Genomic DNA, 56,414 nt, shown 5'->3' with positions numbered 1-56,414 from the left:
ACATCGGATGGAAATGCCAGCCCCGCCGGTCCAGCTGCGTCAGCACCGCATGGACCAGCACGCACAGCGCCAGCACATTGGTCAAGAGCACCATCATCGTCGACAGCCGGTCGAGCACCAGCACGATGCCGAAGGGCGCGGGCCAGTCGCCCAGCCGGTACACGCGGATGACGCCGTCCGACGCCTCGGCGAACAGGGCGATTGTCACCGCCACCAGCAGCACGCTGGACGTCAGCGAGAAGATCGCCGCCAGCCGCGTGGTGCGCACCGAACGCAGCAGCGTGATCGCGGCCACCACCGCGGGAAGCAGGATCGGGACGATCGTCAGCATCAGTGGTTGGCCTCGGCGTCGGTGAGGTCGCCATCTTCCGCCGTTCCGTCGACGTGGTCGGTCCCGCTTTCGAGGAAACTGCGCAGCGCCAGCACCACCACCAGCGCGGTCATGCCGAACGAGATGACGATGGCCGTCAGCACCAGCGCCTGCGGCAGCGGATCGGTATAGTCCGCGCCCTTGGCGTAGATCGGCGGCCTGTCCACCACCAGCCGTCCCATCGAGAACAGGAAGGCGTTGATCGCATAGGACAGCATCGCGATGCCCAGCACGACCGGGAAGGTGCGGCCGCGCAGGCACAGGTATATGCCTGCCGCCGTCAGCACGCCGATGGCGCTGGCGACCAGGAATTCGACGCTCATCGTGGTGCCTCCGGTCTGGCGTCAAGGCTCTGTTCGCGGACCGCTTCCTCGCGGCTGGGGTCGATGTCCATCGCGTGTTCGGACCGCTTCTCCTGCTCGGCCCGCTGCGTCGCATTGGCCAGCTGCGCCAGCGCCAGCATCACCGCGCCCACCACGGTCAGCGCGACGCCGATGTCGAACAGCATGGCGGTGGCCAGCTCGATCTCGCCCACCAGCGGGATATGGAAATAGCCATAGGAGCTGGTCAGGAACGGCTCTCCGAATGCCAGCGATCCCGCGCCCGTCGCCGCCGCCGTCAGCACCCCGCCCGCGATCAGCGCATGACGCTCGGTCCGGCGGCGTTCCTCGGTCCATTCGAAGCCCGAGGCCATGTACTGGATCAGCATCGCGATGGAGAAGATAAGCCCCGCGATGAAACCGCCGCCCGGCATGTTGTGCCCACGCAGGAAGATATAGAGGCCGACCACGATCGCCATCGGCAGGATCAGCCGGCCCGCGACCACCAGCATCATCGGATGGCGTTCGGGCGAACGGATGATCCCGTCCATCAGCGCCAGCAGACGCCGCCCCGAGACCCCGCGCACCGCGGGCTGCAGCAGCGCAAAGATCGCCAGCGCCGCGATGCCCAGCACGATGATTTCGCCAAACGTGTCGAAACCGCGGAAATCGACCAGGATCACGTTGACGACATTGGTTCCGCCGCCGCCGGGCTTGGCCTGCAGCCAGTGATAGGCCGAGATCGTGTCGCCCTGCGGCCGGGTCATCACCGCCCATGCGGCCCAGCCGACACCCGCGCCGCCGAGGATACCCAGAAGCCCGTCGCGGAGATGGCGCGCGTTCGAACTGCTGGTCGGCGGCTTGCGCGGCAGCAGGTGTAGCGCCAGCAGCAGCAGCAGGATCGTCACCGTCTCGACCGAGATCTGCGTCAATGCAAGGTCGGGCGCGGACAGGAAGACGAAGCCCACCGACACGACCAGCCCGATCACGCTGATATAGACGAGCGAGAGGAACCGCTGGCGATGCGAATAGACCACCGCCGCGGCCCCCGCGACCAGCGCCAGCCACAGCAGCACGGCCACCGGCGGCGCGGGGATCGTCTCGCGCCCGCCCATGGCGAAACCGCCCGCCAGTTCCGATCCGAACCACATGCCTTCGAGGCCCAGAACTAGCACGAAGGCGAACAGCACGAACAAAGTGCGCTGCAGCGATCCGTTGTGGAACCCGTAGGACACGACCCGGCTGGCGCGCACCGCCGCGTCGATGCCGCGGTCGAACAGGCGTTTCGCCACCGGGATCGGCAGCGCGTTCCATACCCGGTCGAACGCGCCGAAGCGCCACAGCACCAACAATCCGCCCGCGACCGCAATGATGCTCATGAACAGGGCAGGGGTCAGCCCGTGCCACAGCGACAAGTGGAAATAGGGCGCTCCCTCGCCGGTGACGGCGGCGGCCACGACCTCTACGAAGCGCTGCGCCATCAATCCGGGCAGCACGCCGATCAGCACGACCAGCACCACCAGAATGGCGGGCGGACCCCACAGCCCGATGCCGGGATCGTGCGGCGGCTTGGGATAATCGCTGCGCTTCGGCCCGAAATAGACGTGCGCGATGAAACGGAACGAATAGGCCGCCGACAACAGCGCCGCGATGGTTGCCACCACCGGCACCAGCCAGCCGATGCCCGCCCAGCCGGTATGCGCGGCTTCCTCCAGCATCATCTCCTTGGACAGGAAGCCGTTGAAGGGCGGAACCCCCGCCATCGACAGCGCCGCGATCGTGCCCAGCGTCGCGGTGATCGGCATCAGCGCCGCCAGCCCGCCCAGCCGCCGCGCATCACGGGTGCCGACCTCATGGTCCACGATGCCCGCGTTCATGAACAGCGCCGCCTTGAACGTCGCATGGTTGATGATGTGGAACACGCCCGCCACCGCCGCCAGCCGCGTGCCGAACCCGAACAGCATGGTCAAAAGGCCCAGATGGCTGACCGTGGAATAGGCGAGCAGCGCCTTGAGATCGTTCTTGAACAGCGCCACGCCCGCGCCGATCAGCATGGTGACCAGACCCGTCGTCGCGACCAGATAGAACCACAGATCCGTCCCCGACAGCACCGGCCACAGCCGCGCGATCAGGAACACGCCCGCTTTCACCATGGTCGCGCTGTGCAGATAGGCGCTGACCGGCGTGGGCGCGGCCATCGCGTGGGGCAGCCAGAAATGGAACGGAAACTGCGCCGACTTGGCGAAACAGCCCAGCAGGATCAGCACCAGCGCCACCGGATACAGCGGCGATGCCTGCACCGCGTCCTTTGCCAGCAGGATCTGTGTCAGATCGTAAGACCCCGCGATCCGGCCCAGCAGCACCAGCCCCGCGATCAGCGCAAGCCCCCCGCCGCCCGTCACCGCCAGCGCCATGCGCGCGCCCTGCCGCCCCTCGGCCAGATGGCCCCAGAAACCGATCAGCAGGAACGACGAAAGGCTCGTCATTTCCCAGAACACCAGCAGCATCAGCACATTGTCGGACAGCACGATGCCCAGCATCGCGCCCTGGAACAACATCAGAAACGTCAGGAAGCGCGCCGAACTATCGGCGGCAGAGAGATAGCTATTGGCATAGACCACGATCAGGAAACCGATCCCCAGGATCAGCCCCGCGAACATGAGCCCCAGCGGGTCCATGAAATAATGCGCGTTCAGCCCGATCGCAGGCACCCAGTCGATCCGCGTGGTGGCGATCTCGCCCGCCAGAACCGCGGGCGCCTTGACCAGCACCAGCGCCAGCGCGGCCAGCGTGAACAGCCCCGCGATGACCGCATGGACCTTGCGCGGTGCCCGGGCCGCCAGCCCGATGGCGATCGCGCCAAGGAACGGCAGGGCGGAAATGAGCAGCAAGTCCAACGGGAACTCCGGCTATCGAACTTCGGACCTAGGGTGGGCCGGCGGAACGACCCCGGTGAGGCATGCATCGCGGCGGATGCACACATGTCCGATACAACATCGACAGCGCATGTCCATGGCCCGATCCGCCCGAAAGGGGCCTTCAGGGCGTCCACGGCCCGGGAAACGCCCGCCGCGCCCGCAAAAAGGGCGATTCGCGGATAAAGACCGCGTTAACCATCCATTCCGGTGTGTCCCGCCGCACGAGGCAAAATTTTTTTCGCCAAAGGTTAACGCGCGAATTAACCGTCTATCACCGCGAATAAAGGCACTTTGCCGTAGTCCGCCTGACATAATCGGGATTTAAACGGATGGTTAACCGGTTCGACACGGGAACCAGCCTGTGACCTTAGGGGTTTCTAGCGACAAGACACAATCTGCATGAGGTAACCCGAGCCATGTATACGCCAAGCTACCGCACGAGTTCGCCCGACCGCTGGACTCTTCCGCGCCCTTATTCCGATGCTTCTCAGCGCTTTATGAAGTTCGGCGCCGTTCAGCCGATGCATGAGCCGACCCTTTGGCAGCGGCTTTTCCGCGTCAACTGACGACTGCCGCGAACGTGCTCGAATGCGCGTTTACGAAGATTAACGGCCAGCTCCCGTGAAGGGCGCTGGCCGTTTTTGCGTTAAGATTTGAACGACGCGCCGCGCCGATTCGGATGGATCCTCATTGGCCGCGGATCGCCGCCAAAAAGGCATCGCCGCGCACCAGCTTGAAGTTCTGGGTCGCATTGCCGTCCGCGTCGGGGCCGTTGTCCCCGTCCTGCGCGATGAAGATGCCGTCCAGAAAATCCGGTCCGAAATCGCCCGCGGCGAATTCGATGCCGTCGGTCTCCACCGTCCCGTCGATCCGCGCGCCGTCGGCGATGCGCACGCGGCCCACATAGGCCATCGTGGGCAGGCTAAAGGCGGCATAGGCATTGTCGCCCTGGCTCGACGCGATCAGATAGCCACCGTCCTCGCCCATCGGCGCGATCGCCAGCCCCTCGACATCGGGCACCAGCGCGGTGCCGTCGGCACTTGCGACCAGTTCGCCCACCGGCGCCGCCTGCGACAGGTCGAAGCGGTGGATGCCGACATTTTCCTCGCCCACGTAAAGCAGGTCGGTGCGCGCATCGACGACGCAGCCTTCGCTCTGGCTGGGAATCGCGAACACGCGGGTGGACAGAACCGATGGCGCATCAGCCGTCCCGCCGATCACCGCCTCGATCACCGGGCCTTCCTTGGTCACCACATAGGCCCGTGCCAACCCGCCATCCGCGCGCGGCGGGGCCATGCAAAAGCCATAGGCCTCACCCGCATGGTCCAGCGGCAGCCGCGCGGCCTTGGTCAACTGGCCATCGGCGGCCAGCGTGAAGAACGAGATCGCTGGCCGCTCCGCTTCGGTCCGGTCGCTTGCCGCCACCAGCACCGTGCCATCCGCCAGCGTGACCAGATCGACATTGTTGAGCAGCCCCGCCGGGACGAAATCTATAACGCTGCCGTCCAGCGCATAGCTGTAGAGCCCCGCCTTCTTGTCGGTACCCAGCACGATGCTTTTCGACGCGTCCACCGGGTTGCGCCAGATCGCCGGATCGTCGGCGGCATCGGCATTGGCGGTGCCCACCGGCATGGTCTCGACCGCCGCCTCTACGCTGCCCGTCGGCCAGGGCGAGGGCGGCCAGACCTTCTCCGAAGCGCAGCCGGCCAGCAGGACGGCCGGGGCGACAAGGGCCCCGACCAGGATCGTATGTCTCATGGGATTTCCCCTGTTCCGCTGGGCCGTCATCAGAAATTCAGACGCGCGCCGAACTTCATCGTCCAGTTGTATTCCTCATACTGGTACAGGTTCCGCTGCCCGGCATAGTTGTTGTAGGCGAAATATTTGGCATTGTTGATGTTCACCCACTCGTAATACAGCTGGACGCCTTCGTTCAGGCGCAGGCGCGCGCTGAAGTCCATCTGGAAGTGATCGTCGACATAGCGGTCCTCTTCCGCATCGCCGCCCGCTTCATCCAGATATTTGTCGCGGTAGGTCCCCGCTAGGCGCAGGCTGACCGGACCCTTCTCGTAACCCAGCACGCCGTTCAGCGTGTGCTTGGACGAGGACGGCAGCATGATTTCGCGATAGCTGTCGACATTGTCCAGATCGGTGAAGTCGCCATCGGGCAGCTCGCCGGTCGCATCGGTGTAGGTATAGTTCGCCTGCACGAGGAAGCCCGACAGGATGCCCGGCAGGAAGTCCAGCGCCTGCGACGCCGACAGCTCTACGCCGAACACTTCCGCGCCGCGCCCGTTGATCGGGATGGTCGCCTCGTCGAAGGCGATGCCGTTGAACACGCCGGATTCGTCGATGTTCACGTCGACGATGTAGTCCTTGATGTCCTTCCAGAACACCGCCGCGCTCAGCGCGCCATTGCTCGACATGTAATATTCGAGGCTGGCGTCGAGGTTCCACGATTCATAGGGGCGCAGGTTGGGATTGCCGAATGTGCCCTCGATCTCGTTCTCGTCGTTCACCTCGATCTCGAAGCGCGGCGCGAGCGAGCTCAGCTTCGGGCGCATCAGGCTCTTGTAGCCCGCCGCGCGGATCAGCAGTCCGGGTGTGATCTCGTATTTCGCGTTCAGGCTGGGCAGCCACTGGTCGTATTCGCGCTCATATTCGACCGGGGCGATGCAGATGATGTCGTCATCGGCCTCGGCGCCCGCATCGGCACCGCAATCCGCGCCCAGAACCGCGCCTTCCTCATAGATCGTGGCGGTGCTGCCATAGAGCTTGTTGCTGGTGTTCTCGTAACGCACGCCGCCGATCACCGACAGCCGGTCGGTCTCGAACTGGCCCAGCAGGTAACCGGCCAGAATGTCCTCGTCCGCGCGGTAATCCTCAAGCGCGGAATCGAACGCGCTGTCGATTTCGTTCAATTCGAACGCATCGCGGTTGGCATTGAAGAAGTCGGTCGCCCCGTCATAGCTGGGCACCGGGTCGATGCTGGTCAGGCGATAGGTGCTGGCACCCAGAACATCCGCCAGCGTCAGGTCCTCGTTCTCCCAGAACTCGACCTGCTTGTCATAGGTCTTCTCGCGCCAGCGGCCCTTGAAGCCCGCCTGCACGGTGAAGGTGCCCGCATCCATGTAGAAATCGCGGCCAAGGTCGAGCTGCGCGGCATATTCCTCGTCCTGCGCATCGGACAAGGCCGTATATTCGATGTCGTTCAATTCGTAGGACGACCCATCGCGGAATGCGAACCCGTTGCCCACCACGTCGAACAGCGGCACGCGCGGGTCGCTGTAATCGATTGCGATGCCGACATTCTCGTTCTCGAACGTCCGCTGGAAGCTGGCGGGATCGATCGAACCGTCTTCCTTCTCGGACGCCTTGGCATAGCTGGCCGAATATTCGGCGAACCAGCCGCTATCCAGCTCGGTCTTGCCGCCGAATACGACGTTCCAGATCCGCTGGCGTTCGAACCGGTCCTTGACGTCGCGCTCGACGGTGATGCCGCCCTCTTCCTCGTCCTCGTCATAGGTGTCGGCATAGGTCACCACGTCGCCGGCTGCCGAGATGTCGGTCGCATCGCCGAAATCGAAGATCAGGCGGCGGCGGTACTCCTGGTCGTCGAACTGGCTAAACACGCCCTTCACGAACAGCTCGGTCGTGTCGCCCACGCGGAAATCGGCACCCAGCGTGGCCGAAAGCCGGTCGCGCTCGACATCATAGTCGCGGTATTCGAGATCTTCGGCATAGGGCGTGCCATCGACATCGTCCCAGCCGTCCGCCTCGATGTTGTCGGTCTCGAACTTGCGCTGATAATAAGATATGCCGCCCGAAATGCCGAAGCTGTCGGTGATGCGCGTGGCAAAGTCGAAGCTGCCCTTGGGCGTGAGCTCGTTCGAATAATCGTTGTAGCTGCCCTCGACGCGGGCGGTGAACAGGTCGGTCTTGCGGTCGAAGGCGCTGGTGGTCTCGATCTCGACCGAACCGCCGATGGTGTCGCCGTCCATGTCGGGGGTCAGCGATTTGTTGACCGTGATCGATTCGATGATGTCGCTGCTGATGACATCCAGCGCAACCGAGCGCGTGTCGCTTTCGGGCGCAGGCAGGCGCACGCCGTTGAGCGAGGTCGAGTTGAGCTGTGGATCGAGGCCGCGGACCGACACGAAGCGGCCTTCGCCCTGATCGTTCAGCACGTTGATACCGGGCAGGCGGCGCAGCGATTCGGCCACGTTCTGATCGGGGAACTGGCCGATCGCGTCGCGCGTCAGCACGTCCGAAACGGTGTCCGCGGCCCTCTTGCGCGACAGTGCGCTGGCCTGGTTCGCCAGCTGTCCGACGACCAGAATCGAATCGTCCGCGCTGCCCAGCGCGACCGTCTCGCGCACCGTGCCGGTTTCGGGAACCGTGACGGTCACCGTCTCGGTCGGCGCGCCGACATATTGCACTTCCAGCGTGTAGGTGCCGGCGGGCACCTCGGGAAAGCGGAAAGATCCGTCGCGCGCGGTCGAAACCGTGCGGCCCAGTTCGATGATCGTGACCTGCGCGGCCTGCAACGCGCGCGTGCCGGTCGCATCAACGACCGAGCCGTCCAGCGTTCCCGCGGCCATGGCCTGCGGCGAAGCGATGATGGCGGAAAGCGCGCTGCCCAGTGCAAGCGCGGTGCGGAGTTTGCGGTTCATTATGCCCCCTGATGAATGGCGTTTCGCAGGGGCGTCGGCGCCCCTGTTGGCGCTGCGGGCTAGGGGCTGTTTGCGACGGTTACGCGACGATTGCGTTTCAATCGCGTTACACGCAGCATTATTTCGGTCACAATGCCGCGATGCGACATTCGCGCCACGGCGGCGGGGCCTATTTCAGACGGAAATCGACATCGGGATAGCCATGGCCCGCAGGCACGCCGGCCCAGCTTTCGCCGCCTTCCTGACGAACCACCGGCATGATCTCGCGCACCGGAAAGGCCAGCGCATTGTCCTTCGCATCCGCGAAAGACCGGCCCGCGGCCAGCCGCATCATGGTCGCGCGCGTGGGGCCGACCATCTTGACCTGCCGTGCTTCGGCCTGTTCCATCAGCGCGCGGGGCGACGCCCAGAAAGCGGAATCGTTCTCGGTAAGATCGGGCGAAACGGGCGCATCGGCGCGCGCCTTGATCAGATAGAAACGCGCGTCGAACCGCCGCGCGATCCGGATGGCGGCAGGCGGGCACCAGCGCGCATAGGGGATCAGCGCGTCGAGTTCGAGCGCCCACCGGCGCTCGGCCAGAAGAGTCCCGAACGGCGCTCCGTCCAGCAGTTCGCGCCGCGCGGCTGCGAGATCGCTCTCCTCGACCTTCTGACGCAACGCGCAAAGCAGGCCGGTTTCCTCGAAGGTTTCGCGCAGCGCCGCGATGCGGGCGGCGGCTTCGGCCGGGGGCAGGTGGGGCGCGATGGAGCGGCCCAGCGCAGCGTCGTCATGCTCGACCCGACCGCCGGGAAAGGCGATCATCCCGCCCGCGAAGGCGAGTTCGCGCGAACGCTCGACCACCAGGACTTCATCCGGCAGAACCTCGTCGGGATGGCCCGATGCCGGGGCAGGGCGAAGCGCGATCAGCGTCGCGGCAGGGATCGCATCCTTCAGCCGTTCGGCAAGATCGGGCCGGCCCTCAAGCTCCATTGCAACCCGCGCCGACGATCACTCGGCCTTGGCGCAGCCCTGTTCGTTCATCAGCTGCTGCAGTTCGCCGGCTTCGAACATTTCCATCATGATGTCGCTGCCGCCGACGAATTCGCCCTTCACATAGAGCTGCGGGATGGTCGGCCATTCGGAATAGGCCTTGATGCCCTGCCGGATCTCCATGTCCTGCAGCACGTCGACCGACCCATAGGCCACGCCGCAATGCTCCAGAATGGCGACCGCGCGGCTGGAAAACCCGCACTGGGGGAACAGCGGCGTGCCTTTCATGAACAGGACGACATCGTCCTTGCTGACGATATCCTTGATGCGGTCATTGGTGTCGGACATTTGCGTTCCCGGTATTTTCAAAAATAGAGGTTGTGACCGTCAATTGGGAACCGCGGTGGTCAGTTGCAAGGCGTGAAGCTCGCCGCCCATGCGTCCGCCCAGCGCATCATAGACCGCCTTGTGCTGCTTGACCCGCGTCATTCCCGCGAAAGAGGGCGACACCACATGCGCCGCATAATGATCGCCGTCGCCCGCCAGATCGCGGATCGTGACCTCCGCATCGGGAATGGCATCGCGGATAAGGCGCTCGATCTCGTCTGCCTGCATCGCCATGATCAGCTCTCGCTCATCAGCTGGCGGCGCGCCTCGATCAGCTTTTCGTCCAGCTTGGCGCGCACCATCGCATCGTCCGCCTCGACTCCGGCGCTGGTCAGGTCGCCCAGCACCTTGCGGATCACGTCCTCATCGCCCGCTTCCTCGAAATCCGCCTGTACGACGGCCTTGCGATAGGCCTCGGTCTCGACATCGGACAGGCCCATCAGCCCGGCGGCCCATTCGCCCACCAGCCGGTTGCGGCGCGCGGTCACGCGGAACAGCATTTCCTCGTCCATGGCGGCCTTGGCTTCCTCGGCGCGGCGGCGGTCGTTGAAATCGGTCATTGTCGTATGTCCCCAAAAAACGTGCTGTCAGGCCGCCACTTCGCGCGGGCCGGAAAGAAAGGAAAGATCGCCCGCGGCCTTCGCCTCGTAAGCGGAAATCGCGTCCTGCCGTTCCATGGTCAGGCCCACCTCGTCCAGCCCTTCCAGCAGGCAGTGGCGGCGGAACGGATCGATCTCGAACGTAAAACGGTCCTGAAACGGGGTGGTGACGGTGCAATGCTCAAGATCGATGGCGATCTCGTCGGTCTCGGCCACGTCCAGCAGGCGTTCGATCTGCGCCTGCGGCAGCGCGACGGTCAGGATCCCGTTCTTGAACGCATTGCCCGAGAATATGTCGGAAAAGCTGGGCGCGATCACCGCGGTGATCCCCATGTCGAGCAGCGCCCACGCGGCATGCTCGCGGCTGGAGCCGCAGCCGAAATTGTCGCCCGCGATCAGGATCGGCGCGCCTTCGAAGCGAGGGTCGTCGAACACGTTCCCGTCCTTCGCGCGCACCGTCTCGAACGCGCCTTCGCCCAGTCCCTCGCGCGTGATGGTCTTCAGCCAGCGCGCGGGGATGATCACGTCGGTGTCGACGTTCTTCGCTCCAAACGGGATGGCCCGTCCTTCGATCCGGTCAATCTTGTCCATGGATCCAGCCTATATGGCCAAGCCGCGGATGGCTCAACGTCCGAATGCGTCCTTTCGCGCCAAATCGGTGCGATCAGTCCGTTTCGACGTTCTCGCCGCTGGGCGTGGTGCCGGTGGCGGTCTTCTTTTTGGCCTTCGCGCGCTCCATCCGGCGCGAGGCATACATGACCGCCGCGGCCAATGCGGCCGATCCGATCGCGGCGCCCGCCATCGCGGCCTTGGATGTCCAACTGTTGTCTTCGCTCATGACGTTATCCGTCTTTCTGTATGCAGTTCAGGTCTCTCGGCCCCCGTCGCCCTATCCGCCCGGCGAAGGGCGAAAGGCAAGGGCATTCGGCGATTTATTCACCCTTCAAGCCATGGACGAAGCACCATCCAGCGCGCCTGTTTTTCCGCTGGCGTGATCGCGCAATAGGCCGGGCTGGACGAAGGCAGGTCGATCAGCGCGATGTCGCCCGCGCCCCGCATCGCCTTGCGTCCCAGCCTTGCCGCCGTGCCGCCGTTGAATGCAATGGCGCGCAGCAGGGGCAGTCGCGCCGCCAGCCCGCGCAAATCGGCCCGCTCCACCTCGCGCAGCGCGGTGTCGAGGCTTCCCTCACGCCGCCCGCTTGCCGCCACGTCCCACAGCCCGATCCCGCGCGCCAGCAGCGCGGCCAGCCGTTCGTCATAGGGCAGGGCAGGCAGGCCCGGCAGATCCGCCGCGCCGCCCAGCAGATGCCAGAACCGGTTCTGCGGATGCGCGTAATAGCGCGCCTCGGCCAGCGAGCGGTCGCCCGGCAGGCTGCCGCAGATCAGCAGCCTTGTATCGGCATTCACGACCGGCGCGAAACCCTGCTTGACCGTCAAAGGATCCGCCCGCCGCCATAGGGGGCGGGCTCATGGACGAAGGCCGGCCCCTCGGCCTCCTTCGCCCAGCCCAGCCCATCGGGAAAGCGCGTCTCGATCCCGCGCAGCGCATCGGGTTCGAACAATCGCATGTTCACCCCCATGCGCGGATACTCGCTGTCGAGCGCGATCCACGCCGCCGCATTGCCGCATGTCGGGCAGAACAGATTGGCCAGATAGGCCTCGTCCAGATCGCTGCGCACGAAACGCCGCGTCTCGCCCCGGATCGTGACCTCGTCCCTCGGGAAATATCCCCAGATCCCGCCGCTGCGCTGGCACAGGCGGCAATTGCAGGCATTGAGATATTCGGGCGCACGCGGCAGTTCGACCGTGACGCCGCCGCAGATGCACCTCCCCTCGATCACCGGACGACAGCCATCACGCCGGTTCCGTCTCCACCGCGTCCAGCGCACGCACATCGGTCAGCCGGCCCGTAACCGCCGCGGCCGCAGCCATGGCGGGGCTGACCAGATGGGTCCGCGCGCCGGGGCCCTGACGGCCGACGAAATTGCGGTTGGAGGTCGATGCACAGCGTTCGCCCGCGGGCACCTTGTCGGGGTTCATGCCAAGACAGGCCGAACAGCCCGGCTCGCGCCATTCGAGGCCTGCGTCGGTGAAGATCTTGTCCAGCCCCTCGGCCTCGGCCTGAAGCTTGACCAGACCCGATCCGGGCACCACGATCGCCCATGTGACATTGGCGGCCTTGCGGCGGCCCTTCAGCACGGCGGCGGCGGCGCGCAGATCCTCAATCCGGCTGTTGGTGCAGCTGCCGATGAAGACGTTCTGCACCTCGATGTCGGTCATCTTCATGCCCGGCTCCAGCCCCATGTAGTCGAGGCTGGCCTGCGCCGCGGCCTGCTTCGACGGATCTGCAAAGCTGGCGGGATCGGGCACGCGGCCGGTGATTGCGACGGTGTCCTCGGGGCTGGTGCCCCATGTCACGGTCGGCTGGATATCGGCGGCGTCGATGACGACGCTTTTGTCGAACACCGCGCCCTCGTCGGTGGGCAGGGTCTTCCACCAGGCCAGCGCCTTGTCCCAATCGGCGCCCTTGGGCGCCATCTGGCGGCCCTTCAGATAGGCGAAGGTCTTTTCGTCGGGCGCGATCAGGCCGGCGCGCGCGCCGCCCTCGATCGCCATGTTGCAGACGGTCAGGCGGCTCTCGATGCTCATGTCCTCGAACACCTTGCCGCGATATTCGACGACATGGCCGGTGCCGCCCGCGGTGCCGGTGACACCGATGATATGCATGACGACATCCTTGGCGGTGACGCCGGGAGCCAGATCGCCCTCGACGCGCACTTCCATGGTCCTCGACCGCTTCAGCAGCAGCGTCTGCGTCGCCAGCACATGCTCGACCTCGCTGGTGCCGATCCCGAACGCCAGCGCGCCCAGCCCGCCGTGGCTGGCCGTATGCGAATCGCCGCACACGATGGTCGCGCCCGGCAGAGAGAATCCCTGCTCCGGCCCCACCACATGCACGATGCCCTGCTCCGCGTCCGCATCGCCGATATAGCGGATCCCGAACGCAGGCGCATTGGCCTCCAGCGCGGCCAGCTGCTGCGCGCTGGCGGGATCGGCGATGGGAATGCGGTTGCCCGCATCGTCGCGCCGCGCGGTGGTCGGCAGGTTGTGATCGGGCACCGCCAGCGTCAGATCGGGGCGGCGAACCTTGCGCCCGGCCATGCGCAGAGCCTCGAACGCCTGCGGGCTCGTCACCTCGTGGACGAGATGGCGATCGATATAGACAAGGCAGGTGCCGTCGTCGCGGCGCTCCACCACATGGGCGTCGAAGATCTTTTCGTACAGGGTGCGGGGCGTGTCGGTCATGATGCACGCGCATTTGCGCCGCCAATGGTAACATTGCAACCCCGTTCCCGTGTGCAATTGCCTCCGCCGCGCGGTGGGGGTAGAGCGGGGCCGACATGTCGATCCTCGCCAAGATAGCCATCATGCTTGCCGCCTGCGCCGCGATGGAAGGCGTCGCCTGGGCCAGCCACAAGTACATCATGCACGGCTGGGGCTGGGGGTGGCACCGCGACCACCACGAACGGCACGACAATTTCCTCGAAAAGAACGACCTCTACGCCGTGGTCGGCGCGGCGATGAGCATCGCGATGTTCGCACTGGGCAGCCCGCTGGTCATGGGCGCATCCGCGTGGGAGTCGGCGACATGGATCGGCATGGGCATATTGCTCTACGGCGTGATCTATACGCTGGTGCATGACGGCCTCGTCCACCAGCGCTGGTTCCGCTATGTCCCGCGCGGCGGTTACCTGAAGCGTCTGGTGCAGGCCCACCACCTCCACCACGCGACCCAGTCGAAGGAAGGCGGCGTCAGCTTCGGCTTCGTCATCGCCCGCAGCCCGGCAGCCCTGAAACGCGACCTCAAGGCCCAGCGCGAAGCGGGCAGGGCGGTATTGCGCGAGGGTGCGGGGGTTTAGGGGCTTGGCTAAGTTTACAGCTTTTCGCTGCTAGTTGAAGGATAGGCTTGTGAATATCGTCAAGGCTATCGCAGGCTCTCTATTTATAATATTTCTCTTGGAAACTTTGATACCATATTCCGACTATGTATGGAGATCAAAGGTTCTGAAGGCGAAATCGAATTTCAAAACGATAAACAAAATTTCGCAAGTTATCATTTTCGTGAAAATATGTTTCTATGCCACGCTACCGATTCTATTGTTGTTCTCGTTGAACGATTCCATGCTGGCCATTTACATAGTCGGCGCCTTTATGCTGGCTGTAGGATTTCTTAACCAGCTGGACAATAAGTATCTGAAATAATCGTCGGTCTGATTAATCTTTTTACTCAAGTATCGCGCGACGACCGATCGGAAGGCGGCGTCAGCTTCGGCTTTGTCATCGCCCGCAGCCCGGCAGCCCTGAAACGCGACCTCAAGGCCCAGCGCGAAGCGGGCAGGGCGGTATTGCGAGAGGGTGTGGGGGTCTAGAGCCTGAAATTGAATGCATGCGGATGATCGAAAGCGCGTGCGCAAGCATCTGCGGCTTCACTATAGCGTTCGAGTTCGCTCACGCCGATTTTCCGGATCTCTCCGTTCGGCCTTTCCCATCCCCCGACGATACATCTCAGATGGGGTTCCTCTCCGTTGCGCGGCGCCGAATTGCCGCCTGCAAGTCCATGAACGAGGGTATTTCGAAAGACCCGCACCTTTTCGGCCTGCTGTGCAATGGCTTCGATCAGATCGGGATCGGCTTTGGCCTGCATAACGGCTCGCCAACGTTTCAGCCGATCCGGAAAAGAGCCGGTAACGGATGGAAAGGATGGTGCGCCATTGTCGGCGGTCCGACCGATTGAAGCTTCGCCCTTAAGGATGGACTCAGACAAAGACAACTCAAGTCTGCTCCATCTGAAAAGGAAATAGCCTGTGGCAGCCATCAGATCGCGGAAACTCAGCATATAAGTCTGCAGATTGCCGCTCTCACCCCTTCGCCGCCGCCGCCTGCTCGTGATGCCGGATCACCTCGTCGATCACGAAGCGCAGGAACTTCTCCGAGAACTCCGGATCGAGGTCCGCTTCCGCCGCCAGCGCGCGCAGACGTTCGATCTGGCGCTGCTCGCGGCCCGGATCGGCGGGGGGCAGGGCGACCTTCGCCTTGTATTCGCCCACCGCCTGGGTGATGCGAAAGCGTTCGGCCAGAATGTGGATCAGCGCGGCATCGATATTGTCGATGCTCTTGCGAAAGGTCGCCAGCACCGCATCGGGCGCGGCTTCGTCCATGGTGCGTTCGTCGGTCATGATGCGCGCCCTATAATGCGACCCATGGCCCACGCAAATATTTTGCGCAAAATCCCGCCCCGACGCATCTTTCGCCCGGCTCCGGGCCAGCTTTCGCATCCCCGCGAACGCCAACTTGGTGCTTGCCATCCGGCCCTTCGGGCCACTAGGGAGGCGACGTGACTGCAACCGTCCATACCCTCCCGCGAAGCGACGCTTCGCTCGCGCCCATCCTCGCCCTCACCGCCGATGGCATGAACCACGTCAATGCGATCATCCTTGACCGGATGCAGTCGAAAATCCCGCTTATTCCGGCGCTTGCCGGTCATCTGATCGCGGGCGGTGGCAAGCGGATGCGCCCGATGCTGACCCTCGCCAGCGCGGCGCTGCTGGAATACGAAGGCGCACGCCATTACAAGCTGGCCGCGGTGGTGGAGTTCATCCACACCGCCACGCTGCTGCATGACGACGTGGTCGACGGGTCCGACATGCGCCGCGGCAAGCAGGCCGCCAATGTCGTGTTCGGCAATCCCGCCGCGGTGCTGGTCGGCGACTTCCTGTTCTCGCGCAGCTTCGAACTGATGACCGAGGATGGCAGCCTGCGCGTGCTGAAGATCCTGTCGGGCGCCAGCGCGATCATCGCCGAGGGCGAGGTCGACCAGCTGACGGCCCAGCGCCAGCTGGAGACGAGCGAGGAGCGCTATCTCCAGATCGTTGGCGCCAAGACCGCCGCCTTGTTCGCCGCCGCCTGTCGCATCGCCGCGGTGGTGGCCGAACGCGACTCCGAAACCGAACAGGCGCTCGACGATTACGGCCGCAATCTGGGCATCGCGTTCCAGCTGGTCGACGACGCGATCGACTACGATTCCGAAGTCGCCGAAAGCGGCAAGGACAAGGGCGACGATTTCCGCGACGGCAAGATGACGCTGCCCGTGATCCTGGCCTATGCTCGCGGGTCCGAGGACGAGCGCGCGTTCTGGCGCGAGGCGATGAGCGGCAAGCGCACCTCCGACGACGACCTAGCGCACGCCATTTCGCTGATCGCAAAGCACGACGCGGTGAACGACACCCGCGAACGGGCGAAGCATTTCGCCAATCGCGCGATCGACGCGATCTCGGGCTTTCCCGCCAATCCGGCTCGCGCCGCGATGATCGAAGCGGTGCAATTCGCGGTGGCGCGCCGCTTCTGATGCTTTTAGGCGGGCGCTGATGAGCCTGCCTGTTCTAGACATCCTGCCCGACCTGCTGGCCGCGCTGTGTTCCCGCCCGAACGCGGTTCTGGTCGCGCCGCCGGGCGCGGGCAAGACCACCGCCGTGCCCCCCGCGCTGATCGACCAGCCATGGTGTTCGGGGCAGGTGTGGGTCCTGTCCCCCCGCCGCGTCGCCGCGCGCGCCGCTGCCGAACGCATGGCGCAGATGCTGAACGAAAAGCCGGGCGAGACCATCGGCTATCGCACCCGCATGGACAGCAAGACCGGCGCAAAAACCCGCGTGGTCGTCATGACAGAGGCGATCTTCGTGAACGCCATCGCGCAGGATCCCGAACTGGCGGGCGTCTCCGCCGTGCTGTTCGACGAGGCGCATGAACGCCATCTCGATTCCGACCTCGGCCTCGCGCTGGCGCTGCAGACGCAGGAGGTGCTGCGTGAGGATCTGCGCCTGCTCGTGATGAGCGCCACCATCGACGGCGCGCGTTTTGCCGCGCTGATGGGCGGCGATACGCCGGTGCTGGAAAGCGCGGGAAAAGCCTGGCCGCTGGAACTGCGCTGGCTGGGCAGCGACCCCGCCCGCCGGATCGAGGATCGCATGACCAGCGCGATCCTGACCGCATGGCGCGAGACAGATGGCGACATCCTCGCCTTCCTTCCCGGCGTGGGCGAGATCGAGCGCGTGCGCGAACGGCTGGAGGAACGGCTGGCGGGCACGCCGATCCTGCCGCTGCACGGCCAGTGCGAACCCGCCGCCCAGCGCGAGGCGATCCGCAAGGACGCGCAGGGCCGCCGCCGCATCGTGCTCGCCACCGCCATCGCCGAAACCTCGCTGACATTGGACGGCGTATCGGTAGTGGTCGATTCGGGCCTGTCGCGCCACGCAGCCTTCGACGTCGCGGCAGGCACCAGCCACCTCGTCACCCGCCAGTCCAGCCGCGCCGCGTCCGACCAGCGCGCGGGCCGCGCCGCGCGCCAGCAGGCAGGCACCGCCTATCGCCTGTGGGAGGAGGCCGCGCACGCGGGCCGCCCCGCCTATGACCCGCCCGAGATCACGACCGCCGATCTCGCCCCTCTGGTGCTGACCCTCGCGCGTATCGGAGAGCATGATCCCGCCGCGCTGCGCTGGCTCGACGAACCGCCCGCCGCGCTGGTGTCGGGGGCGCGCGAACGGCTGCGGGCGCTGGGCGCGCTGGATGCCGATCACCGCATCACCCCGTTCGGCGAGGCACTGGCCAGCTTGCCGATGGACCCGGTGCACGGCGCGCTGGTCCTCCACGGCGCCCGCGCGGGCGAAGCCGAAGCGGCGGCGCGTCTGGCGCTGCTGCTGCAGGAACGCGCGCTCGGCGGACGGGGTGAGGATCTGCACCAACGGCTGATGCGCTGGGACGGGCAGGGCGGGGGCAAGCCGGAGCAGGCGCGCAAGCTGGCCGCAGGCTGGGCCAGGCGCGCCGCTGCGCTTGTGGAACGCGACCGACAGGCCTGCGGCGGCCACCCCGGCCTCCATCTCGCGCTCGCCATGCCGGGCCATGTGGCGCGGCGCCGCGATGCCAGCGGCGAGAACTGGATCAGCGCTGGCGGGCGCGGCTTCATCCTCGATCCAACATCGCCATTGGCGCGCGGCGAGTGGCTGGCGATCGGCGACGCGCAGGGGCAGGCGAAGGGTGCGCGCATTACCGCCGCATGGCCGCTGGAGGAAGCCGAGGTCGAACAGGCATTGGGCGGCCAGATCGAACGCCGCCATCTTCTCCGCTGGAACGCGGGCGAACAGCGGGTCGAGGCGCGGCAGGAACGCAGGCTGGGCGCGATCACGCTGGCGACCGGCCCCGACCCCGATCCCGATGCGGAGGCGATTGTGGACCTCCTTGTGGAAAAGCTGTTGGAGGATCCGGCAAAACATCTTCCGCAGGCGCTGCTCGCCCGCGCGCGCCATGCGGGGATCGACGCGTTCGCGCCTGGGGCGCTGGCCGCGACCGCCGAACTCTGGGCGCGCCCGCTGCTGGGCAAAAGGCGTGACCTGAAACTGCCGAAGGGCGCGCTGACAGATGCGCTGCTGAACCTGCTCGACTGGGACCAGCGGCAGGCGCTCGACCGGCTGGCCCCGCGCGAATTCGTGACGCCCGCGGGCACGCATCACGCCATCGACTACGAAAGCGACGGCGCCCCGCAGGTCGAGGTGCGCGTGCAGGCGCTGTTCGGCCTCGACCGCCATCCGATGATCGGGCCGAAGGGACAGGACACGCCGCTGCTGCTCCACCTGACTAGCCCCGCGGGCCGCCCGCTTCAGGCGACGCGCGACCTGCCCGGTTTCTGGCGCGGCAGCTGGGCCGACGTCGCCAAGGACATGAAGGGCCGCTATCCCAAGCACCGCTGGCCCGACCGCCCGTGGGAGGAAGCCCCCAGCCTCAAGACCAAGAACGCGTTCGAGCGCAGTGGCGGCGACAAGCGCGGCTGACAACGATGGACTTGAGCAACGCGCCAACTTGCATTATCCGGCCCGCGAAGCGAGAGCCGCAAGGCCAACCGGCCGCCCGAGCTTATTGCGAGGAAGCCAAGCGGGCCAGAGGGCCCGCGCCCGGCGTCTGAGGGACCCAAACGAATATGCCAGCACGTATCTATCAGCGCCCCAAGAACGCCATGCAATCGGGCAAGGCCCGCACCTCCGACTGGGTGCTCGATTTCGTACCGGCAGAGGCGAAGCGCCCCGATCCGCTGATGGGCTGGGCCGGGTCGGGCGACACGCAGCAGCAGGTGCAGCTGTCGTTCCCCGACAAGGACGCGGCGGTCGCCTATGCCGAGAAATACGGCATCGATGCGCATGTCATCGCCACCCCGCCGAAAAAGCTCAAGATCCAGGCCTACGCCGACAATTTCCGCTAGGGCGCGGCAGCAGTGCGGGGGCGCGGACATAGCCCCCTTGCTTTCCGCGCCGCGCGCCGCCATATGGCCGACCGGGAGTCGGGCGGACGTTCGCGTTCGCCAACCTGGTCAGGTCCGGAAGGAAGCAGCCACAACGGATTGCTGCGGGTCGCTCGGCTCCTTTTTCCCACCCAGCCTGTCGGCAGGATTCAAACACCATGACCGACAATTATGACGCCATCATATTGGGTGGCGGCGCGGCGGGCATGATGTGCGCCATGCGCGCGGGCCAGCGCGGACGGCGCGTGCTGGTGATCGAAAAAGCCGCGAAACCCGGTGCCAAGATCCTGATTTCGGGCGGCGGACGGTGCAATTTCACCAATATCCACACCGCGCCCGATCGTTTCCTCTCGGCCAATCCGCATTTCGTCAAATCGGCGCTCAGCCGCTACAGCCCGCGCGACTTTCTGAACCTTGTCGAGGCGCATGGCATCGCATGGCACGAAAAGACGCTGGGCCAGCTGTTCTGCGACGGCTCTGCGCGCCAGATCGTCGACATGCTCGTGGACGAGGTCGAGCGCGCAGGCGGCACATTCGCGCTGGGGCAGGAGATCGCGTCCGTTTCGCACGACGGCGACAACTATGCGGTCCAAACGCAAGACGGCAGTTTCACCGCGCCAAGGCTGGTGATCGCCACTGGCGGGCCGTCGATCCCCAAGATGGGCGCCACCGGCTTCGCCTATGACCTTGCCCGCCAGTTCGGACTGAAAGTCGTCGAACCGCGCCCCGCGCTGGTCCCGCTGACGCTTAAGGGCGAGGATCTATTGTTCCGCGAACTGTCCGGCGTATCCAGCGACGTCACCGCCATTGCGGGCAAGACCCGGTTTCGCGAAGCCGCGCTGTTCACCCACCGCGGCCTGTCCGGACCCGCGATCCTGCAGATCTCCAGCTATTGGCGACCGGGTGAGAGCATCGCCATCGACTTCTTCCCGGATCGCCCCGCCGACTGGCTCCTCACCGCCAAGCGCGAAAGCCCGCGCCGCATGTTCCGCAGCCTGCTGGCCGAGGCGCTGCCCGAACGGCTCGCCGCCGTGCTGGCCGAAAAGCTCGAACTCGACGGTCCGCTGCAGGAACTGGCCGACAAGCGTTTGCGGGCCGCGCAGGAACGCCTTGCGCGCTGGCCCTTCACCCCCAGCGGCAGCGAGGGCTTTGCCAAGGCCGAGGTGACCATCGGCGGCATCGCCACCGCCGAACTGTCCTCGCAGACCATGGAATCGAAAAAGCGCCCCGGCCTCCATGCCATTGGCGAGGCAGTGGACGTGACCGGCTGGCTCGGCGGCTACAACTTCCAATGGGCGTGGGCCAGCGGCTACGCTTGCGGCGAGGCGATCTAGCGCCCATCTTCGTCATTCCCGCGAAGGCGGGAATCCATTGCGGATAAGCGCATGTCCGGCTGGATCCCCGCCGACGCGGGGATGACGATTGTTCGCCCCGGTTACACTTGCAACCATCCCCCATTTCGGCTTTGGCTGGAACGAAGCGAGCCGCTAGACACTCGCAGGCACTTTTTGGAGAGAACACGCACATGTCCGACGGACACGCCACGGGCCACGGCCCCTCGCTCGCCGCTTTCGACTGGGCGGATCCGTTCCTGCTGGAAGACCAGCTGACCGAGGACGAGCGCATGCTGCGCGACGCCGCCCGCGAATTCGCGCAATCCAAGCTGCAGCCCCGCGTGATCGAGGCGTTCCAGAACGAACACACCGACCCCGCGATCTTCCCCGAAATGGGCGCGGCAGGCCTGCTGGGCGCGACCATTCCCGAGGAATTCGGCGGCCTCGGCGCAGGCTATGTCACCTATGGCCTGATCGCGCGCGAGGTCGAGCGGGTCGATTCCGGCTACCGCTCGATGATGAGCGTGCAGTCCAGCCTCGTGATGTATCCGATCCACGCCTATGGTTCGGCAGAACAGCACCGCAAATATCTCCCCGGCCTCGCCAGCGGAGAGCTGATCGGCTGCTTCGGCCTCACCGAACCCGATGCGGGCTCGGACCCCGCGGGCATGCGCACCACCGCGCGCAAGACGGCGGGCGGCTATGTGCTCAACGGCACCAAGACGTGGATTTCCAACTCGCCCATTGCCGATGTCTTCGTCGTCTGGGCCAAGTCCGAAGCGCATGGCGGCAAGATCCGCGGCTTCGTGCTGGAAAAGGGCATGAAGGGTCTGTCCGCGCCGAAGATCGAGGGCAAGCTGTCGCTGCGCGCCTCGGTCACCGGCCAGATCGCGATGGACGATGTCGAGGTGGGCGAGGACGCGCTGCTGCCGAATGTCGAGGGGCTGAAGGGCCCGTTCGGCTGCCTCAACCGTGCGCGCTATGGCATTTCGTGGGGCGTGATGGGCGCGGCGGAATTCTGCTGGCACGCGGCGCGGGAATACGGCCTCGAACGCAAGCAGTTCGACAAGCCGCTGGCGGGCACGCAATTGTTCCAACTCAAGCTCGCCAACATGCAGACCGAGATCGCCTTGGGCCTGCAGGCCTCGCTGCGCATCGGGCGGCTGATGGACGAAGGCAAGGCCGCGCCCGAGATGATCTCGCTCGCCAAGCGCAACAATTGCGGCAAGGCGCTGGATATCGCGCGAACGGCGCGCGACATGCACGGCGGCAACGGCATTTCGGGCGAGTACCAGGTGATCCGCCACATGGTGAACCTAGAAACGGTCAACACATACGAGGGCACGCATGACGTCCATGCGCTGATCCTTGGCCGTGCGCAGACGGGCATTCAGGCCTTCTTCTAAGACGCCGCGAGCCATGGCCAGCAACCCCAACGACCGCGTCGCCGTCGTCCACGACAATTTCCTGCGGCGCGTCGTGGCGGGGGACTTTCCGCAAGGCGCACCGCCCTCGGGCCCATTGGACGACATCACCGCAGTCCAGATCTATCGCAGCGCCTGCCTGACCCGCGCGCTCGACCGCGAGAGCCGCAATATGCAGGCGGAAGGACAGGGATATTACACCATCGGTCCCTCGGGCCACGAAGGCATGGCCGCGCTGGCCGCCGCGCTGGATCCTGCCGACACCGCCTTCCTCCATTACCGCGACGCCGCGTTCCAGATCCAGCGCGCGGAACAGATAGGCGGCGTCACCACCGCTTGGGACATGCTGCTGTCCTATGCCTGCAGCGCCGAGGACCCGATCTCGGGCGGGCGGCACAAGGTGCTGGGGTCGAAGGCGCTCAATATCCCGCCGCAAACCTCGACCATCGCCAGCCATCTGCCGAAAGCGGTCGGCGCGGCCTATTCGCTGGGCCTCGCCCGCCGCCGCCCGCCGGAATTCCGCGCCATGGCGGACGGGTCGATCGCGGTGTGTTCGTTCGGCGATGCGTCGGTCAACCATTCCACCGCGCAAGGGGCGTTCAACACCGCCGCATGGACCAGCTACCAGTCGATCCCGCTCCCGCTGCTGTTCGTGTGCGAGGATAACGGCATCGGCATCTCCACGAAAACACCCGGCGGCTGGATCCGCGCCAATTGCGAAAACCGCCCCGGCATCCGCTATTTCGCCTGCGACGGCCTCGACATGTTCAACACGTTCCACTCCGTCCGCGAAGCCGCCGCCTGGGTCCGCAATCGCCGCAAGCCCGCCTTCCTCCACATGCGCACGATCCGCCTCTATGGCCATGCCGGCGCGGACATGGCGATGGCCTATCTCTCGCGCGAGGAGGTCGAGGCCGAGGAAGCGAACGACCCGCTGCTCCACATGGTCCGCCAGCTGGCCGAGGCCGAGATCATGGAGCCCGCCGAGGCGCTGGCGATCTATAACGACACCGCCGCCCGCGTCGCCCGCATCGCCGCCCAGGTGGTGCAGCGCCCGCGCCTTCAAACCGCCACGCAGGTGATGCAAAGCCTGATCCCGCCGAAACGCGAATGCCGCCCGCTTCCCGCGCCCGATCCGGCCCTGCGCGAAGGCGTGTTCGGCAGCGACATGGCCGCGCTGCCAAAGCCGCAGCCGATGGGCAAGATCATCAACATGGCCCTCACGGACCTGATGCTCTCGCACCCCGATATCGTCATGATGGGCGAGGATATCGCGCGCAAGGGCGGCAATTACGGCATCACGCAAAGGCTGTCCGCCCGCTTCGGCAAGGACCGCGTGATCGACACGCTGCTCGACGAGCAGGCGATCCTCGGCCTCGCCATCGGCATGGCGCAGAACGGTTTCCTGCCGATCCCCGAAATCCAGTTCCTCGCCTATCTCCACAATGCCGAGGACCAGCTGAGGGGCGAGGCGGCGACGCTGCCGTTCTTCTCGGACGGACAGTTCACCAATCCGATGGTCGTGCGCATATCGGGCTTCGGATACCAGCGCGGCTTTGGCGGGCATTTCCACAACGACAATTCGGTGGCGGTGCTGCGCGATATTCCGGGGCTGATCCTCGCCGCCCCGTCGAACGGGCGCGACGCAGCGCTGATGCTGCGCGAATGCGTGCGCCTGGCGCGCGAGGAGCAGCGGCTGGTCGTCATCCTCGAACCCATCGCGCTCTATGCGACGCGCGATCTGCATCAGGCGGGCGACGGCGGCTGGCTGACGCACTATCCCGATGCCGACGAAACCATCGCGCTTGGCGAAGTCGGCGTCCACGGAAAAGGCCGCGATCTGGCTATAGTGACATTCGCGAACGGCGCCTTCCTCGCCCATCAAGCGCTTCCCCTGCTGGCTGAAAAGGGCATCGACGCGCGCATCATCGACATACGCTGGCTCTCGCCCTTGCCGGCGGAGGCCATCGCGCAGGCCGCCCGCGACTGCCGCGCCGCGCTGATCGTGGACGAAACGCGCCGCTCCGGCGGCGTGGCCGAGGCGCTGATGGCGCTGCTCGACGAGCACACCGACTTGCCGAAAGCGCGGCTGACGGCTGAGGACAGCTTTATCCCCACCGGCCCGGCCTATGCCGCGACCATGCCCTCGCGCGACTCCATCGTTCAGGCCGCCACGGCGCTGATGGAGCGCGCGCGATGAAAACCGCCCCATGAAAACCGCCGTCGTCATCTGCCCGGGCCGCGGCACCTATAACGCGGGCGAGTTCGGCTATCTCGCGCGCCATTTCCCCGATCCGGGCCTGCTGGCCGAGTTCGACGCGCAGCGCACCGCGGCAGGGCAGGACACGCTAACCGCGCTCGATAGCGCTGAGAAATTCTCGCCCGCGAAGCACACGCGCGGCGACAATGCCTCGGGCCTGATCTTCGCGGCGTCCTATGGCGACTATCTGTCCATCGACCGCCAAAGGGTCGAGATCGTCGCCGTCACCGGCAATTCGATGGGCTGGTACAGCGCGCTGGCCTGCGGCGGCGTGCTGTCGCCGCAGGACGGTTTCCGCGTCGCCAACACCATGGGCACGCTGATGCAGCAGGCGCTGATCGGAGGGCAGTCGATCTATCCGTGGATGGACGAGGACTGGACCCCCGACGCCGCCCGCAAGCGCGACCTTCTGAACCTGACCGATCGCATCGGGGCACAGCCGGACCGCCAGCTTCACCTCTCCATCGATCTCGGCGGCATGCTGGTGCTGGCGGGCGACAGCGCCGGGCTACAGGCGTTCGAGCAGTCGCTCGAACCCGTGCAGCAGCGCTTTCCCATGCGGCTGCCCAATCACGCCGCGTTCCACACGCCCCTGCAGGAACCGGTCGCCGCGCGCGGACGCGAGGCGCTGAACCCCGCGATGTTCGGCCAGCCCGAAATGCCTCTGGTCGACGGCAATGGCCGCATCTGGTGGCCCGGCGCCAGCGACCCGCAGGCGCTCCATGACTACACGCTGGGCGCGCAGGTTACGCAGCCCTACGATTTCACTCGCGCCGTCACCGTCGCCGCGCGCGAATTCGCGCCCGACCTGTTCATCATCCTCGGCCCCGGCACCACGCTGGGCGGAGCGGTGGCGCAATCGCTGATCGTGGCGGACTGGCGGCAGATGCGCGGGCGTGGCGATTTCCGGCGGGAGCAGGACGAGAACGGCCTGCTCGCCGCGATGGGCATGCCCGACCAGCGCGGGACCGTCGCTAAAAGCTGAACGCAGCCCATAGCATTTGTTAAGCGTGAACTCAGGACACGGCGCGCAGAGTTCTTCGGTCCGGCATCCCCCATTTGCCGGAACCCCCTTTGTGGGAACAAGGAGAACTCTGTTCGATGTTCATGGATACAGCCAATCCCGGCGGCCCCGGCGGAGAGCCTTCGCAGCCGCATTGCCACAGCTGCCAGCGCGTCATCTCGCCCGGCGAACCCACTGCCGAAGTGCGCTTCGAGGAAGGAGACGAACGGTTCCGCATGCTGAACGGACTGTATCACGACGGCTGCGCCCGCCCGATCCTGTCGGTCAAGCGCGCACTCGACATGCTGCGCGGCGCGCCGGGCGCCTGACGGCCCCCGTCAATCGTCCTGCTCACTCGTCCTGCCCGGCCGCGCCGAGCAGGTCCATCAGATTTCGCGCCGCCTCGCGCTCCCCCTCGTCCTTGAATGCGACATCGAGGTCGGGCGCCTCGCCCAGCGTATAGAGCAGGGCCCACAGCACGAAGCGCTCCGACGGCTGGGTGGCAAGGCCCAGATCCACGCGCATATGCTCGATTCCCGCCTCGCGCGCGGACGGCGGAACGTTGGCCAGATCGTCGGTGCCGAAATAGCGGCGCAATTGTTCGTCGAAATCCATCGGCGGATTCTAGACCGGACCGGTCACGGCGCAAGGGCCTTGCCCGCAGGACAACCCGGTATGGTTGCATTTGTACCGAATATATCCCAACATAAGCCATCCGGTCGCCATGGCGGCTTGTTGGCCAGTGCCGCGCCGCGACGACAGTCGTTCCGCTCCGTTTTCGGGAACGCAATTTTCCATGGATTTCAAAGCTCTCTTCTCGCTTTCGCCCAATCCCTATGTCGTGCTCGACACGGATCTCAGGATCGTGTGGATGAACGACGCCTATCTCCGCGTCACCATGTCCTCGCGCGATGCGATCATGGGCCGCAAGATGTTCGATGCCTTCCCCAGCGAGCCGGGCACCGAAAGCCACGATCTGCTGCTCGACTCGCTGATGCATGTGATCGAAAGCGGAGAGGCGGACGAGATCGCGCTGATCCGCTATGACATCGCGGCACCCGACGGCACGATGACGCAGCGATACTGGAGCGCGACGCATTCGCCGATCTGCGAGGACGGCAAGACCAGATACATCCTGCAGCATACGGTCGATGTCACCGAACTGCACGGCCTGCGCCGCATGCGCGACCAGATGGGCCTGGTCAAACGTGCGGGCGCGATTCAGGCGCGCAACACCGATCTGGAAGCGCAGACCGAACGGCTGCGCCGCCTGTTCGAACAGGCCCCCGGTTTCATTGCGGTGGCCGAAGGACCCCGGCACGAATTCCAGATGGCCAATATCGCCTATCGACGGCTGGTCGGACGCGACGATTTGATCGGCAAGCCGGTGGCCGAGGCGCTGCCCGAAGTGGTCGATCAGGGCTTCGTGGACCTGCTGGACGAGGTGCTGGCCAGCGGCACACCCTATTTCGGCAGTGGTGAGGAAGTCTTCCTCGGGGCCGATGACAAGCGCGAGCAATTGTTCCTCGACTTCATCTTCCAGCCGATCTTCGACGAGCAAGGCACGGCATCGGGCGTCTTCATACAGGGTCACGACGTGACCGAGGGCGTGCGCGCCCAGAAGCGGCAGGAACTGCTGATCCACGAGCTCAACCACCGGGTAAAGAACACGCTGGCGGTGGTGCAGGGCCTTGCCAGTCAGTCCTTCCGCAAGATCGACCCCGACGGCGAGGCACGGCGCATCTTCGCGCAGCGCCTGCACGCGCTGGCCGCGGCGCATGATCTGCTGACGCGTGAGAACTGGCAGGCGGCGAAACTGTCCGAAACGCTGGAAACCGCCATCAGCGCGGCCACCGGCGGCGATGCGGAGCGGTTCGTGATGAACGGCCCGCTGGTAACGCTGACCCCGCAGATCGGCGTGGCGCTGGCGATGACGGTGCATGAACTGTGCACCAATGCGATCAAATATGGCGCGCTGGCGAATGACGAAGGGCGCGTGCTGCTGGACTGGACGGTGCAGCCGCAGGACGACGAAACGCAGCGCCTTACGATCAGCTGGCGCGAAACCGGCGGCCCCCCGGTTACGTCGCCCGAAAGGCGCGGCTTTGGCACCCGCCTGATCGAACAGGGCTTCGTGACGCAGCACGACGGCAAGGCCGTGCTCGATTACCGCCCCGACGGGCTCGTTTGCGATATCGATCTTGCCATCCCCATGGCACCCACCACGACAGTGTTCGACAAGTCGCCGGCCGATGCCGAAACGCTGGCGAAGGCCTGACACTGCATCGGCTGGGGCACCGGGCGGCTGACGCCGCCGCGTCAAGCCGCTATGGGGCGCGCATGACCACGCCATCCCGCGATTCCATCCCGCCGCTCACCGTCGCGGCGCTCTACCGCTTTACGCGCTTCGACGATCCCGCCGCGCTGCAGGCTCCGCTTGAGGGTGTGTGCCGCGCAAACGGCGTGCGCGGCACGCTGCTGCTGGCGGGCGAGGGGATCAATGGCACCATCGCGGGCACCGAACCCGCCATCGCCGCGGTGCTGGACCATATCCGCGCGCTGCCCGGCTGCGCGGCGCTCGACGTCAAGTTCTCGACCGCCGCGTCCATGCCGTTCCACCGCATGAAGGTGCGGCTGAAGCGCGAGATCGTGACCATGGGCCAGCCCGGTATCGACCCCAACCGCAGCGTCGGCACCTATGTCGAGCCGCAGGACTGGAACGCGCTGATCGCCGATCCCGACACGATCGTGATCGACACGCGCAACGATTACGAGGTGGCGGTCGGCACGTTCGACCGCGCCATCGACCCCAAGACCGCCAGCTTCCGCGACTTCCCCGCCTGGTTCCGCGCCGAACGCGACCGCCTGCTGGGGGAGGGCCGGCTTCAGGAGGGAAAAGCACCCAAAGTCGCGATGTTCTGCACCGGCGGCATCCGCTGCGAGAAATCGACCGCTTTCCTGAAGCAGGAGGGCGTGGACGAGGTCTTTCACCTCAAGGGCGGCATCCTCAAATATCTGGAAACTGTGCCCGAGGACGAAAGCCTGTGGCGCGGCGAATGCTTCGTGTTCGACCAGCGCGTCACCGTGGCGCACGGACTCGCGCAAGGCAGCTATGGCCTGTGCCACGCCTGCCGCCGCCCGGTCAGCGACGCCGACATGGCCTCGCCGCTCTATGAGGAAGGCGTCAGCTGCCCCGCCTGCCATGATGAGCGCAGCGACGAACAGCGTGCCGCCTATCGCGAACGCCAAAGGCAGGAGACCCTGGCTGCGACGCGCGGCATGGCGCATGTCGGCGCGGTTCTGGAGAAGGAGAATGGCTGACCCCGTCCTCTACAGCTTCCGCCGCTGCCCCTATGCGATGCGCGCGCGGCTGGCGCTGGCGATCAGCGGCACGGCCTGCGAACTGCGCGAGGTGAAGTTGTCGAACAAGCCCGACGCCTTGCTGGCGGCCTCGCCCAAGGGCACGGTCCCGGTGCTGGTGCCGCAGGATGAAGCTGTGATCGACGAGAGCATCGACATCATGCGCTGGTCGCTGTCCCATAGCGACCCAGAAGGCTGGCTGGAACGCGACGACAAGGACCTGATCGCGGCCAGTGACGGCCCCTTCAAGCACGATCTCGACCGCTACAAATACCCCGACCGCCACGGTTCGGACTCGCTCGCGCACCGCGAAAGCGCGCTGGGCTTCCTCGGCGAGCTGGACGACAGGCTCGCCGTGAACGGCCAGCTCTGCGGGGCGAAGCGAGGGCTGACCGACGCCGCGATCTTCCCCTTCGTGCGCCAGTTCGCCGCGGTCGACCGCGACTGGTTCGGCGCGCTGCCCATGCCGCATCTGCGCAAATGGCTGTCGGGCCACCTCGAATCGCCGCTGTTCAAGGCGATCATGGTCCGCCACCAGCCCTGGGCCGAAGGCGACGCGCCGATCCGTTTCGCCCCATCGCTCGCCTGACGCACATCTCCGTCCGGCGCGGGCTTGCAACATGCCGCCGCCGCGCTATCGTCCTCATCATGCACATCAAAACCATCGCAGCCTCGCTCGCCGCCGCATCCACGCTGGCCTTCGCAAGCCCCGCCGCCGCCCAAAGCCTGAGCGAAAGCATTGAGCGTGACATGCCCGAGCTGATGGAGCTTTACCGCGAGCTTCACGCCAATCCCGAACTGTCGATGCAGGAAACGCAGACCGCGGCGCGGCTGGCGGGTCTGCTGACGGACATGGGCTATGACGTGACGCAGGGCGTGGGCGAAACCGGCGTCGTCGCGGTGATGAAGAACGGCGCGGGCCCCACCGTGCTGCTCCGCGCCGACATGGACGCGCTGCCCGTGACCGAACAGACGGGGCTGCCCTATGCCTCGAAGGTCACCGCCACCGCGCGCTCGGGCGTCGAAAGCGGTGTGATGCACGCCTGCGGCCATGACACGCATATGGCAGGGCTGATCGGCGCGGCGCGGCAGCTGTCCGAACGCAAGGACGAATGGAGCGGCACGCTGGTCGTGATCGGCCAGCCCGGCGAGGAAGTGGGCGAGGGCGCGGTCGCCATGCTGGAAGACGGCCTCTACGACCGTTTCCCGAAACCCGATTACGCCATCGCCTTCCACGATGCCGCGCAGATCCCGGCGGGCGTCGTCGGCTATGCCTCGGGCTATGCGCTCGCCAATGTCGATTCGGTCGATGTCACCATTCCCGGCGTCGGCGGCCACGGTGCCTATCCGCACACCACGAAAGACCCGGTCGTGCTGGCCAGCGCGATCGTGACCCGCCTGCAGACGCTCGTGAGCCGCGAGCAGAACCCGCAGGACCCCGCGGTCGTCACCGTCGGCGCAATCCATGGCGGCGCCAAGCACAACATCATCCCCGACGAGGTGAAGCTGCAGCTGACGGTGCGCAGCTATTCCGACGCCTCGCGCGACGGTCTGCTGAAGGGCATCGAGCGCATCGCGCGCGGCGAGGCGATCGCCTCCGGCATGCCCGAGGACAAGATGCCGACCGTCACCATCGACCCGGCCTTCACGCCCGCCACCTACAACAATCCCGAACTGGTCGAGCGGCTGATCCCCGTCATGCAATCGACCTTCGGCGAGCAGCGGGTCATCGAAACCCCCGCCGTGATGGGGGGCGAGGATTTCAGCCGCTATCGCCGCGAGGATCCGGAAAACATCCAGTCGCTGATCTTCTGGGTCGGCGGCGTACCGGCCGAGAACTGGGCCAAGTCCGAAGCGGGCGAGATGACGCTGCCCTCGCTCCACAGCCCGTTCTGGGCGCCCGACGCCGATGCGGTGGTCCAGACCGGCGCGACCGTGCTGGCGCAGTCCGCGCTGACGCTGATGGCCAAGGGGCAGTAGGACAAGTCAAAAACAGGCCAAACCGGCGGCGCCGATCCGCACCGCCGCCCGTCCCGATATTGCCCGCCGGTTACCAGTGTAACCAAACAGTCACAATGCGTGTGGCTTCTTCGCATTTGCACAATAGGCGCATTGACCGGCGCGTATTCCCGATAGCAATGCGCCCCTCGGTCGGGCGCGCCTGAAAGCGGGATCGAACGGGTCCCCGGCCGCTGGTTTCCACTTTGGCCGGGAATGCTTCCAATGTTCAATCGCGCTCATCTTCTCCTCGCGACAACCGCGCTGCTGGGCGGCGGGATCGCCATGCCTGCCGCCGCGCAGGACACGACGCAGAATTATGCCGATGCGCCCGAAGGCCTCGGCGACATCATCGTCACCGCGCAGCGGCGCGAGGAAAACATCCAGGACGTGCCGATCTCGGTCACCGTCATCGACGATGGCACGCTCGAGGCGATCACCGCCAGCGGTCAGGACATCCGCGCGCTGTCTGGCCGCGTGCCCAGCCTGCTGATCGAATCCTCGTTCGGCCGCACCTTCCCGCGCTTCTACATTCGCGGCCTCGGCAACACCGATTTCGACTTCAACGCATCGCAGCCGGTCAGCCTCGTCTATGACGACGTCGTCCTCGAAAACCCGATCCTCAAGGGCTTTCCCGTCTTCGATATGCAGCAGGTCGAGGTTCTGCGCGGCCCGCAGGGCACGCTGTTCGGGCGCAACACCCCCGCCGGCATCGTCAAGTTCGACACGGTCAAGCCCGGCTATGACTTCGGCGGCTACGGGCAGGTTTCCTATGGCCGCTTCAACGCGGTGAACGCCGAGGGCGCGGTCACCGTGCCTGCGGGCGAGAATGTCTCGCTGCGCGTTTCCGCCCTGTATCAGCGTCAGGACGACTGGGTCGACAACGTGCTCCCCTCTGGCACGACCGAGGACGCGTTTGGCGGGTATGAGGATTTCGCCTTCCGCCTGCAGGCGCTGATCCAGCCCAGCGACGATTTCGAAGTGCTGCTGACCGGCCAGTTCCGCGATCTCGACGGGACGGCCCGCCTGTTCCGCGCCAATAATTTCACCCGCGGCGAGCCCGCCCTGAACGAGAATTTCGACCGCGATTCCATTTCGGTCGACGGCCAGAACGAACAGACGGTCAAGACGCAGAACCTCTCGGCCCGCATGACCTACGACCTCGGTCCGGTCTCGCTGATCTCGGTCACCAGCTACTGGCACGGCGAATCGACCTCGGTCGGCGATGTCGACGGCGGCTTCGGCGCCAATTTCCTGCCGCCCGCACTCTACGGGCCGGGCGACATTCCCTTCACCGCCGAAACGCGCGACTCGGTCCCCGATCTCGAACAGTTCACGCAGGAACTGCGCATCGCCAGCAATGGCAGCGGACCGCTCAGCTATCAGGCCGGCTTCTTCTATTTCGACGAAGGGCTCGACATCGTCAGCGAGAACTACTCGACGCTGGGCGACGGGCTGAATGCGCCGGGCGGGGTCAACATCTTCGTCAGCCAGCGTCAGGACAGCAAGGCATACGGCGTGTTCGGATCGGTCACCTACGACCTGACCGACCAGCTGAGCGTGACGGGCGGCGTGCGTTACAACGACGACAGCCGCGATTTCACCGTGACGCGCAGCAAGGATACGCAGTTCCCCGCCTTCCTGCAGAGCCCGCTGGGCACCGTCACCCGCGACGTCAGCGACGACACGATCACCTGGGACGCCAGCGTGGGTTACGAGGTGAACCCCGACGTCAACCTCTATGCCCGCGTCGCGCGCGGCTATCGCGCGCCCAGCATCCAGGGCCGCATCCTGTTCCCGCCCGCAACCCCAACTCCGCTGGAGGACGGCGTGTCGGTGGCCGATTCCGAAACGATCACCTCGTACGAGGCCGGGATCAAGACCACCGCGTGGGACGGACGCGCGCGCGTCAACCTGTCGGGCTTCTACTATGACCTGAACGATGCGCAGCTGACCGCCGTGGGCGGCGACGTGAACGCAAACCGCCTGATCAATGCCGACAATGTGCGCGGCTATGGCTTCGAACTCGACGCACAGCTCGCGCCCGTCACCGGGCTGACGCTGACCGCGGGTCTCAGCTACAACCATACCGAGATCCGGGACGAGGGCCTGACCTCCGCGGCGTGCGGCGGCACGCGGGTCGATACGTTCCCCGATGTCTCGCTGTGCACCGTGCTCGATCCGGTCGTGGTCCCGGCGGCGCCCTTCGCGGCGGCGATCGTCAATATCGACGGCAACCGCTTGCCGCAGTCGCCGCGCTGGATCGCCAACTGGACTGCGCGCTACGGCGTGCCGGTCGGCGACGGAGAGATCTATGCGATGACCGACTGGGCCTATCGCTCGCGCATCAATTTCTTCCTGTATGAATCGGTCGAGTTCCAGGACAAGCAACTGCTCGAAGGCGGCGTGCGCGCCGGCTGGCAGAGCGACAGCTATGAACTGGCCGCCTTCGTGCGCAACGTCACCAACGACAAGAGCGCGGTCAGCGGGATCGATTTCAACAATCTCACCGCCATGATCAACGAACCGCGCGTGTGGGGCGTAATGGCCGGGGTGCGCTTCTGAACGCCTGACATAAATCTCTGAAATGATGCCGCCCCGGCCCGCCGAAACGCGGGTCGGGGCGGTGTTCGTTCTGCGCTTCAAGAACTGTCCTTCGCCGCTGAAGAGGCGTATAACGGCATGATCGACGACTCCATAGGTTGGAGCCGCGCTGACACAGCGTAGCAACGCAAAGGAGGAGATCATGCGCATCTCGCATGCACCAAGGGCCGCCCGCAGAGTCGAGCCGCCCGGCCGCCCCGCCAATATCGCAGGGCCCCACGCACATCCGCACTGGCACATCCACGCGCCCCATGTCGACTGGGGACATGTCGCCGCAGGCATGGTAGCGCTGATGCTGGCCATCGTGGTGATGTGGTTCTTCGCCCAGCCTTAACGGGCGACTGAACGATTGGCCGGACACCGCCCCGATCCCCCGCGCCCGACCGCTCGGTCACGCACGCGGGGGGCGGGGCGCGTGCCGATATGCCCCGATAATCGGCTAATACGCCCCTGACCGGGATTATCTCGGAACGTTACCGTGCGCCACTCGCTCCGTTAATGCGCATACCGCGCGGAGGAGAACGAGCATGGCTGAAATTCCCGTAGAAAAGAAATCGTCCCGGACATGGCTCTGGCTCTTGCTCGCCGCCATCCTCGTGGTTTTGCTCATCTGGTGGCTGTCGTCGGGCAATGACAATGTCGTGGACGAGGACGCCGTCGCCACCGCGCCTGCCGGAACGCTCGACACGGTCGACCAGTCTGCGATGGACCCCGCCGGTCCCATGACGCTGGCCGCCATACTGGCCCAGCCGCAGGCCTATATCGGGCAGACCTTCACCGGCGAAGTCGGCGTCGACGGCCCGCTCACCGATCGCGGCTTCTGGGTGCAGAACGACGGCGCGCGCATGTTCGCCATCATCATCGACGAACCGCGCGAAGTGCCGTTGGACATCAACGCCGGACAGCAGCTGATGATTTCGGGCGGCCGGATCCACGAAGGCGGCGCCGTGTCGGATGTCGAAGGCGTTCCGCTCGATCAGGATACGCTGGACGTGATCGCGGACCAGGCGGCGTTCATGATCGTCGACGAAGCCAATATCGAGATATTGCAGGGCGCCTGAGCGCGCCGGGAAAGGATTACGACATGAACGACACACATGACCGCTTCGGCGAACTCGAGGATCTGGGCGACTGGTCGCTCGTCAACCCGGAACAGGATATTCGCGGCTTCTCCGTGCTCGACAGCAAGGGCAATTCCTATGGCAGGATCGAAGAATTGCTGGTCGACAAGAAGAAGGAACACATCGCCGCCGTCCGGCTTGAGGATGGCCGGATGATTGCCGCGGACGATCTCGAAATCCGCAATCAGGACGTGGTGTACCACGATGGCGGCGCGGCCTCGCGGATCGACTATGCCCGCGTGCGGCGTCCGTAACGAAAAGCGGAAAAGGGAAGGGGCCCGCCGCCGCGCGGGCCTTTTTCATGGCCTTGACAGCCGCCCCGACTGATAGGCCTGCTGCGTCAATCGGCAAAAACTCATCGATTTGATCGATCAATCCGAACGAGCATCTGCGTTTGGGCCGCACGGCCCCCATCTGTATACTGCACTTTCACAAGGACGGGTTACCCCCTGCAGGAGATGGATAAAATGGACGCCAAGACAAAAGACCCGCTGAAGGGCGGCTGCCCGGTACAGCACGAGGCTCGCAAATCGCTGCTGGGCCGCACCAATCGCGACTGGTGGCCCAACCAGCTCTCGCTCGACATATTGCACCAGGGCTACACCAACCCCAGCCCCTTCGACCCCGACTTCGACTATGCCGAAGCCTTCAACGCGCTCGATTACAAGGCGGTGAAACGCGATCTCCACGCACTGATGACCGACAGCCAGCCGTGGTGGCCCGCCGATTACGGCCATTACGGCCCGTTCTTCATCCGCATGGCATGGCACAGCGCGGGCACCTATCGCATTCAGGACGGACGCGGCGGCGCAGGCTCCGGCCAGCAGCGTTTTGCTCCGCTCAACTCGTGGCCCGACAACGCCAATCTCGACAAGGCGCGCCGCCTGCTGTGGCCGATCAAGCAGAAATACGGCAAGCACCTCAGCTGGGCCGATCTGATGATCATGGCGGGCAATGTCGCGTTCGAATCCATGGGCGCGCCCGTGTTCGGCTTCGGCGGGGGCCGCGCCGACACGTTCGAGCCCGAAACCGACGTCTATTGGGGGACCGAGGAATACTGGGTCGGGCACGAGAACAACGAAACCCGCATCCAGCCCGACAAGGAGCTTGAGCTGGAAGACCCGCTCGCCGCGATCCAGATGGGCCTGATCTACGTCAATCCCGAAGGCCCCGGCGGCGATCCCGACCCGATGGGCAGCGCGCGCGACATCCGCAAGACCTTCGGCAACATGGGCATGAACGATACCGAGACCGCCGCGCTGACCGTGGGCGGCCACACCTTCGGCAAGTGCCACGGCGCGGGCGATGCCAGCCTTGTGGGCGCGGAGCCCGAGGGCGCGGATATCGCGATGCAGGGCCTTGGCTGGACGTCGGACCATGAAAGCGGCGTGGGCGACCACACCATCACCAGCGGCCTCGAAGGCGCATGGACTCCCACGCCGACCAAGTGGGACATGAGCTATTTCGACATGCTGCTCGACCACGAATACGAGCTGGTGCGCAGCCCCGCCGGCGCGCAGCAGTGGACGCCCGTGGGCGCGCCGCCCGAAACATTGGCCCCGATGGCGCATGATCCGTCGAAGACGCAGCCGACCATCATGACCACGGCCGACATGGCGATGAAGGTGGACCCGGAATATCGCAAGATCATGGAGAAATTCCGCGCCGATCCCGATTATTTCGCCGACCAGTTCGCCCGCGCATGGTTCAAACTGTGCCACCGCGACATGGGCCCCAAGTCCCGCTACCACGGGCCGGAAGTGCCGGAAGAAGACCTGATCTGGCAGGACCCACTGCCCGCGCTGGACCACCCGGTGGTCGACGCCAATGATATCAAGTCGCTCAAGGACAAGATCCTCAACAGCGGTCTGTCGGTCAGCGAGCTTGTCTCCACCGCATGGGCGGCGGCCAGCACCTATCGCGGCTCCGACCACCGCGGCGGCGCGAATGGCGGGCGCATCCGGCTGGCTCCGCAAAAGGATTGGGAAGTCAACGAACCGCAGAAGCTGGCAAAGGTCATCGAAAAGCTCGAAGCCATCCAGTCGGATTTCAACGGCTCGGCCAGCGGCGGGAAGAAGATCTCCTTCGCCGACCTCGTCGTCCTCGCGGGCGGCACGGCCATCGAAAAGGCGGCGAAGGACGGCGGCCAGTCGATCGAGGTGCCGTTCACGCCGGGCCGCGTCGATGCCACGCAGGACCAGACCGACGTCGAGAATTTCGGCTGGCTCGAACCGCGCGCCGACGGCTTCCGCAACTACCTCAAGACGCGCCACAGTGTCCCGACCGAGGAATTGCTTGTCGACCGCGCGCAATTGCTGCGGCTGACCGGGCCGGAAATGACCGTGCTGGTCGGCGGGCTGCGCGTGCTGGGCGCGAACCATGGCGGCAGCAGGGACGGCGTCTTCACCGACCGTCCGGGCGTGTTGTCGAACGACTTCTTCGTCAATCTGCTCGACATGCGCACCGCGTGGAAACAGGTCGAGGAGGACAGCGACGAGAAGTTCATCGGCAGCGACCGCGACACGGACGAGCAGATGTGGACCGCGACCCGCACCGATCTCGCCTTCGGCGCAAACTCGCAGCTTCGCGCCCTGTCCGAGGTCTATGCCGAGAACGGGATGGAAGCGAAGTTCACCGCCGATTTCGTCAAGGCATGGGTCAAGGTGATGGAACTCGACCGCTTCGACCTCAAGCGCAAGTAGGTCCCATAGACTTAGGAACCCCGCCGTGCCGCACGCATGGCGGGGTTTTCTCTTGAACTGTGGCCGCGCGCATCGCATCTAATATCCATGCAAAGCGACAATCCCCGTATCTCGGACATCACCCGCCTGTTCACCGCCGCTGCCGGCACCTTCGCCGGCATGGGCCGCGAAGCCAGCGAGGCCGCGCGCGAACGACTGCGCGAGGCGCTGGGCGGGCTGGATTTCGTCAGCCGCGAGGAATTCGACGCGGTCAAGGCCATGGCCGCCAAGGCCCGCGAAGAGAACGAGGCGCTCTCCTCCCGCATCGCCGCGCTGGAAGCCAAGCATTCCGGATCGGCGGAGCCGCTGAAAAAGGGCCCGACGAAGAAGCCCGCCGACAAATAGGGGCGTTCGGGCGCTTTACCGCCGAACAGCTTAACTTGCGGCAAGACGCCGGGAACAGGCGCGCGATCCGTCAATTGCTTGTGAAACCCCTCTCATCGGGATTTCACGCCCATGTTCACTCAGCTCAATCCGACGATACCAGTCCACGTGCTCGGCAAGGGGCACGGCTATGCTTTCGGCATGATCGATTACGGCCAGGAACATAACCTCATCTGGGTCACCGCCATCGACGACACGGGCGAGATCTGGTGCGCGCCCAATCCGCAGGTGCGGCTGGACAAGAACTGGACGATGGGCCGCGAACGCAACCCGGCGATCGCCGCCGACAAGGCAGCCGCCCACAAGAATATCGCGCTCGAAAATCGGCCCAAACCCTGCGCCTGCGCCGATAATCAGGTCGAGGCGGTCCATTCGTAAAGCTGCACCTGTGGATCCCCGCCATAGTGCGGATCCGCCAGCCTGAACCCCGCCGCCAGCAATAGCGCCGATGAGGTCGCGTTGCCCGCCGCCACGGTCGCGCGCACCGGATCGATCCCGCGCGCCGCGGCAAAGGCGACCAGCGCGGCCAGCAATTCGCGCCCATATCCCTTGCGCCACGCCGCACGTTCGAACCCGTAGATAATCTCGGGCGGCTCCCCCTCGGGCCGCGCCACGCCCGCCCAGCCGATCATGCGTCCGCCGTCCTTCTGGGTCACCGCACCCGTGCCGTAACCGTGCCGCGACAGGTTGGCGCGCGAATTTCGCACCCAAAGCAGGGCTTCAGCCCGGTCCAGCGGCGCGCCGTCACCGACATGGCGCGCGACATCGGGATCGGCGAAGATCGCGACCAGCCGGTCCGCATCATCCTCCTCGAACGGCCGCACGACCAGCCTGCCGGTGTCCAGCGCCGCGCCTTTGATCACCTCTTGTCCCTTTCCTCCATCTCGGGGATCGCTTGCGCAGCCGCGCGCGCCGCGTCAATGCTTGCGGCCATGCACATCCGCGCCTCCGCCATCGTCTGCGCCGCGCGCTCTCATGGCGAGAACGCGTCGATCGCGCGCGTGCTGACCGGCGAATACGGCCTCGTCGCGGGCTATGTCGCGGGCGGGCGGGGCAGGCGGATGCGCGCCGTGCTGGTCCCCGGCAACGGAGTGGCAATCGACATCGCCGCGCGCTCGGCCAGCCAGTTGCCCTTCCTCAAGGCCGAGCTTGTCACCAGCCGCGCGCCCTTCCTCTCCGAACCGCTGCCCGCCGCCGCCATCGGCTGGGTCACCGCGCTCACCGCCGCGATTCTGCCCGAACGCAGCCCGTTCCCCGCGCTCTATCAGGCGCTGGACGCGGTGCTCGACGCGATCTGCCATGCCCCCTCGGCGCGCGGCTGGGTGCCCGCGCTGATCGCCTATGAAGCGCTGTTCCTGCGCGAACTCGGCTACGGCGGCTCGCGCCCGGATCTGGAAGGTGCGGACTGGGGCAACACAATTGCCGCATTCGACCGCATCGGGCGCTTTGTGGAAAAGCGGGTTCTTGCAGACCGCGCCGGTCCTGTTATGGGCGACCTCGCCGCCGCGCGCGCAATATTGCGCGAGAGGCTGGCGCGCATCGCATAGATTACAAAAAAGGTCAGGGAACAGCACATGAAGATCGCGGTATTCGCGGGCGACGGTATCGGGCCGGAAGTGACGGAGCAGGCGCTCCGCGTGCTCGAGGCATTGCCCCTGCCGTTCTCGTTCCTCGCCTCGGACGTGGGCGGAACCGCCTACCGGAACCACGGCCACCCGCTGCCGCAAGAAACGCTGACCTGCGCGCGGGAGGCCGATGCGATCCTATTCGGCGCGGTGGGCGACCCGGCCTGCGACACTCTGGAACGCCATCTGCGCCCCGAACAGGCGATCCTCGGCCTGCGCAGCGAGCTGGGCCTGTTCGCGAACCTGCGCCCCGCCAAGGTCTTCCCCGGCCTCGAAGGCGCCTCCGCGCTGCGCCCCGAAGTTGCTTCCGCCATCGACCTGCTCATCGTGCGCGAGCTCAACGGCGACGTCTATTTCGGCGAGAAGGGCATGCGCACCACCCCGGAAGGCCTGCGGCAGGGATATGACGTCATGAGCTATGACGAAAGCGAGATCCGCCGCATCGCCGTCGCCGGATTCGAAGCGGCCCGCAAGCGCCGCGGCCTGCTCTGCTCGGTCGACAAGGCGAACGTGCTCGAAACCTCGCAATTGTGGCGCGACGTGGTGATCGAGGTCGCGGCGGATTATCCCGACGTCACCCTGTCGCACATGTATGTCGACAATGCCGCGATGCAGCTGGTGCGCAATCCCGGCCAGTTCGACGTGGTGGTCACCGGAAACCTGTTCGGCGATATCCTCTCCGATCAGGCCTCGATGTGCGTCGGCTCGATCGGCCTGCTCGCCAGTGCCTCGCTGGGCGAGCGCAAGACCGCGCATGGCACGTTCGGACTTTATGAACCTATCCATGGTAGCGCACCCGATATCGCGGGCAAGGGGATCGCCAATCCGCTCGCCACGATCCTGTCGGCCGCCGAATTGCTGCGCCATTCGCTGGGGCAGGAAGAACACGCCGCACGGGTAGAGGCCGCGGTCGCCAGGACCCTGGCCGACGGCATTTACGGCGCGGATCTGGGCGGCGACGCCGGGACCAGCCAGATCGGCGACGCGGTCCTCGCACGGCTTTAGGCGGGGGCGAAAGGCAAGCGGGGGGCGGGCCATGGACAGGATCATCGCGAGCCTGCGCTTCGGCGACCGGCCATGGAGCGTGCGCGCCTACCTTCTCTTCGCTGTGCTGACGCCCGTCGCGGCGCTCGCGCTCACCCCGCCCCGCCTTCTGCCGCATGTCGTGCTGGCCGGGCTGGCCTATATCGCCATTGCGGTGCTGTTCGCCGCCAGCCGCAACGACTGGGTGCGCTTTGCCATCAGCGCGTTTCATTTCATCCTGTCGGGGCTGGTGCTCTACGGGCTCGTCTTCATCCTGCCGGGGCGCAATCCCGATGCGCTGTTCCCGCTGCGGGTCGTGCTGATATTCGGCGCGGCGCTGGTGAGCACGGCCCTGCTATGGCACCCCGACACGGGCCGCTGGGTGCTCGCACCCGGCAGCGCCCGCTGACGGCAAGACGGCGTATCGGGCCGGGACGACGACGATGGCTTTGCGGGCATACGAAAGACATATGGGGCAGTCACCCTGGACCGTGCGAGCCAATGCGCTGCTGGCGGCCGGCGCGATCCTCGTCGCATGGGCGCTTACGCCTTATCCGCTGACGCCGACCATCGCGGCATTCTTCACCATCTATCTTGCGCTCACCACCGCCTTCGTCTGGCTTCGCAGCGCGCTGATGCGGTTCCTGATGACGGGTTTCCACATCGTAACCTTCATCCTCGCGGTGATCGCGATCCTGCGCGTCCCGCCCGAACTGTCCGGCGATGCTTGGATTCTCGTGCGCGCCGCCCTCGTCATGCTGGTCAGCGTCGGAGTGATCGTCCTGCAATGGCTACCCGCGACGCAGCGCTGGCTCGACCGCGACTAGCGTGCCCCGCCTCCCGATCCGGCAATCCGACATTGTCATGGCAGCGCCCCGACGCTAACCGCATCACCCATGAAACGCACCACCGGAACCGACCGCTCGATCACCCGCAACTGGCGTCCCGCCACACAGGCCGTCCGCGCCGGCACATGGCGCAGCGACATGGGCGAGACGAGCGAGGCGATGTTCCTCACCTCGGGCTACAGCTACGAGGATGCCGCCACACCCGCCGCGCGTTTTGCGGGCGAAGCGGCGGGCATGACCTATTCGCGCCTGCAGAACCCCACCGTCGCCATGCTGGATGAACGCATCGCGATCATGGAAGGCGCAGAGGCCTGCCGCACGCAGGCATCGGGCATGGCCGCGATGACGGCGGCGCTGCTGTGCCAGCTGTCGGCAGGGGATCACATCGTCGCCGCGCGCGCGGCCTTCGGATCGTGCCGCTGGCTGGTCGACGAACTGCTGCCGCGCTTCGGGATCGAGGGGACGACGATCGATTCCACCGACAATGCCGCGTGGGAGGCCGCGATCCAGTCCAACACCAAGGTGTTCTTCTTCGAAACCCCCGCCAATCCCACGCTCGACATCGTCGATCTCGACCATGTCTGCGCTCTGGCGAAGGCGCATGGCATCACCACCGTGGTCGACAATGCGTTCTGCACGCCGGTGATGCAGCGGCCCATGGAGTTCGGCGCAGACGTCATCGCCTATTCCGCGACCAAGCTGATGGACGGGCAGGGCCGCGTGCTGGCGGGTGCGGTCTGCGGGTCCGAGGAATTCATCAACGACAAGCTCCTCCCGTTCCAGCGCAACACCGGGCCCAACCTGTCGCCGTTCAACGCATGGGTGGTGCTGAAGGGCCTCGAAACGCTGGAACTGCGCGCCCGCCGCCAGTGCGACAACGCGCTGAAAATCGGGCGCTTCATGGAAGGCCGCGTGCCGAAGATCCTGCACCCCGGCCTTGCAAGCCACCCGCGCCACGACATGGCGATGCGCCAGATGGACATGCCCGGCTGCATCTTCTCCTTCGTGCTCGACGGGGGCAGGGCGCAGGCGCATGCGCTGCTCGACAATCTTCAGCTGATTGATATCTCGAACAATATCGGCGATGCACGGTCGCTGATGTGCCATCCGGCATCGACCACCCACCATTCGGTCGGACCGGAAAAACGCGCCGAGATGGGTGTCGATGAAGGAATGCTGCGCTTCAATGTCGGGCTGGAGGATGCAGACGACCTGCTTGAGGATATCGACCGTGCCCTGCGCGCCATCGGGCTGTGACGTGACGCCGAACAGGGAGCGCCCGGCATGAACGAGATCGCACCCGCCATCAGCGGCACGCCCGCCGAAGGCCTGCTCGCGGCGATCTTCGAAAGCTGCGAGGATGCGATCGTGTCCAAACGGCTCGATGGCACGATCACCAGCTGGAACCCGGCGGCGGAGCGGCTGTTCGGCTATCGCGCCGGCGACATTCTGGGCAAATCGATCCGCCTGCTGATCCCCGACGACCGTCAGCACGAAGAGGACGACATCATCGCCCGCATCGAGCGCGGCGAACGGGTGATGCCGTTCCACACGGTGCGCCGCCGCAAGGACGGCACCGACATCGACGTGACCGTCACCGTCTCTCCCGTGCGCGATGCGGACGGGCGGATCGTCGGGGCCAGCAAGATCGCGCGCGAGCTGGGCGACCTCGACCTTGCGCGCCGCGCGCTGGCCGAAAGCGAGACCCGCTTCAAGATGATGGCGGACAATATCTCGCAGCTGGCGTGGATCGCGGACGCCGAAGGCTGGATCTTCTGGTACAACCGCCGCTGGTTCGAATACACCGGCACCACGATAGAGGACATGGAAGGCTGGGGCTGGAAGGCCGTGCATCACCCTGACCATGTCGACCGCGTGGTGGAGCGTGTGCAGCATAGCTGGGACACCGGCGAATTATGGGAGGACACGTTCCCCCTGCGCGGCGCCGATGGCAAATATCGCTGGTTCCTATCCCGCGCGCGTCCGATCAGGGGCGCCGACGGCAGCGTGCAGTTCTGGTTCGGCACCAACACCGACATCACCGAACAGCGCGAGCAGAACGAGTCGATCGAGAACCTGCTGCGCGAGGTGAACCATCGCGCCAAGAACATGCTGACGCTGATCATGGCGCTGGCCCGGCGTTCGGCGCCGGGGAACGAGGAGTTCCTGAAACGCTTCATGCGCCGCATCCAGGCGCTTGCCGCCAACCAGGACCTGCTGGTGAAACGTGAATGGCGCAGCGTCGACATGGCCGATCTGGTCGAGGCGCAGCTGTCCTTCGCCATCGACCGCGCCAGGACGGCGCTGACCCATTCGGGCCCGCCGGTGGAGCTGACCGCGCGCGCCGCCGAAACGCTGGGCCTCGCGCTGCACGAGCTGGCGACCAATGCGTTCAAATATGGCGCGCTGTCGCAGATCGACGACGCCGGCGTCGGAGACGGCGAGGGGCGCACCGCGGGCAAGGTCGACATCGCCTGGGAACTGACCGACGACCGGCTGCGCATCAGCTGGACCGAAACCGGCGGCCCGCCGGTCACCGTCCCCGAACGCGAGGGATTCGGCAGTTCGGTCATCCGCGACATCCCCGCCGCCACTCTGGAGGCCGAGGTCCGCCTGACCTATGACGCGGGCGGCCTGCGCTGGACCTTCGACGCACCGGCGGAAAACCTGCTCGCGTCCTGATCCGGCCCGCGCGCGGCCATATGATCGGCCCGCCAGCGGCCACGCCATTGTTCACATCTCGCCCGCCCGATTTGCGTCCGGGGGCGATTTGCGCCTAACCTGCGTGTCGATGATAGAGCAGCTATTCGATCATGCCGCGATATCGCAGGGCATCACCGTCCGGGTCGCCGCCAGCTTCCTGCCGGAACAATCGCAGGTGTCCGACGGGCACTGGTTCTGGGCCTATCACATCCGGATCGAGAACAATGGCGAGCAGAGCGCGCAATTGCTGACGCGGCACTGGCGCATCACCGACGCGGCCGGGCGCGTCAGCCTTGTCGACGGCGAAGGCGTGGTCGGCGAAAAACCGCTGCTGAAACCGGGGGAAAGCCACGATTACGTTTCGGGCTGCCCGCTGGAAACGCCGCATGGCACGATGGAAGGCTATTACGGCTTCCGCCGCGAGGACGGCACCATCTTCGAGGCCGCGATCCCCTTCTTCCCGCTGTCCGCACCTGCAACCGCGCAGCGCTGAAATCGGGCCACCGCGCAGGGCTAGCGCGCGAATCGCATCCGTGCGTTGCCCATTCGCGGCGCGCGCATTATCAGCGATCTGGCCATGAAGCGTACCCATCTCCCCCTCAACGGCCTGCGCGTGCTCGACGCCGCGGCCCGGCACCTGTCGTTCACCCGCGCCGCGGACGAGCTTGCCGTCACCCCCGCCGCCGTGGGCCAGCAGATCCGCGCGCTTGAGGATCTGCTGGGCGTCGTGCTGTTCCGCCGCACGCCCAAGGGTCTCGAGCTTACCGACGAGGCAGCCGCCGGCCTCGATTCGCTGCGCAGCGGGTTTCTGCGCTTCGAGGAAGCGGTCCACGCGATGCAGGCGGGCCAGTCCAGCCACAAGTTCACCTTCGCCGCGCCGCGCGACTTCTTCGGCGCATGGTTCGCCCGCCGCCTCGCCGCCTTTCGCGAGGCGAATCCCGACACGCGCTTTCACATGGCAGGCGGCCACGACACCGATTTCACCGAAGCGAACCTCGATTTCGCGGTGCGCCTCGTCGAAAGCCCCGGCGAACTCGACGGCGTTCCGCTCTCGCCCGGCCGCCGGGTCGAGGTCGCCGCCCCCGGCGCGCCCGACAGCTGGATCTCATGGCCCGGCGGGCCCGAAAGCGAACCGGGCACCGAAGGAGAAGGGATCGAGGCGGGCCTGCGCGTCGGCGCGACCGGACAGGCGTTGTCGGCGGTGCTGGGCGGCATGGGCCGCGCAGTGCTGCCGCTGCAACTGGTCGAGCACGAGATCGAGACCGGCCAGCTGATCGCCCTGTCCGAGATCGAGGACACGCGCGCCACCTATTGGCTGGTCGCCCCGCGTCCGCAATGGCGCCAGAAAAAGGTCAAGGCGCTGGTCGACTTCCTGACCGCCGCCAAAAAGGACTGAAGGCGGGAGAAGGGGGCAGGCCGAAACCCGCCCCCGTTCCCTGTTGATTACCCGGGTATCTGCCAGCGGATCGCATTCTCGTAACGCCCCGCCGTCTTCGCGCCGTCCGCGCCCGTCGCCGCCTCGAACCGAGCGCGCCGCGTCACCAGTTTGCAAGCCGCCTCGTCAAGGCCGGGATGCCCGCTCGACGCGGTAATCGTGCAATCGGTCACCCGTCCGTCGGCCCCGATTTCCAGCCGAAACCGGGTCAGCCCCTCGTTCCCCATCCTGAGCTCGCGCGAGGGGTAATCGTTCGGCGTCACCCACGTCCCCGGATTGCCACGAGGCACCGCGCCCTTCGCCTCATAGGCGGGCAGCGGCGCGGGCGGCACCGGCATCGGGGGCAGGACGATCTCGTGCGTGCCCGGCAGGGGCGAGGGCGGCAGGGGCACGTCGAACACCATGGTGTCGATGCTGTTCGGCCGGTCGAGCGTGATCGCCGTATCGGGCGCGGTCGGCAGCGGATCGGCGCTGGGTTCGGCCTCCATCGGAGGCAATGGCTCCAGCTTCACCGTCTCGACCTTTTCCACGAATGTGGCCTTGATGGTCTTGCCGACCTCGGTGACGACGCTCGCCCCGAAACCGGAGACCAGCGCATAGCCCAGCGCGGCATGGATGACAGCGACCGTCGCGATCGTAGCGCCGCGGTTCTGGCCTTGCGGAGTGTCTGTATAGGACATCAGGCACCTCTCTTGATGGCGCCCGGCCCGTCACCGATTACCCACTAACCAAGGCTGGACCGGGCGCGTGGGACAGCCATGATACCATGTATCATCCGTAAGTCGACCATTTTGATTGAGAAAGCCGCTAGACCCCTGCGATCCATCAAGAATCTGCGACCTGCCCGCCGCAAACCGCCTCAATCCGCCGCGCCCTCCACCGGATCCAGCCCCGCGATCATGCGCTCCCTCGCGCGGCTCAGCTTGACCATGATGCCGTCCATGATCTCCCCGTGGCTCGGCCCGTCGGGGGCAGGGCGCTCAGGCACCGGCCCGTATCGCCGGGACCGGCGATGGCGCAGCAGGAACATCACCAGCGCCTCGTTATGCACGCGGTATTCGCCGATGATCTCGCCGCGCGCGACGACGGGGCGCAGCTCGCCCTCTATGGCGCGGGCCAGCGCCGTGTCCTCCAGCCTCGCGATGCCGAGGTCGATGGCCTTCTCCCACGCGGCGGCAAATTCCTCCGCCCCGCCGCGCGCGCGCAGATTGTAGAGCGCCTCCACGCTGGCCCCGATGGCGCGCGCCGCCTGCCGCACCGATCCGCTGGCGGCGAGCGCCGCGATGAACGCGCGCTGCCGGTCGGGCGTGATCGAGTTCCGGCGCGGGCAGGGATGGAGGAACGGCCTGAACCCCAGCAGCGGATCGTCCGGCGAAGGCTCCGGCCCGGTAAAGGCGGCACGGCTGGTCCGCTGCGAAGGATGGGCCGAAGCGCAGGAGAGCCGAAACGCCCCAGAAGCCTTTGGCGTAACCTCTGGCGCAACCTCCGGCGGCGCATCGCGCAGGGTCCCGCGCCCACCATGCGCGAAATGGCCATCCGCGAAATGGCCATCCGCGAAACCCCCATCCCCAAAGCCACCGCGCCCGGCGACCCCGCGCCCCGCCAGCTTGCGCCCCGCCAGCCTGCAACCCAAACGCCTGCGCTCCGATCTGGCCTTCCTGGCCGCCTCGCACCCCCGCGCCGCATCCCACGCCGCGCGAAAGCTCAGCCCCCGCACCGCCCTCTGCCCGGCCTCGGAATAACGCAGCTTCTCCAGCGCCGCGACGCTGACCCCCACTTCCTCCGCTGCCTCCGAAACAAGCCCCGTCCGCGCCAGCGCCTCGATGAACTGCCGCTGCCGCCGCGCAGTCAGCTTCCGCCGCCGCGCGCGAGGCACGGGCGTAAAGCGGATTTCAGGCGGGGCCGATTGGGTTGGGGGTGTGCCGGACATGGACGCGCTCCTGCTGGGTGAGGGGCGCTTGGGGATATGAGGGGGAGGGGGTGTAGGAAAATAAAAAGATTAGTGATCTATGTTTAAAACTGACTTTGCGGACACAACAATAAAATCACTATATTCATTCGAGCGAGATCGCTCGGCTTGAGGATTTTGACTCGAACCGCTTAGAGATAACATTTCCTGATTTAAAAACCTTCCGCTGTAACCCTTATGTAAATCTATTGAATGAAAGGGTCTATTCCCATCAGACTTTATATTATTAAATATTGACCACGTGTCTTCTGATGAATCGGAAAATGGGGCCTTAATCATCCATCGCCCGGTAGACCCCTTAAATAGGGCGCCAGGGCCCATTGTAACGAATTCGTGAGGATGGAAAAAATATGCTGAGGCTAATATAAGAGAAGAAACTGGATCTATTATGTTGGGATATGGCCACGTGTTCGTAAAATTAGATAGTATCTCAGCAATCTGCTCAATATCTCGTCTCGAGCAATGTACAAAATTTGTCCATGATTCTATAATGTAACTTATATTAACACCTTCTGGTGGGCTTAATTTATCGAAGTCCACCCCATACAATTCAAATTTTTTCAGCGAAAAATCCAAATTCGATGCTGGGGGAAGAACCACTGTTCGATCAAAAAACTTTCTTAAATAAACGCCACCATCAAAACCTTGTCCAAAATAGCCCTTGACGACTTCTCGAAGTTGTAAGGTGTCAGTTGAAATTACAAAAACTAAGCCCTCAATATCAAACACATGTTTGATATTTTCTAATAGCTTTATCGCGTAATCTGGATGGCATCGGTCTAACTCATCTATAAAAACAAAAAGAGGCAGTTTCATGCCTCCTTTTGAAAGCTCGTCCAATGCCTTCGATGATTTTGACTTAAATAACGCTATTGACTGCTTTTCAGATTCATGTGCCTGAAGTTTTGCATCAACATATTTTTCGAATGCGTCCGCCGCCTCTTTTTCAAAATCTTCGTCGTCAGAGATGGCTTGATTATCCAAATATGCTTCGGATAATTTATCAATTGATAATCCGGTAACTGATCTAAGCAAATGCTTTCCGATTTGTTTACCGGCCTCTATAGCAACAGGGGCTAAGGCAGACTTTGCGTCACCTAATAGTTTTTTGGCCTTGCTACTACCAATGGCTTTTTCGCTTAGAGTTTTATTAATAGCGCTCATTATCAATATTAATGGATCGCTGTTCCTATCTTCTTCCCAGGCGTTTATTTTCGAAACTGCATAATCCTCGTCAGCTAATATAGAGGCTAGTTTTTCGATAATATACGTTTTACCGCTACCCCAAGGTGCATCTAAGTTTATGATTAGTGATCCGATATCTGCCCTTTTTCGTGCTTCGTAGCGAGACTTCATTAATTCTATCAGGTGTTCACCAAAGACCTTTCGATTCAGTAGGTCGTCGCTCCAGCGATGGTCTCCCATTGGCAATAAGCCTCCCGCTTTTATCAGATGGCGCACTTCTTTACGGCTAGATGAATTAAAGGCTAGCCTTGACCCCACCCCCGAATCCCCTTAAGGGCCGCGCCAACCGCCAGCAGGGCTAACCCCCTACCGGTGGACAGAGCTGAACATTGCCGGTGAGTGGGGCCCGTCCGAACAGGGCAGCGCCTCGTTATCCGTCAAAGTAACCCGGCTGGACCCGGGTGGAGCGTTTCGGTTCGTGCGGCGATCGCCAGGGCAGGGCCTTACTTAAGGCCCGCATGCCCTTTTCGCGTTTCCCCGCACGGTCCTTCCTCCATCGCTGATCCATCAGGCGGCTCGATGAATTGAGTTTCGCCGCTCTCGTCATGCGCCTCGGTGCAGATCAGCGCGGAACCTCATCAGTAAAAGTGGGAACCACTTTTACGCCCGGATGAGGTGACCCCCGAACGGGACATTCTCCCGTTCGGAAAACAAGTTTCAGCCCGAACCCATCCGCATTTGCGCGGGGGAGGGCGCAACCCGGCGAGGACACTCTCCGGTCAAGGAAGGAAATACAATGCCTACGATCAACCAGCTGGTCCGCAAGGGTCGCGAGCCGCAGAAGGCCAAGTCCAAGGTTCCCGCGATGGAGCAGAACCCGCAGAAGCGCGGCGTCTGCACCCGCGTGTACACCACCACGCCTAAGAAGCCGAACTCGGCGCTTCGCAAGGTGGCCAAGGTTCGCCTGACCAACGGCCGCGAAGTCATCAGCTACATCCCCGGCGAAGGCCACAACCTTCAGGAGCACTCGGTCGTGCTGATCCGCGGCGGCCGCGTGCGCGACCTTCCCGGCGTGCGCTACCACGTGCTGCGCGGCGTGCTCGACACGCAGGGCGTGAAGGACCGCAAGCAGTCCCGTTCGAAGTACGGCGCCAAGCGTCCGAAGTAAGATCAACGCGGCACCGGCCCGCTCCCCCACCCGACTACCCTGCTGGGTAAACTCTGGGTGGTCGGGTGGGGGAGTGGGCCGGTGCCGCAGGACGCTTACGGATGTAAGCGGCCACTCCGAAGGAGTTTAGAAAAATGTCACGTCGTCGTCGTCCCGAAAAGCGGGTCATCCTGCCCGATCCCAAGTTTGGCGATCAGGTCCTGTCGAAGTTCATGAACAACCTCATGCTCGACGGCAAGAAGTCGACTGCCGAGCGTATCGTCTATGGCGCGCTGGAAACCGTCGAGACCAAGGCCAAGGCCGATCCGGTCCAGCTGTTCCACGACGCGCTGGCGAACATCATGCCGCAGATCGAGGTCCGCAGCCGCCGCGTCGGCGGTGCGACCTATCAGGTCCCCGTGGAAGTTCGTCCCGAACGTGCGCAGGCTCTGGCCATTCGCTGGCTGATTACCGCGGCGCGCAACCGTCCCGAAACGACGATGGCCGCGCGCCTGTCGGGCGAGCTGATGGATGCGTCGAACAACCGCGGCAACGCCGTGAAGAAGCGCGAAGACACCCACCGCATGGCCGACGCCAACCGCGCGTTCAGCCACTATCGCTGGTAATCGGCGCTTCTAAGGCCGACACGAAGACGCCTCTTTCCCGCATTTCGGAAAGAGGCGTCTTTCGCCGGTCACAATTATCACTATATGGGGCCCATCCGGCTCCAAGAGAGTCGGCAGACAAGCGCGTGAGCCGGATGGCCGCCGCCCAACTGCAAGCTTCATACTCCTGAGGAATTTTCCATGGCCCGCGAATATCCGCTGGAACGCTACCGCAATATCGGCATCATGGCGCATATCGACGCCGGCAAGACGACGACGACAGAGCGGATCCTGTACTACACCGGCAAGTCCTACAAGATCGGCGAAGTCCACGACGGCGCCGCCACCATGGACTGGATGGAGCAGGAGCAGGAACGCGGGATCACCATCACGTCCGCTGCGACGACGACCTTCTGGGCCGCCGAAGACGGCAAGGGTCCGAAGCACCGCATCAACATCATCGACACCCCCGGCCACGTCGACTTCACCATCGAAGTCGAACGCTCGCTGCGCGTACTCGACGGCGCTGTGGCGGTGTTTGACGGCGTGGCCGGCGTTGAACCCCAGTCGGAAACCGTATGGCGTCAGGCCGACAAATACGGCGTGCCGCGTATGTGCTTCATCAACAAGCTGGATCGTACTGGCGCTGATTTTTACTATTGCGTGCAGTCGATCGTCGATCGCCTCGGCGCGACCCCGCTTGTGCTTTATCTCCCGATTGGCGCAGAGAGCGACCTTCAGGGCGTTGTCGACCTCGTCAACAACCGTGGCATCGTGTGGGAAAATGACGGGCTGGGCGCGACGTTCAACTATGTCGATATTCCCGAGGATCTGGCCGACAAGGCTGCCGAATACCGCGAGAAGCTGATCGAAACCGCTGTCGAGCAAGACGACGCGGTTATGGAAGCCTATCTCGAAGGCGAGGTTCCCGATGCGGCGACGCTGAAGAAGCTTATCCGCAAGGGCACCATGGCGCGCGATTTCGTGCCCGTCCTCTGCGGTTCGGCCTTCAAGAACAAGGGCGTTCAGCCGCTGCTGGACGCAGTCGTCGATTACATGCCTTCGCCGCTCGACGTTCCCGCCATCGAAGGCGTGCTGCCTGATAGCGATGAGAAGGACACGCGTCCTTCGTCGGATGAGGCTCCTTTCTCGGCGCTTGCGTTTAAGATCATGAACGATCCGTTCGTCGGCTCGCTGACCTTTACCCGTATTTATTCGGGGAAGCTCACCAAGGGTTCGGTTCTGAACTCGGTGAAGGACAAGAAGGAAAAGGTCGGCCGCATGCTGCTGATGCACTCGAACAATCGCGAGGACATCGAAGAGGCATTCGCGGGCGATATTGTCGCGCTGGCAGGCATGAAGGATACGACGACCGGCGATACGCTGTGCGACCCGTCGAAGCCGATCATACTCGAGCGTATGGAATTCCCCGAGCCCGTTATCGAGCTGTCGGTGGAACCCAAGACCAAGGCTGACCAGGAAAAGATGGGCGTCGCGCTCAATCGCCTTGCTGCCGAGGATCCTTCGTTCCGCGTGTCGACCGACCACGAATCCGGCCAGACGATCATCAAGGGCATGGGCGAGCTTCACCTCGACATTCTCGTCGATCGTATGAAGCGCGAGTTCAAGGTCGAAGCCAATGTGGGTGCGCCGCAGGTGGCCTATCGCGAATATCTCGCGAAGCCGGTTGATGTCGACTACACCCACAAGAAGCAGTCGGGCGGCTCGGGTCAGTTCGGCCGCGTCAAGGTTAAGGTCGAGCCCGGCGAGCGCGGCCAGGGTTTCGTCTTCAAGGATGAGATCAAGGGTGGCAACATCCCGAAGGAATACATCCCGGCGATCGAGAAGGGTCTTCGCGAGCAGGCCGAGAGCGGTTACCTTGTTGGCTTCCCGATCATCGACTTCACTGTGACGCTGTATGACGGTGCCTACCACGACGTCGACTCGAGCGCGATCGCGTTCGAAATCGCGGGTCGCGGCGCCATGCGCGAAATCGCGCAGAAGTCGGGCATCAAGCTGCTCGAGCCGATCATGAAGGTCGAGGTCGTGACGCCGGAGGATTACCTCGGCGACGTGATCGGCGACATCAACTCGCGGCGCGGGCAGATTCAGGGCACCGACTCCCGTGGTAACGCTCAGGCTGTCGAAGCGAACGTGCCGCTTGCGAACATGTTCGGCTACGTCAACGAACTGCGCTCGTTCACTCAGGGACGCGCCCAGTACACGATGCAGTTCAGCCACTATGACGAGGTCCCGGCGAATGTCGCGGCCGAAGTGAAGGAGAAGCTTGCGTAAGCAGCTTCATCGGTCTAGGGGCGGGCGCCTGATTCACGGGTGCCGGCCTCAAGTCCGCCCAAGAATATACACCGGATCAGCAAATCCAGACGAATAGAGGTCTTTGAAAATGGCGAAAGCTAAGTTTGAGCGGAACAAGCCGCACTGCAACATCGGCACCATCGGTCACGTCGACCACGGCAAGACCACGCTGACCGCAGCGATCACCAAGGTGCTCGCTGACGAGTTCGGCGGCGCCGCCGTTGACTTTGCGAACATCGACAAGGCTCCCGAAGAGCGCGAGCGCGGTATCACGATTTCGACCGCACACGTCGAATATGAAACCGGCGCGCGTCACTATGCGCACGTCGACTGCCCCGGCCACGCTGACTATGTAAAGAACATGATCACCGGCGCGGCGCAGATGGACGGTGCGATCCTCGTCGTGAATGCTGCCGACGGCCCGATGCCCCAGACCCGTGAGCACATCCTGCTTGCCCGTCAGGTCGGCGTTCCGGCTCTCGTTGTATTCATGAACAAGGTCGACCAGGTCGACGATCCGGAGCTGCTCGAACTCGTCGAGCTCGAAATCCGCGAGCTTCTGTCGAGCTACGACTTCCCGGGCGACGATATTCCGATCGTTGCCGGTTCGGCTCTGGCTGCTCTGGAAGGCCGTGACGACGAAATCGGCAAGGACAAGATCCTCGAGCTGATGAAGGCCGTTGACGACTACATCCCACAGCCCGCGCGTCCGGTCGACAAGCCGTTCCTGATGCCCGTGGAAGACGTTTTCTCGATCTCGGGTCGTGGTACAGTCGTGACCGGCCGTGTCGAAACCGGCATCGTGAAGGTCGGCGAGGAAGTCGAGATCGTCGGTCTCAAGGACACCCGCAAGACCACGGTCACCGGCGTGGAAATGTTCCGCAAGCTGCTCGATCAGGGTGAAGCCGGCGACAACATCGGTGCGCTGGTCCGCGGCGTTGCTCGTGAAGAGGTCGAGCGTGGCCAGGTTCTCTGCAAGCCCGGTTCGGTAAATCCGCACACCGAGTTCAGCGCAGAGGTCTACGTGCTGTCGAAGGACGAAGGAGGCCGTCACACGCCGTTCTTCGCCAACTATCGCCCGCAGTTCTACTTCCGCACCACCGACGTGACCGGCGAAGTCATTCTTCCCGAAGGCACCGAGATGGTCATGCCCGGTGACAACGTCACCATCGGCGTGAAGCTGATTGCTCCGATCGCGATGGACGAAGGTCTTCGCTTCGCAATCCGTGAAGGTGGCCGTACCGTCGGTTCGGGGGTTGTCAGCACCATCACGAAGTAATATAGGCCTGCTCGTCGGCAGGGATTGATTCTCTGCCGACCAGGTTTTTTAAGAGGGGGCCGCCCCTTCCCGGTTATCCGGTGAGGCGGGGCGGGCCTTTCTTTTTTGGAGCGAGCCGGTCTCGCTTCTTTGGCTCTTTCGCATCGGTAGTTGGACATGGAAGCTCAGAATATCCGCATTCGCCTCAAGGCGTTTGATCATCGCGTTCTCGACTCGGCCACGAGTGAGATCGCAGAGACGGCCCGTCGTACGGGCGCGCTTATTCGGGGGCCCATTCCGCTGCCGACGCGTATCGAGAAATTCACCGTGAACCGCGGTCCGCACATCGACAAGAAGTCGCGGGAGCAGTTCGAGGTCCGTACTTACAAGAGGCTGCTCGACATCGTGCAGCCTAATGCCCAGACGGTCGACGCTCTGATGAAGCTCGATCTCGCTGCCGGCGTGAATGTCGAGATCAAGCTGGCCTGATAGGCCGCAGGTCTCGCGGGAAGCTGCATCGCGGCTTCTTAAAGACACAGGGATACCGCCGGAGCGTCACCACGAGGTGACATCAGTTCTCCGGGCTGCGTCCCCCGTCTAGTTTCGGTCCCTCGGGATGGAAACGCTCAGCCCGGACGGGGCGACGATTGCATAATTGGGTTGAAACCGGCCGTGGCGGCATTCGCTTCCACGGCTTCTCACGCACCCGGAAATGGTCTCCGACGTGCCTCTGTCACCGGGCCTATGGCGAATGGTCGCTATGCCCATGTTTAGGAGTTTTGATCATGCGCACTGGCGTGATCGCCAAGAAAGTCGGGATGACCCGCCTGTTCCAGGAGGACGGTCGGCATGTGCCTGTGACCGTTCTTGCGCTGGAAGATTGTCAGGTCGTTTCGCACCGCACGCTCGATCGTGATGGCTATGTTGCCGTCCAGCTCGGCGCCGGTGAGGCGAAGCAGAAGAACGTGGCCAAGCCGCAGCGCGAGCATTTCGCGAAGGCTGAAGTGTCGCTCAAGATGAAGGTTGCCGAGTTCCGCCTTGAAGGCGAGGATGGCCTCCTTCCCGTCGGCGCATCGATCTCGGCCGAGCATTTCGTTGCTGGCCAGAAGGTGGACATCACCGGTCACACGCAGGGCAAGGGCTTTGCCGGTGCGATGAAGCGCTGGGGCTTCGGTGGTCTGCGCGCAACGCACGGCGTGTCGCTCTCGCACCGTTCGCACGGTTCGACCGGTAACCGCCAGGATCCGGGCAAGGTCTTCAAGAACAAGAAGATGGCCGGTCACATGGGCGATCGTCAGCGCACCCAGCAGAATCTGGAAGTCGTGCGGACCGACGCCGATCGCGGCCTGATCTTCGTCAAGGGTTCGGTGCCCGGCGCCAAGAACGCCTGGCTGCTGGTCTCCGACGCGGTGAAGCTTCCGCTTCCCGAGGGCGCGCCGTTCCCCGGCGCCGTGCTCGAGAAGCAGAATTCGGCTCCTGAGCATGACGAAGCGCCCGCTGGCATGGTGGAAAGCGCTGCGGAGCATGAAGTGCACCAGCAGGTCGACGCCGAGCAGCAGGCCGAGCTTCTGAAGGAGCAGCAGGCGGGTGCCGATGATTCGGTGACCGAAGCGAACAAGAACGACGCTGGTGAGGGCGATGTGCCCGAGGCCGGCGAGAACAAGGAGGGCTGATCCGTGAAGGTGAAGGTCCAGAAACTCGACGGCAAGGCGTCGGGTGACATCGAGCTGAACGACGACGTCTTCGGGCTCGAGCCGCGCGAGGATATCCTCCACCGCGTCGTCACCTGGCAGCTGTGGAACCGTCGCGCCACCGCCCGTCCGACGCGTGAGCGTTCGGATGTGGCTCGTACCGGCAAGAAGTGGGGTCGCCAGAAGGGCGGCGGCACGGCTCGTCACGGTGACCGCGCCGCTCCCATCTTTATCGGTGGCGGCAAGGCCCATGGTGCGCGCAAGCGTGACTTCGACATGTCGCTCAACAAGAAGGTCCGTGCACTCGGTTTGCGCATGGCTCTTTCCAGCAAGGCCAGGAACGACAATCTGTTCGTTCTCGACTCGCTGGAGCTTGCCGATGCCAAGACGAAGCTGCTGGCGGCCGATCTTGCGAAGCTCGGCTTCGGCAAGAAGGTGCTGGTGATCGATGGCGAGCAGGTAGAAGACGGCTTCCGCAAGGCGGCCGGGAATCTGATCGGTGTCGACGTGCTGCCTGCAGTGGGCGCCAATGTCTACGACATCCTCAACCATGACACGCTGGTGCTGACCCGCTCCGCTGTCGAAAAGCTGGAGGCACGGTTCAATGGCTAAGGCTGAAATCGACATCCGGCATTACGACGTGATCGTCGCGCCGCATATCACCGAGAAGGCGACGCTTCTCTCGGAGCATAATGCGGTCGTGTTCAAGGTCGCCAACGACGCCACCAAGCCGCAGATCAAGGCTGCGGTCGAGGCTCTGTTCGGCGTGAAGGTCGCGGGCGTGAACACCATTGTCCAGA

57 protein-coding genes, 1 other RNA gene and 1 pseudogene (2 of these 59 only partly in view) are annotated in these 56,414 nt (G+C 64.7%); 38 read left to right on the top strand and 21 right to left on the bottom strand.

The window, feature by feature from the left end; translation table 11 throughout:
- From AC4FIJ_RS05635 to leuC, 14 genes are all read right to left on the bottom strand, one after another.
- Positions 1-331 carry the 5' portion of a monovalent cation/H+ antiporter subunit D gene (locus AC4FIJ_RS05635; RefSeq protein WP_490335731.1) on the bottom strand. 1,199 nt of this gene lie to the left of the window's left edge, so 331 of the gene's 1,530 nt are visible here — the first part of the coding sequence; it begins with the start codon at positions 329-331; its stop codon lies off the left edge, out of view.
- Positions 331-693, bottom strand: coding sequence for a Na+/H+ antiporter subunit C (locus AC4FIJ_RS05630; protein ID WP_490335730.1), 363 nt, complete (start codon positions 691-693; stop codon positions 331-333). Before AC4FIJ_RS05630 ends, AC4FIJ_RS05635 begins: the two co-directional genes overlap by 1 nt.
- Positions 690-3,587 (bottom strand): monovalent cation/H+ antiporter subunit A, encoded by a 2,898-nt coding sequence (locus AC4FIJ_RS05625; protein ID WP_490335729.1) that lies wholly within the window; start codon positions 3,585-3,587, stop codon positions 690-692. The genes AC4FIJ_RS05630 and AC4FIJ_RS05625 overlap by 4 nt, the downstream gene beginning before the upstream one ends.
- A gap of 708 nt (positions 3,588-4,295) precedes the next feature.
- A complete protein-coding gene (locus tag AC4FIJ_RS05620) occupies positions 4,296-5,366 on the bottom strand; it encodes a phytase (protein ID WP_490335728.1) in 1,071 nt (356 codons plus the stop codon).
- Between the two features lie 29 nt (positions 5,367-5,395).
- Positions 5,396-8,281, bottom strand: a complete 2,886-nt coding sequence (locus AC4FIJ_RS05615; protein ID WP_490335727.1) for a TonB-dependent receptor — start codon at positions 8,279-8,281, stop codon at positions 5,396-5,398.
- 169 nt (positions 8,282-8,450) lie between these two features.
- Complete coding sequence (locus tag AC4FIJ_RS05610; protein WP_490335726.1) at positions 8,451-9,251, bottom strand: NUDIX hydrolase; 801 nt, start codon at positions 9,249-9,251, stop codon at positions 8,451-8,453.
- Positions 9,252-9,269: 18 nt separating this feature from the next.
- Entirely contained in the window at positions 9,270-9,599 is a 330-nt protein-coding gene (gene grxD, locus AC4FIJ_RS05605) for a Grx4 family monothiol glutaredoxin (protein WP_490335725.1), read from the bottom strand.
- Positions 9,600-9,638: 39 nt separating this feature from the next.
- Positions 9,639-9,872, bottom strand: coding sequence for a BolA family protein (locus AC4FIJ_RS05600; RefSeq protein ID WP_490335724.1), 234 nt, complete (start codon positions 9,870-9,872; stop codon positions 9,639-9,641).
- Positions 9,873-9,874: 2 nt separating this feature from the next.
- Entirely contained in the window at positions 9,875-10,198 is a 324-nt protein-coding gene (locus AC4FIJ_RS05595; protein WP_490335723.1) for a DUF1476 domain-containing protein, read from the bottom strand.
- 27 nt (positions 10,199-10,225) lie between these two features.
- Positions 10,226-10,828 (bottom strand): 3-isopropylmalate dehydratase small subunit, encoded by a 603-nt coding sequence (gene leuD / locus AC4FIJ_RS05590; RefSeq protein WP_490335722.1) that lies wholly within the window; start codon positions 10,826-10,828, stop codon positions 10,226-10,228.
- 73 nt (positions 10,829-10,901) lie between these two features.
- Positions 10,902-11,075, bottom strand: coding sequence for a hypothetical protein (locus AC4FIJ_RS05585; RefSeq protein WP_490335721.1), 174 nt, complete (start codon positions 11,073-11,075; stop codon positions 10,902-10,904).
- Positions 11,076-11,173: 98 nt separating this feature from the next.
- A complete protein-coding gene (locus tag AC4FIJ_RS05580) occupies positions 11,174-11,674 on the bottom strand; it encodes a DNA-deoxyinosine glycosylase (protein WP_490335720.1) in 501 nt (166 codons plus the stop codon).
- Complete coding sequence (locus AC4FIJ_RS05575; protein ID WP_490335719.1) at positions 11,671-12,078, bottom strand: GFA family protein; 408 nt, start codon at positions 12,076-12,078, stop codon at positions 11,671-11,673. The genes AC4FIJ_RS05580 and AC4FIJ_RS05575 overlap by 4 nt, the downstream gene beginning before the upstream one ends.
- A 13-nt stretch (positions 12,079-12,091) precedes the next feature.
- A complete protein-coding gene (gene leuC / locus AC4FIJ_RS05570; RefSeq protein WP_490335718.1) occupies positions 12,092-13,543 on the bottom strand; it encodes a 3-isopropylmalate dehydratase large subunit in 1,452 nt (483 codons plus the stop codon).
- 95 nt (positions 13,544-13,638) lie between these two features.
- Between leuC and AC4FIJ_RS05565 the strand changes: the two genes are divergently transcribed.
- Entirely contained in the window at positions 13,639-14,157 is a 519-nt protein-coding gene (locus AC4FIJ_RS05565; protein WP_490335717.1) for a sterol desaturase family protein, read from the top strand.
- Positions 14,158-14,550: 393 nt separating this feature from the next.
- Positions 14,551-14,667, top strand: a pseudogene (locus tag AC4FIJ_RS05560) (sterol desaturase family protein); the annotation flags it as partial.
- On the opposite strand, the gene AC4FIJ_RS05555 reads toward AC4FIJ_RS05560, so the two are convergent.
- Together AC4FIJ_RS05555 and AC4FIJ_RS05550 are read right to left on the bottom strand one after the other, a co-directional pair.
- Positions 14,664-15,134, bottom strand: coding sequence for a hypothetical protein (locus AC4FIJ_RS05555; RefSeq protein ID WP_490335716.1), 471 nt, complete (start codon positions 15,132-15,134; stop codon positions 14,664-14,666). The pseudogene AC4FIJ_RS05560 and the gene AC4FIJ_RS05555 sit on opposite strands and share 4 nt — an antisense overlap.
- 22 nt (positions 15,135-15,156) lie before the next feature.
- Positions 15,157-15,474, bottom strand: a complete 318-nt coding sequence (locus AC4FIJ_RS05550; protein ID WP_490335715.1) for a chorismate mutase — start codon at positions 15,472-15,474, stop codon at positions 15,157-15,159.
- Positions 15,475-15,632: 158 nt separating this feature from the next.
- Between AC4FIJ_RS05550 and AC4FIJ_RS05545 the strand changes: the two genes are divergently transcribed.
- From AC4FIJ_RS05545 to AC4FIJ_RS05505, 9 genes are all read left to right on the top strand, one after another.
- The gene (locus tag AC4FIJ_RS05545; protein WP_490335714.1) at positions 15,633-16,643 is read left to right on the top strand and encodes a polyprenyl synthetase family protein; all 1,011 of its coding nucleotides are present in this window, start codon (positions 15,633-15,635) and stop codon (positions 16,641-16,643) included.
- A gap of 19 nt (positions 16,644-16,662) precedes the next feature.
- The gene (gene hrpB, locus AC4FIJ_RS05540; RefSeq protein WP_490335713.1) at positions 16,663-19,116 is read left to right on the top strand and encodes an ATP-dependent helicase HrpB; all 2,454 of its coding nucleotides are present in this window, start codon (positions 16,663-16,665) and stop codon (positions 19,114-19,116) included.
- A 146-nt stretch (positions 19,117-19,262) separates the two neighbouring features.
- The gene (locus AC4FIJ_RS05535; RefSeq protein ID WP_490335712.1) at positions 19,263-19,541 is read left to right on the top strand and encodes an ETC complex I subunit; all 279 of its coding nucleotides are present in this window, start codon (positions 19,263-19,265) and stop codon (positions 19,539-19,541) included.
- 71 nt (positions 19,542-19,612) lie between these two features.
- Positions 19,613-19,707, top strand: an RNA gene (gene ffs / locus AC4FIJ_RS05530) — signal recognition particle sRNA small type.
- A gap of 31 nt (positions 19,708-19,738) precedes the next feature.
- Entirely contained in the window at positions 19,739-20,914 is a 1,176-nt protein-coding gene (locus AC4FIJ_RS05525) for a BaiN/RdsA family NAD(P)/FAD-dependent oxidoreductase (protein ID WP_490335711.1), read from the top strand.
- A gap of 191 nt (positions 20,915-21,105) precedes the next feature.
- The gene (locus AC4FIJ_RS05520; RefSeq protein WP_490335710.1) at positions 21,106-22,320 is read left to right on the top strand and encodes an acyl-CoA dehydrogenase; all 1,215 of its coding nucleotides are present in this window, start codon (positions 21,106-21,108) and stop codon (positions 22,318-22,320) included.
- Positions 22,321-22,333: 13 nt separating this feature from the next.
- Complete coding sequence (locus AC4FIJ_RS05515) at positions 22,334-24,538, top strand: thiamine pyrophosphate-dependent enzyme (protein ID WP_490335709.1); 2,205 nt, start codon at positions 22,334-22,336, stop codon at positions 24,536-24,538.
- 10 nt (positions 24,539-24,548) lie between these two features.
- Complete coding sequence (locus tag AC4FIJ_RS05510) at positions 24,549-25,583, top strand: ACP S-malonyltransferase (protein ID WP_490335708.1); 1,035 nt, start codon at positions 24,549-24,551, stop codon at positions 25,581-25,583.
- Positions 25,584-25,699: 116 nt separating this feature from the next.
- Positions 25,700-25,930 (top strand): hypothetical protein, encoded by a 231-nt coding sequence (locus AC4FIJ_RS05505; RefSeq protein WP_490335707.1) that lies wholly within the window; start codon positions 25,700-25,702, stop codon positions 25,928-25,930.
- Positions 25,931-25,952: 22 nt separating this feature from the next.
- On the opposite strand, the gene AC4FIJ_RS05500 is transcribed toward AC4FIJ_RS05505, so the two are convergent.
- Entirely contained in the window at positions 25,953-26,216 is a 264-nt protein-coding gene (locus AC4FIJ_RS05500) for a hypothetical protein (protein ID WP_490335706.1), read from the bottom strand.
- Between the two features lie 181 nt (positions 26,217-26,397).
- On the opposite strand from AC4FIJ_RS05500, the gene AC4FIJ_RS05495 reads away from it, so the two are divergent.
- The 11 genes from AC4FIJ_RS05495 to AC4FIJ_RS05445 all read left to right on the top strand — a co-directional run bounded on the left by AC4FIJ_RS05495 (position 26,398) and on the right by AC4FIJ_RS05445 (position 38,187).
- Positions 26,398-27,879 carry a sensor histidine kinase gene (locus AC4FIJ_RS05495; RefSeq protein WP_490335705.1) on the top strand — a complete coding sequence of 494 codons (1,482 nt, stop codon included), beginning with the start codon at positions 26,398-26,400 and terminating at the stop codon, positions 27,877-27,879.
- A 62-nt stretch (positions 27,880-27,941) separates the two neighbouring features.
- Positions 27,942-28,922: an oxygen-dependent tRNA uridine(34) hydroxylase TrhO gene (gene trhO / locus AC4FIJ_RS05490; protein ID WP_490335704.1), complete on the top strand. Its 981-nt coding sequence runs from the start codon at positions 27,942-27,944 to the stop codon at positions 28,920-28,922.
- Positions 28,915-29,550, top strand: coding sequence for a glutathione S-transferase (locus AC4FIJ_RS05485; RefSeq protein ID WP_490335703.1), 636 nt, complete (start codon positions 28,915-28,917; stop codon positions 29,548-29,550). The genes trhO and AC4FIJ_RS05485 overlap by 8 nt, the downstream gene beginning before the upstream one ends.
- A 59-nt stretch (positions 29,551-29,609) precedes the next feature.
- The gene (locus AC4FIJ_RS05480; protein WP_490335702.1) at positions 29,610-30,941 is read left to right on the top strand and encodes an amidohydrolase; all 1,332 of its coding nucleotides are present in this window, start codon (positions 29,610-29,612) and stop codon (positions 30,939-30,941) included.
- A gap of 243 nt (positions 30,942-31,184) precedes the next feature.
- Positions 31,185-33,524, top strand: a complete 2,340-nt coding sequence (locus AC4FIJ_RS05475; RefSeq protein ID WP_490335701.1) for a TonB-dependent receptor — start codon at positions 31,185-31,187, stop codon at positions 33,522-33,524.
- Positions 33,525-33,705: 181 nt separating this feature from the next.
- On the top strand, positions 33,706-33,897 hold the full coding sequence (locus AC4FIJ_RS05470; protein WP_490335700.1) for a hypothetical protein: 192 nt from the start codon (positions 33,706-33,708) through the stop codon (positions 33,895-33,897).
- 193 nt (positions 33,898-34,090) lie between these two features.
- Entirely contained in the window at positions 34,091-34,624 is a 534-nt protein-coding gene (locus AC4FIJ_RS05465; RefSeq protein WP_490335699.1) for a hypothetical protein, read from the top strand.
- Between the two features lie 23 nt (positions 34,625-34,647).
- Positions 34,648-34,938 carry a PRC-barrel domain-containing protein gene (locus tag AC4FIJ_RS05460; RefSeq protein ID WP_490335698.1) on the top strand — a complete coding sequence of 97 codons (291 nt, stop codon included), beginning with the start codon at positions 34,648-34,650 and terminating at the stop codon, positions 34,936-34,938.
- Between the two features lie 213 nt (positions 34,939-35,151).
- Positions 35,152-37,386, top strand: a complete 2,235-nt coding sequence (katG, locus tag AC4FIJ_RS05455; protein ID WP_490335697.1) for a catalase/peroxidase HPI — start codon at positions 35,152-35,154, stop codon at positions 37,384-37,386.
- A gap of 87 nt (positions 37,387-37,473) precedes the next feature.
- Positions 37,474-37,770 carry an accessory factor UbiK family protein gene (locus AC4FIJ_RS05450; protein ID WP_490335696.1) on the top strand — a complete coding sequence of 99 codons (297 nt, stop codon included), beginning with the start codon at positions 37,474-37,476 and terminating at the stop codon, positions 37,768-37,770.
- 111 nt (positions 37,771-37,881) lie between these two features.
- Positions 37,882-38,187, top strand: coding sequence for a hypothetical protein (locus AC4FIJ_RS05445; protein ID WP_490335695.1), 306 nt, complete (start codon positions 37,882-37,884; stop codon positions 38,185-38,187).
- Here AC4FIJ_RS05445 and AC4FIJ_RS05440 read toward each other — a convergent pair.
- Positions 38,163-38,672: a GNAT family N-acetyltransferase gene (locus tag AC4FIJ_RS05440; RefSeq protein WP_490335694.1), complete on the bottom strand. Its 510-nt coding sequence runs from the start codon at positions 38,670-38,672 to the stop codon at positions 38,163-38,165. The two genes, AC4FIJ_RS05445 and AC4FIJ_RS05440, sit on opposite strands and share 25 nt — an antisense overlap.
- A gap of 69 nt (positions 38,673-38,741) precedes the next feature.
- Here AC4FIJ_RS05440 and recO point away from each other — a divergent pair, with 69 nt between their 5' ends.
- The 8 genes from recO to AC4FIJ_RS05400 all read left to right on the top strand — a co-directional run bounded on the left by recO (position 38,742) and on the right by AC4FIJ_RS05400 (position 45,404).
- Positions 38,742-39,356 (top strand): DNA repair protein RecO, encoded by a 615-nt coding sequence (gene recO / locus AC4FIJ_RS05435; RefSeq protein WP_490335693.1) that lies wholly within the window; start codon positions 38,742-38,744, stop codon positions 39,354-39,356.
- Between the two features lie 27 nt (positions 39,357-39,383).
- Complete coding sequence (leuB, locus tag AC4FIJ_RS05430) at positions 39,384-40,439, top strand: 3-isopropylmalate dehydrogenase (RefSeq protein ID WP_490335692.1); 1,056 nt, start codon at positions 39,384-39,386, stop codon at positions 40,437-40,439.
- 31 nt (positions 40,440-40,470) lie between these two features.
- Positions 40,471-40,866, top strand: a complete 396-nt coding sequence (locus AC4FIJ_RS05425; RefSeq protein ID WP_490335691.1) for a hypothetical protein — start codon at positions 40,471-40,473, stop codon at positions 40,864-40,866.
- Between the two features lie 61 nt (positions 40,867-40,927).
- Positions 40,928-41,284, top strand: coding sequence for a hypothetical protein (locus AC4FIJ_RS05420; RefSeq protein WP_490335690.1), 357 nt, complete (start codon positions 40,928-40,930; stop codon positions 41,282-41,284).
- A gap of 69 nt (positions 41,285-41,353) precedes the next feature.
- Entirely contained in the window at positions 41,354-42,562 is a 1,209-nt protein-coding gene (locus AC4FIJ_RS05415) for a trans-sulfuration enzyme family protein (protein ID WP_490335689.1), read from the top strand.
- A gap of 27 nt (positions 42,563-42,589) precedes the next feature.
- On the top strand, positions 42,590-43,987 hold the full coding sequence (locus AC4FIJ_RS05410) for a sensor histidine kinase (protein ID WP_490335688.1): 1,398 nt from the start codon (positions 42,590-42,592) through the stop codon (positions 43,985-43,987).
- A gap of 112 nt (positions 43,988-44,099) precedes the next feature.
- Complete coding sequence (gene apaG / locus AC4FIJ_RS05405) at positions 44,100-44,501, top strand: Co2+/Mg2+ efflux protein ApaG (RefSeq protein WP_490335759.1); 402 nt, start codon at positions 44,100-44,102, stop codon at positions 44,499-44,501.
- 84 nt (positions 44,502-44,585) lie between these two features.
- Entirely contained in the window at positions 44,586-45,404 is an 819-nt protein-coding gene (locus AC4FIJ_RS05400; RefSeq protein WP_490335687.1) for a LysR family transcriptional regulator, read from the top strand.
- A 47-nt stretch (positions 45,405-45,451) separates the two neighbouring features.
- Here the strand turns inward: AC4FIJ_RS05400 and AC4FIJ_RS05395 are convergent, their stop codons facing one another.
- The 3 genes from AC4FIJ_RS05395 to AC4FIJ_RS05385 form a co-directional block, all read right to left on the bottom strand.
- Entirely contained in the window at positions 45,452-46,123 is a 672-nt protein-coding gene (locus AC4FIJ_RS05395) for an energy transducer TonB (protein ID WP_490335686.1), read from the bottom strand.
- 179 nt (positions 46,124-46,302) lie between these two features.
- The gene (locus AC4FIJ_RS05390) at positions 46,303-47,373 is read right to left on the bottom strand and encodes a hypothetical protein (RefSeq protein ID WP_490335685.1); all 1,071 of its coding nucleotides are present in this window, start codon (positions 47,371-47,373) and stop codon (positions 46,303-46,305) included.
- 69 nt (positions 47,374-47,442) lie between these two features.
- Entirely contained in the window at positions 47,443-48,915 is a 1,473-nt protein-coding gene (locus tag AC4FIJ_RS05385) for a KAP family P-loop NTPase fold protein (RefSeq protein WP_490335684.1), read from the bottom strand.
- A 478-nt stretch (positions 48,916-49,393) separates the two neighbouring features.
- On the opposite strand from AC4FIJ_RS05385, the gene rpsL reads away from it, so the two are divergent.
- The 8 genes from rpsL to AC4FIJ_RS05345 form a co-directional block, all read left to right on the top strand.
- On the top strand, positions 49,394-49,765 hold the full coding sequence (gene rpsL / locus AC4FIJ_RS05380; protein WP_066775147.1) for a 30S ribosomal protein S12: 372 nt from the start codon (positions 49,394-49,396) through the stop codon (positions 49,763-49,765).
- Between the two features lie 134 nt (positions 49,766-49,899).
- The gene (rpsG, locus tag AC4FIJ_RS05375; RefSeq protein ID WP_066843134.1) at positions 49,900-50,370 is read left to right on the top strand and encodes a 30S ribosomal protein S7; all 471 of its coding nucleotides are present in this window, start codon (positions 49,900-49,902) and stop codon (positions 50,368-50,370) included.
- A gap of 180 nt (positions 50,371-50,550) precedes the next feature.
- Entirely contained in the window at positions 50,551-52,644 is a 2,094-nt protein-coding gene (gene fusA, locus AC4FIJ_RS05370) for an elongation factor G (RefSeq protein WP_490335683.1), read from the top strand.
- A gap of 109 nt (positions 52,645-52,753) precedes the next feature.
- Positions 52,754-53,944, top strand: a complete 1,191-nt coding sequence (gene tuf, locus AC4FIJ_RS05365; protein ID WP_490335682.1) for an elongation factor Tu — start codon at positions 52,754-52,756, stop codon at positions 53,942-53,944.
- Positions 53,945-54,100: 156 nt separating this feature from the next.
- Positions 54,101-54,412 (top strand): 30S ribosomal protein S10, encoded by a 312-nt coding sequence (gene rpsJ, locus AC4FIJ_RS05360; RefSeq protein ID WP_490335681.1) that lies wholly within the window; start codon positions 54,101-54,103, stop codon positions 54,410-54,412.
- Positions 54,413-54,708: 296 nt separating this feature from the next.
- A complete protein-coding gene (rplC, locus tag AC4FIJ_RS05355) occupies positions 54,709-55,596 on the top strand; it encodes a 50S ribosomal protein L3 (RefSeq protein WP_490335758.1) in 888 nt (295 codons plus the stop codon).
- A 3-nt stretch (positions 55,597-55,599) separates the two neighbouring features.
- A complete protein-coding gene (gene rplD / locus AC4FIJ_RS05350; RefSeq protein WP_490335680.1) occupies positions 55,600-56,226 on the top strand; it encodes a 50S ribosomal protein L4 in 627 nt (208 codons plus the stop codon).
- Positions 56,219-56,414, top strand: the 5' portion of a protein-coding gene (locus AC4FIJ_RS05345) for a 50S ribosomal protein L23 (RefSeq protein ID WP_066843144.1). It continues 116 nt past the right edge of the window; only the first 196 of its 312 coding nucleotides appear in the window; it begins with the start codon at positions 56,219-56,221; its stop codon lies beyond the right edge, outside the window. Before rplD ends, AC4FIJ_RS05345 begins: the two co-directional genes overlap by 8 nt.

This window comes from Croceicoccus sp. (assembly GCF_983967925.1).
Note: the sequence above shows the minus strand (reverse complement) of the source record. Positions and strands in the feature narration are given on the sequence as shown.

Excerpts from the sequence above, each read along its gene's own strand:
- AC4FIJ_RS05630 (WP_490335730.1), bottom strand. The coding sequence starts at position 693 with ATGAGCGTCGAATTCCTGGTCGCCAGCGCCATCGGCGTGCTGACGGCG.
- AC4FIJ_RS05620 (WP_490335728.1), bottom strand. The coding sequence starts at position 5,366 with ATGAGACATACGATCCTGGTCGGGGCCCTTGTCGCCCCGGCCGTCCTG.
- AC4FIJ_RS05615 (WP_490335727.1), bottom strand. The coding sequence starts at position 8,281 with ATGAACCGCAAACTCCGCACCGCGCTTGCACTGGGCAGCGCGCTTTCC.
- AC4FIJ_RS05610 (WP_490335726.1), bottom strand. The coding sequence starts at position 9,251 with ATGGAGCTTGAGGGCCGGCCCGATCTTGCCGAACGGCTGAAGGATGCG.
- grxD (WP_490335725.1), bottom strand. The coding sequence starts at position 9,599 with ATGTCCGACACCAATGACCGCATCAAGGATATCGTCAGCAAGGACGAT.
- AC4FIJ_RS05600 (WP_490335724.1), bottom strand. The coding sequence starts at position 9,872 with ATGGCGATGCAGGCAGACGAGATCGAGCGCCTTATCCGCGATGCCATT.
- AC4FIJ_RS05595 (WP_490335723.1), bottom strand. The coding sequence starts at position 10,198 with ATGACCGATTTCAACGACCGCCGCCGCGCCGAGGAAGCCAAGGCCGCC.
- leuD (WP_490335722.1), bottom strand. The coding sequence starts at position 10,828 with ATGGACAAGATTGACCGGATCGAAGGACGGGCCATCCCGTTTGGAGCG.
- AC4FIJ_RS05585 (WP_490335721.1), bottom strand. The coding sequence starts at position 11,075 with ATGAGCGAAGACAACAGTTGGACATCCAAGGCCGCGATGGCGGGCGCC.
- leuC (WP_490335718.1), bottom strand. The coding sequence starts at position 13,543 with ATGACCGACACGCCCCGCACCCTGTACGAAAAGATCTTCGACGCCCAT.
- AC4FIJ_RS05565 (WP_490335717.1), top strand. The coding sequence starts at position 13,639 with ATGTCGATCCTCGCCAAGATAGCCATCATGCTTGCCGCCTGCGCCGCG.
- AC4FIJ_RS05555 (WP_490335716.1), bottom strand. The coding sequence starts at position 15,134 with ATGCTGAGTTTCCGCGATCTGATGGCTGCCACAGGCTATTTCCTTTTC.
- AC4FIJ_RS05550 (WP_490335715.1), bottom strand. The coding sequence starts at position 15,474 with ATGACCGACGAACGCACCATGGACGAAGCCGCGCCCGATGCGGTGCTG.
- hrpB (WP_490335713.1), top strand. The coding sequence starts at position 16,663 with ATGAGCCTGCCTGTTCTAGACATCCTGCCCGACCTGCTGGCCGCGCTG.
- AC4FIJ_RS05535 (WP_490335712.1), top strand. The coding sequence starts at position 19,263 with ATGCCAGCACGTATCTATCAGCGCCCCAAGAACGCCATGCAATCGGGC.
- AC4FIJ_RS05525 (WP_490335711.1), top strand. The coding sequence starts at position 19,739 with ATGACCGACAATTATGACGCCATCATATTGGGTGGCGGCGCGGCGGGC.
- AC4FIJ_RS05520 (WP_490335710.1), top strand. The coding sequence starts at position 21,106 with ATGTCCGACGGACACGCCACGGGCCACGGCCCCTCGCTCGCCGCTTTC.
- AC4FIJ_RS05515 (WP_490335709.1), top strand. The coding sequence starts at position 22,334 with ATGGCCAGCAACCCCAACGACCGCGTCGCCGTCGTCCACGACAATTTC.
- AC4FIJ_RS05510 (WP_490335708.1), top strand. The coding sequence starts at position 24,549 with ATGAAAACCGCCGTCGTCATCTGCCCGGGCCGCGGCACCTATAACGCG.
- AC4FIJ_RS05505 (WP_490335707.1), top strand. The coding sequence starts at position 25,700 with ATGTTCATGGATACAGCCAATCCCGGCGGCCCCGGCGGAGAGCCTTCG.
- AC4FIJ_RS05500 (WP_490335706.1), bottom strand. The coding sequence starts at position 26,216 with ATGGATTTCGACGAACAATTGCGCCGCTATTTCGGCACCGACGATCTG.
- AC4FIJ_RS05495 (WP_490335705.1), top strand. The coding sequence starts at position 26,398 with ATGGATTTCAAAGCTCTCTTCTCGCTTTCGCCCAATCCCTATGTCGTG.
- trhO (WP_490335704.1), top strand. The coding sequence starts at position 27,942 with ATGACCACGCCATCCCGCGATTCCATCCCGCCGCTCACCGTCGCGGCG.
- AC4FIJ_RS05485 (WP_490335703.1), top strand. The coding sequence starts at position 28,915 with ATGGCTGACCCCGTCCTCTACAGCTTCCGCCGCTGCCCCTATGCGATG.
- AC4FIJ_RS05480 (WP_490335702.1), top strand. The coding sequence starts at position 29,610 with ATGCACATCAAAACCATCGCAGCCTCGCTCGCCGCCGCATCCACGCTG.
- AC4FIJ_RS05475 (WP_490335701.1), top strand. The coding sequence starts at position 31,185 with ATGTTCAATCGCGCTCATCTTCTCCTCGCGACAACCGCGCTGCTGGGC.
- AC4FIJ_RS05470 (WP_490335700.1), top strand. The coding sequence starts at position 33,706 with ATGCGCATCTCGCATGCACCAAGGGCCGCCCGCAGAGTCGAGCCGCCC.
- AC4FIJ_RS05465 (WP_490335699.1), top strand. The coding sequence starts at position 34,091 with ATGGCTGAAATTCCCGTAGAAAAGAAATCGTCCCGGACATGGCTCTGG.
- AC4FIJ_RS05460 (WP_490335698.1), top strand. The coding sequence starts at position 34,648 with ATGAACGACACACATGACCGCTTCGGCGAACTCGAGGATCTGGGCGAC.
- katG (WP_490335697.1), top strand. The coding sequence starts at position 35,152 with ATGGACGCCAAGACAAAAGACCCGCTGAAGGGCGGCTGCCCGGTACAG.
- AC4FIJ_RS05450 (WP_490335696.1), top strand. The coding sequence starts at position 37,474 with ATGCAAAGCGACAATCCCCGTATCTCGGACATCACCCGCCTGTTCACC.
- AC4FIJ_RS05445 (WP_490335695.1), top strand. The coding sequence starts at position 37,882 with ATGTTCACTCAGCTCAATCCGACGATACCAGTCCACGTGCTCGGCAAG.
- recO (WP_490335693.1), top strand. The coding sequence starts at position 38,742 with ATGCACATCCGCGCCTCCGCCATCGTCTGCGCCGCGCGCTCTCATGGC.
- leuB (WP_490335692.1), top strand. The coding sequence starts at position 39,384 with ATGAAGATCGCGGTATTCGCGGGCGACGGTATCGGGCCGGAAGTGACG.
- AC4FIJ_RS05425 (WP_490335691.1), top strand. The coding sequence starts at position 40,471 with ATGGACAGGATCATCGCGAGCCTGCGCTTCGGCGACCGGCCATGGAGC.
- AC4FIJ_RS05420 (WP_490335690.1), top strand. The coding sequence starts at position 40,928 with ATGGGGCAGTCACCCTGGACCGTGCGAGCCAATGCGCTGCTGGCGGCC.
- AC4FIJ_RS05415 (WP_490335689.1), top strand. The coding sequence starts at position 41,354 with ATGAAACGCACCACCGGAACCGACCGCTCGATCACCCGCAACTGGCGT.
- AC4FIJ_RS05410 (WP_490335688.1), top strand. The coding sequence starts at position 42,590 with ATGAACGAGATCGCACCCGCCATCAGCGGCACGCCCGCCGAAGGCCTG.
- AC4FIJ_RS05400 (WP_490335687.1), top strand. The coding sequence starts at position 44,586 with ATGAAGCGTACCCATCTCCCCCTCAACGGCCTGCGCGTGCTCGACGCC.
- AC4FIJ_RS05395 (WP_490335686.1), bottom strand. The coding sequence starts at position 46,123 with ATGTCCTATACAGACACTCCGCAAGGCCAGAACCGCGGCGCTACGATC.
- AC4FIJ_RS05390 (WP_490335685.1), bottom strand. The coding sequence starts at position 47,373 with ATGTCCGGCACACCCCCAACCCAATCGGCCCCGCCTGAAATCCGCTTT.
- rpsL (WP_066775147.1), top strand. The coding sequence starts at position 49,394 with ATGCCTACGATCAACCAGCTGGTCCGCAAGGGTCGCGAGCCGCAGAAG.
- rpsG (WP_066843134.1), top strand. The coding sequence starts at position 49,900 with ATGTCACGTCGTCGTCGTCCCGAAAAGCGGGTCATCCTGCCCGATCCC.
- fusA (WP_490335683.1), top strand. The coding sequence starts at position 50,551 with ATGGCCCGCGAATATCCGCTGGAACGCTACCGCAATATCGGCATCATG.
- tuf (WP_490335682.1), top strand. The coding sequence starts at position 52,754 with ATGGCGAAAGCTAAGTTTGAGCGGAACAAGCCGCACTGCAACATCGGC.
- rpsJ (WP_490335681.1), top strand. The coding sequence starts at position 54,101 with ATGGAAGCTCAGAATATCCGCATTCGCCTCAAGGCGTTTGATCATCGC.
- rplC (WP_490335758.1), top strand. The coding sequence starts at position 54,709 with ATGCGCACTGGCGTGATCGCCAAGAAAGTCGGGATGACCCGCCTGTTC.